Genomic DNA, 56401 nt, shown 5'->3' on the forward strand with positions numbered 1-56401 from the left:
TGTCAAAGTGATAGGAAAATCTTATGTCTTTGACCCTTCGCCAACTCAGCTACTTCCGCGCGCTTTCCGAGCAGCGCAACTTCCGCCGCGCGGCGGAGGCCTGCAATGTTTCGCAACCCGCGCTCTCGGTGCAGATCCGCGAGCTTGAGGCGGCACTGAACGGCCCGCTGGTGGAGCGACAGGCGCGGGACGTGGTGCTGACGCCCTTTGGCCGCGAGGTGCTGGAGAGCGCCGAACGCATCCTTGCCGAGGTTGCGGGACTGGAGCACGCGGCGCGGCGCAGGGGAGGGCTGACCGGCAAGCTGTCGCTCGGCGTGATCCCGACAATCGCTCCCTATTTCCTGCCCGAGGCGCTGGCTGCGCTGCGTGCCGAAGACATCTCGCTCGACGTCGAGGTGACCGAGAACAAGACCGAACGGTTGCTGACCCTTTTGGCCTCGGGGGCGCTCGACGCGGCGCTGGTGGCCCTGCCGATCGAGGAGCAGGGGATCGAAGTGCTGCCGCTCTTTGAGGACCGCTTCCTGCTCGCCGGCAGCGCTGCCCGGCTGGATCAGATCCGCCGCGTGTCGAGCCCCGAGGGCCTGGCGGAGAGCCAGTTGCTGCTTCTGGAGGACGGGCACTGCTTGACCGACCAGGCGCTGGCGGTCTGCGGCCGGGGCAGGGGCAACGCGCGGATCAACATGGGGGCGACCTCGCTCTCGACGCTCTCGCGGCTGGTGGCGGCAGGCTTCGGCCTGACGCTGATGCCCGAGGTGGCTGCGCTGACCGAGTTGCGGGCTTCGCCGGGCATGCGGCTGCGTCGCTTCGCCGACCCGGAGCCGGCGCGCATCGTCGCGCTGGCGCGGCGCGCCTCGAGCCATCGCGAAGGCTGGTTCACCGAACTGGCGGACGTGCTGCAGACCGTCGGCGAAGGGCTGGTCGCAGGCGTGCGGCAGAGCGGGGACATCGGCGGCGGTGCAGAATGAAGGAACGTCGCGCCGGTGTGCCTGACCTGACTGGGTGAGAAAGGCAGGGCGAAACACGTATGAAGCCGCGCAGAAAACTGCGCGGCTTCCTGGTCCCTGCGCGACTCCTCTGCCCCGGCCGAGATCGCTGGGGAAACGAGGATGCCATGGGCGGGCAGAGCCGTTTCAGGACTTAAGGATCGGAGCCTTGGGACGCGGCTCCCTTCCTGGGGAGACCCGGCGTTTCGGGAAATTCAACGCCGAGCCACAAAGACGCTTGGTCGACCTAGCGGGACTCGTAACAACAGATGATTCTAAATGACGTCAGACTGGTAACAGAGGCAGAATACAGGCTTTGTTCCGCGCGCCTATCCCGGAATTTTTCTGTTTCAGAGTGGTAACAGATCACCTTGCTGCGTTGCCGCAAGGTAATGTCCCGAAAACATGGGCTAAATCTTGCCGATAGGATGGCGGACCGTCGCTTGTTGCAAACGCAGTGTTTCCAAAAAGTGAACCAAGCATCACCATGGGGCGCCGATAATCGCAGAAGTCGACCAAATTCATCGCCATTGATGCGCCCGTCCGGAGGTCGATTCCGGTATTGGGCATGTCACGAAGGAAGCGTCATGATCCGCATTTCCAGCACCGTCCTCTTGATCGGATTGTCCGCCGCGCAGGCCCTGGCGCAGGAAAGTGCCGAGGTCAGCTTCGCGCCTGGCAGCTACGGCACCATGCTCAGCGGGACGATCACCGGCAATGACTACATGGACTACACTCTGGCCGCGAAAGGCGGGCAGGAATTGTTCTACGAGCTGGCGGTGTCCGCCACCGATGGCCATGGCTCGATCTACATCAACCTGCTGCCACCGGGCAGCAACGGCGAGGCGATCTACGTCGGCTCGATGGACGAGGACAGCAGCGAGACCGTTTCGCTGCCCGAGGACGGCACCTACACGATCCGCGTCTACCTCATGGGCAACGACCGCGATGCGGACAAGAGCGTCACCTATGATCTCGATCTGTCCATCCAGTGAGCAGCGCATCGCCCGCTTCACGGGAGTCCGGCGGAGCCTTGCCGTCCGATTGTGAAACTTCGGTGACCCGCAGAGAGGCGGTTGCTTTTTTTCGTGGGCAATTCAATACTTCGCGTTAAAGGCGAGTTTCCTCCGGAAGCTGCCTTCCTTTGATTGACACGTTCGTTCTCGCGCGCCGCCCGATCTGTTCGGGTCACATTTCTTGGCCGCGCGAAGCAGAGGGCCCGGTGCCGCCGGGCGGAGGGCAGAAGCCCGTGTGATTTTTAGCTGGTGCTGCTTTTGATCGGATTTTCTAGGGAGATTTTCATGAAACGGAAACTAATGACGACGCTCGTCGTCGGTTCCGCATTGGCCCTCGGGTCCGCGGCCTGGGCGCAGGATGACAGCGCGGCGAAGCCGAACATTCTTGTCATCTTTGGCGATGACATCGGGCAGACCAACCTGTCGACCTACAGCTTCGGCCTGATGGGCTACACCACGCCGAACATCGACCGGATCGCCAACGAGGGGGCCAAGTTCACCGACTACTATGCCGAGCAGAGCTGCACCGCCGGCCGTTCGACCTTCCTCACCGGCCAGTCGACGCTGCGCACCGGCCTCTCGAAGGTGGGTCTGCCGGGCGCCAACGCCGGACTGCAGGCCAAGGACGCGACGCTCGCCTCGGCGCTCAAGGACCTGGGCTATGCCACCGGCCAGTTCGGCAAGAACCACATGGGCGACCGTGACGAGTTCCTGCCCACCGCACATGGCTTCGACGAGTTCTTCGGCAACCTCTACCACCTCAACGCCGAGGAAGAGCCCGAGCAATTCAACTACCCGCAGGATCCGGAATTCCGCGAGCGCTTCGGCCCGCGCGGGGTGCTGCACTCCTACGCCGACGGCGAGATCGAGGACACCGGGCCGCTCACCCGCAAGCGGATGGAGACCGTGGACGAGGAGACCGCCGCCGGGGCCATCGACTTCATGACCCGCGCGGTGGAGGCGGGCACGCCTTTCTTCACCTGGTACAACACCACCCGGATGCACTACAAAACCCACGTGCGCGAGGAAAACCGCAGCGCGCCGGGGCTGACCGCGCCGACCGAATATGCCGATGGCATGGTCGAGAATGACGGGGTCGTGGGCACCGTGCTCGACGCGCTCGACGAGCTGGGCGTCGCCGACAACACCATCGTCATCTACACCACCGACAACGGCCCGCACCAGAACACCTGGCCGGATGCCGGCACCACGCCGTTCCGTTCCGAGAAGAACACCAACTGGGAAGGTGCCTACCGCGTGCCCGCGCTGATCCGCTGGCCCGGCGTCATCGAGCCCGGCACGGTCTACACCGACATCTTCTCGGGTCTCGACTGGTTCCCGACCCTGATGGCCGCAGTGGGTGACACCGACATCAAGCAGCGGCTGCTGGATGGCACCACGATCAACGGCAAGGAGTACAACAACTACCTCGATGGCTATAACCAGCTCGACTACCTCACCGGTGCCGCCGAAGAGGGCGCGCGCGACGAGTTCTTCTATCTCAACGACGACGGCGAGATCGTCGGCCTGCGCTACGAGAACTGGAAGGTGGTGTTCAAGGAGCAGCGCATGAAGGGCACCATGGCGGTCTGGGCCGAGCCCTTCACCAACCTGCGCGTGCCCAAGATGTTCGACCTGCGCGCCGATCCCTATGAGCGCGCCGACATCACCTCGAACACCTATTGGGACTGGCTGAGCGACCACGCCTACCTCGTCGCCCCGGCGGCGCAGGAGATCGCGAAGTTCTTCGCCACCTTCGAGGAGTTCCCGCCGTCGCAGCGTCCGGACAGCTTCTCGATCGACCAGATCCAGGAGGACCTGAACAACAGCCTCGCGAACATTGGCAGCAACTGATCTCGCTGCACCTGACCCGGGCCGGCGCGCGTCGCCGGCCCGGCCAGTCTTGAACTGATTGTCTTGCGGCGCCGCGATTTGAAGGCGCCCGCTCTTGAAGGGGATACCTATGCCCATTCCGCACGCGCCCTGCGCCGCTGCCCTCGCTGCGCTCATCGTCGCCGCCCCCGCTCTCGCTGACCCGCTGCCGTCGTGGAACGACACCGGTGCCAAGGAGGCGATCATCACGTTCGTCGAGAATGTGACCGATCCGGCTTCCGATGCCTACGTGCCCGAACAGGACCGCATCGCCGCGTTTGACAACGACGGCACGCTCTGGACCGAGCAGCCGGTCTATTTCCAGGCGCTCTACGCGCTCGACGTGCTGCAGGAGAAGGCCAAGGCCGATCCGGGCATCCTTACCACGCCGGCCCTCGAGGCTGGGGCCAAGGGCGACGTCGGCGGCATCCTCGCCACCGGCATGGAGGGGTTGCTCGAGGTGATCAACGTCTCGCACGCCGGGCTGACCGTGGACGAATTCCAGGCCGATGCGCTCGACTGGCTCACCAATTACACCCATCCGACGACGAAAAAGCCTTATGTCGAAATGGTCTACCAGCCGATGCTCGAGCTTCTGAGCTACCTGCGCGACGAGGGGTTCACCACCTATATCGTCTCGGGCGGAGGCATCGACTTCATCCGCGCTTTCTCGGAGGACGCTTACGGCATCCCGCCCTGGCAGGTGGTCGGCACCGAGGGCAACACCGCCTACGAGGTGGTCGACGGGCTGCCGATGCTGACCAAGAACGGCGGCGTCACCTTCATCGACGACAAGGAGGGCAAGCCCGTGGGCATCGCCCGCCATATCGGTCGCAAGCCGATCTTCGCGGCGGGCAATTCCGACGGCGATTTCGCCATGCTCGAATACACCACCTCGGGCGAGGGGCCGTCCTTTGGCCTGCTGGTGCATCACACCGATGCCGAGCGCGAGTTCGCCTATGACCGCGAGGGCCATATCGGCACGCTGAACCGGGGGCTCGACGAGGGGCCGGGCCTTGGCTGGACGATCGTCGACATGGCGCAGGACTGGGCCAAGGTGTTCCCCACCGAGTGATGTGGGTGGAAAGGTAAGGACGGTATGGAAGGCATGACCGAAAGCGGCACGCGGGCGCAGATCGAGACCCTGCGTGCCCGCATGGGCGAGGCGATCATCGGCCAGCGCGCGGTGATCGAGCGGCTGCTGATCGGCCTTCTGGCAAATGGCAACCTGCTGGTCGAGGGGCTGCCGGGCCTTGCCAAGACCCGCGCCATCAAGGCCTTGGCGCGCAACCTCGAATGCGATTTCTCCCGCATCCAGTTCACCCCCGACCTGCTGCCCTCGGATGTCACCGGCACAGAGGTCTACTATCAGGGCGAGGGCGGCGGCGAGTTCCGCTTCGAGGCCGGGCCGATCTTCGCCAACCTGGTTCTGGCCGACGAGATCAACCGCGCGCCCGCCAAGGTGCAAGCGGCGCTGCTCGAGGCGATGGAAGAGCGGCAGGTGACCGTGGCGGGCACCACCCACAAGATGGAGCCGCTCTTCATGGTCATGGCGACGCAGAATCCCATCGAGCAGGAGGGCACCTATCCGCTGCCCGAGGCGCAGATGGACCGGTTCCTCATGCATGTGAACATCACCTATCCGCCGGTCGAGGACGAGGTCGAGGTGATCCGCCTCGTGCGCGCCGAGGAAATCGCTGCGCAGCAGGGCGCCGGGGCCGGGGGTGCCGAGAGCCATGCGCCCATTCCGCAGCAGGCCGTTTTCGCCGCCCGCCGCGAGATTGCCGCGCTGCGCGTCGCGCCGGAGATGGAGCGCTACATCGCCGATCTGGTCAACGCCACCCGCGTGCCCGGCGAGTTCGGTGACGACCTGAAACGCTGGATCGAGGTCGGGGCCAGCCCGCGCGCCTCGCTGGCGCTCGACAAGTGCGGCCGCACCCATGCCTGGCTCGCAGGCCGCGACTACGTCGACCCCGAGGACATCCGTGCCGTGGTGGCCGACGTGCTGCGCCATCGCCTGGGCCTTTCGTACGAGGCGCAGGGCGAGGGCATCAGTCCCGACGCGGTGGTGGCCGAGATCGTCCGGCAGGTGGCGCTGCCCTGATCCGGGCCCGAGGAGGAGACCATGAAGGACCGCGCCGCCCGCATCCGCACTGGCACCCTGCCAAAGGCCCCGCAGGTCTCGGATGATCCGCGCATCCACACCGACCTGGCCTACCTGCGCAGCCTCGAGGGGCCGGCGCGCGGGCTCAGCTTCCTGCCGCGCCAGCCGGCGCAATCGGTGCTCAATGGCCGCCACGCCTCGCGCCTGCGCGGGCGTGGGCTCAACTTCGAGGAATTGCGCGACTACCTGCCCGGCGACGACATCCGCGCCATCGACTGGAAGGTCACCGCCCGCACCGGCAAGCCGCACGTGCGCGTGATGACCGAGGAGCGCGACCGCCCGGCGTTGATCGTCGTTGATCAGCGCATGTCGATGTTCTTCGGCACCCGCCGTGCGATGAAATCCGTCACCGCCGCCGAGGCCGCCGCGATGACCGCCTTCCGCATCCTCGACCAGGGCGACCGGGTGGGGGGTATCGTCTTCGGTGACGAGCTTCTGGCCGAGGTCCGCCCGCAGCGCAGCCGTGCGTCGCTCAACCGCTTTCTCACCGCGCTGGCCGAGGCCAATGGCCTGCTGCATGCCGAGGCGCCCAGTGTCGCCCCCATCGGCCTGACGCAGGTGCTGCGCGCGGTGGCGCGGATCGCCCGCCGCAATCATCTGGTCATTGTGCTGAGCGACTTCGACGGCATCGACGCCGAGACCGATCGCATCGTCTCGGGACTGGCGCGCCACAATGACCTGATCCTCGTGCCGGTGACCGACCCGAGCGCGGGCGAGATCCCGGCGGGGTTGAAGCTCATCGTCACCGATGGCGCGCTGCAGGCCGAGATCGACACCGGTGCACCCGGCACCCGCAAGGGTCTGATCGAGATGTCGAAGGGGCGGCTGGCCGATGTGCTCGACTGGCAGCGCCGCTTCGGCGTGGCGATCCTTCCGCTCTCGGCGGGAGAGGAAACCCTGCCGCAGATGCGCCGCCTGCTGGGGCTCGGACCGGGATGAACGAGGAGACCGAGAGCCTTGTCGGGCTGATCAACCAGCTGGTCGACCCGGTGCCGCCGGCGCCGGTGCCGCTGGTGCCGCAGACCTGGGGCTGGGTGGCGCTGGCGCTGCTCCTTCTGGCGCTTCTGATCTGGGGGCTCTGGCGCAGGCATCGTCGCCACCTGGCGAATGCGTACCGCCGCGCTGCATTGGCCGAACTGGGCCGGGCCGGGACCACCGCCGAGCTTGCCGCCGTGCTGCGCCGCGCCGCGCTTGCCGCCTATCCGCGTGTCGAGGTGGCTTCGCTCACCGGGGCCGACTGGACAGCCTTCCTCACCCGCACCGGCCGCCGCCGTTTTCCCGACACCGCGGGCGAAGAGCTGCGCCGCGCACCCTACCGCGCCCCGGGGGCGGCGCCCTCTCCGGAACTGCGCCGCGCCGCGGAGCACTGGCTGAAGACCCATCGCGCGGCGCCGTCGGCGCCAAGACGGGAGGCGCCGGCATGATCTCTCTCGGTGCGCCCTGGTTGCTGCTGCTGCTGCCTTTGCCGCTGCTCGTCTGGTGGCTGGTGCCGCCGCACCGCGAGCGCGAAAGCGCACTGCGCTTTCCCTTCTTCCGACGTATGGCCGAGGCCGCGGGGGCCGAGCCGCGCGCCGGGGCGGTGGTGCTGTCACGCCCGCTGATCTCGGTGATCACCGCGGCGCTCTGCTGGGCGCTGCTGGTGCTGGCGCTGGCCCGGCCCGAGCGGGTCGGCGCGCCGATCACCATCGAGACCGCCGCGCGCGACGTGGTGCTGGCGATCGACATTTCGGGCTCGATGGACGCCAAGGATTTCGCCACGCCCGAGGGAGAACGCCTCCAGCGCCTTGCCGGGGTGCGGCAGGTGGTGGGCGATTTCGTCTCTGGTCGCGAGGGCGACCGCATGGCGCTGATCGTCTTTGGCACCGCGGCCTACCTGCAGGCGCCGCTGACCGATGACCTGACGACGATCACCGAGCTTCTGGACACCACCGAGGTCGGCATGGCCGGGCCGCACACCGCGCTCGGCGACGCCATCGGCCTGTCGATCCGCACCTTCGAGGCCAGCGACATCGACCAGCGCCTGCTGATCCTTCTGTCGGACGGCTCGGACACCGCCAGCCGCATGAGCCCGGTGAACGCGGCGGAGATCGCCGCCGACCGGGGGGTGGAGATCTTCACCATCGGTGTCGGCGATCCCGACGCGACGGGGGAGAACCGCGTCGATCTCGCGACGCTTCAGGCCATCGCCGCGCGCACCGGCGGTCAGTATTTCTTTGCCGAGGACGCCGCGGCCTTGGAGGCGGTCTACGCCCGTATCGATGCGCTGGCCCCGCGTGAGACCGAGACGCTGTCGTTCCGCCCGCGCCAGTCTCTTTCGTGGATTGCCATGGGGTTGGCGGCCCTGCTGGGATTGGCGTCGGTACTGTGGCTGCAGCTGCGTGGGCGGCGGCGGGCGACTGTCGGCGCCGAGAGGGGCGCGGCGTGATGCGGAGGGTCCGTGCAAATATCCATTGCATTGCTGCGGCGGGACGTATCGCGATCTCGGCCAGCGCCAGAGCGAAGCCGCCGTGCGTTCGGATCGTCCAGCGGAGGTCGCGCGCATGACTGACCTGCCACTCTTCCTCGAAGCGTTCCACTTCCTGCGCCCGCTCTGGCTGCTGTTGGTCCCGCTGGTCCTGCTGGTCTGGTGGTGGGTGCGCCGCCCGTTGCAACGCGGGGCGATGCAGGCCGAGGGCATCGCCCCGCACCTGCGCGAGGCGCTGACCGTGGGGCGTGCGCAGCGCCGCCGCTTCACCCCGATCGACAGCACCGCGGCGATCCTCATCCTCGGTGCGCTGGGGGCGGCGGGGCCGACCTGGTCGCGCCAGCCCGATCCCTTCGCCGCGCAATCCGCTCCGGCGGTGATCGTTCTGGCGGTGACCCCGGGCATGGAGCAGACTGACCTGCCGCCGTCGCGGCTGGAGCGCGGCAAGCAGAAGATCCGCGATTTCCTGGAGCTGCGTGCCGGGGCGCGCACGGCGCTGGTGGCCTATGCGGGCACTGCCCACGTCGTCCTGCCGATGACCGAGGACGCGCAGGTCATGGTGCCCTACCTCCAGGGGCTCAGCCCCGAGGTCATGCCGCGTGAGGGCGCGGTGGCGGGCGAGGCACTGGTGCTGGCGCAGGGCTTGCTCGCCGAGGAGGAGGGCGCGCCGGGCGGCATTCTCTATGTCACCGACAGCCTCGATCCCGCCGACGTGGCGGTTCTCGACGCCAGCACGGTGCCGCTCGCGGTGCTGTCCATGCGCCCCGAGGGCAGCCGCGACCGGGGGCTCGATGCGCTCTCGGCGCCGGTGATCGCGGTGACGCCGGATACCTCGGACATCCGCCGTCTCGACGGGCTGCTCAACGCCGCCTACCGCCGCGCGCAGCTCGATGACGTAGCCCAGCCCTGGGAGGACCGGGCGGATTGGCTGGCCTGGCCCGCCGCGCTGATCCTGCTGCTCTGGTTCCGCCGCGGCTGGACCATGCGATGGGCGGCGCTCGCGGCGATGGCGCTGCTTGCCTCGCCGCAGGGCGCGCGGGCCGAGGGCCCCGCCGACTGGTTCCTGACGCCGGACCAGCAGGGCCGGATTGCGTTCGACAACAAGCACTATGCGCGCGCGGCAGAGCTGTTTGTCGACCCGCTCTGGCGCGGCTATGCGCTCTACCGGAGCGGACAATACGACGATGCCGTGCTGGTGCTGGACCGGGTCGAGACGGCGCAGGCGGCCTTCATCCAGGGCATGGCGCAGATCAAGGGGCGGCACTACCGCGACGGCGTGCGAGCCTTCGAGACGGCTCTGGCGCGCGATCCGGACTATCCCGGGGCGGCGGAGAACCTCGAAACCGCGCAGCGCATCGTCGCCTATGTGGAGGCGGCGCAGGCGGCCTCCGATACCGGCGAGGACCAGGGGATCGGCGCCGACGAGGAGGTCTACGACAACGAGAGCGGGCAGGGCGAGGAGACCGAGCGCGAGGCTGCGGACGCGGGCGGCGGTGGGCTGCTGACCGCCGAGCAATGGATGAACACCGTCGATACGCGCACCGGCGATTTCCTGCGGATGCGCTTTGCGCTCGAGGCGGCACAGCCGCCTAAAGATCCAAATGCGGCGGCACAGCCGCCTCAAGATCCAAATGAGGCGGCACGGCCATCCCAAGAGCCCGGTGAGGCGGGGGAGCCTGCGGTCCCGGCGACATCGGAGGACGACCAATGACCCGCGTCCTGCTGCTTCTCATCCTGCTATTGCCATCGCCTGTATGGGCGCAGGAGGCCGAAGCCCTGCCGCAGCTCGTCGTCGATTTCCCCGAGACCGAGGCGATCCCCGGCCAATCGCTGAGCCTGCGACTGACCGTCCTCGTGCCGAGTTTCATGCCAAAGCCGCCGGTCTGGCCAAGCCTCGAGGCGCCGAACCTGCTGGTGCGCCTGCCGTCGCGCTCCACCAACCCCGTGTCCGAGCGGGTGAACGGCGAGACGTGGGCGGGCATTTCACGGCACTACCGCATCTCGCCGATGGTGCCGGGGCAGGTGGTGCTGCCGCCGCAGGAGGTGCTGGTCACCTGGCAGGACCTCGAGGCGGGCGAGGCGCGACAGGCCACGCTCTCCACCGGTCCGATCGGTTTTGCCGGGGTCGTGCCGGAGGGTGCCGAGGAGCTCGATCCGTTCATCGCAGCGGCCGATCTGTCGATGATGCAGGAGATCGAAGGCGCGCCCGATGTGATGGTGCCCGGTGACAGCCTCAAGCGGCAGGTGACGGTCGAGGTGCAGGGCGTCTCGCCGATGTTCCTGCCGCAGCTGCTGGGAGCGGTTGATCTGCCGGGCGTCGCCGCCTACCCGGACGAGCCGCGACTTTCCGAAACCGACGACCGCGGCGCGCTCAGCGGATCGCGGATGGAGAGCGTGACCTATCTCGCGGAGGCGGGCGGCGGCGGTGCGCTGCCCGAGATCACGCTCGACTGGTACGACACCGACGACGGCGTGGTGAAGACTGCCTCGGCCCCCGGGTTTGATCTGCGCATCGACGGCCCGCCGCCGGGACGCAGCAAACCGCTCGATCCGCGGCGCATCACGCTGCTGGCGGGGGTGGGGCTGCTGTGCCTGGGGGGGCTCTGGCTCGTGCTGCGTCACCTGCTGCCGAGGCTTGCCAGTCGACGTGCGCGTCGACGGGAGGCCTACCTGGCCTCGGAACCTCATGCGTGGCGCGAGCTGATGCGGGCGATCTCTGGGAGGGAGCATGCCGCGCTGCGTCCGGCGCTCGATCTCTGGGCCGGACGGGTCGACGGAGCGGACCCGCGCCGCGAAGCGCCGGTCAGGGCGGCGCTGCTGGCACTGGGAGCGGAGCGCTACGGCGGCGGCGAGGGTGGCGACAGGGCTTGGTCGACCCTACGCGTGGCGCTTGAAGAGGTCCGGCCGCGCCATGGTGCCGAGCTGCGCGCGCCTTTGCCGCCGCTCAACCCGGGCGGGGCCACCCAGACGCCGGGAAACGTATCTCCGGCGTGAAAAACGCCCGCCCGTGCCATGGGCGCGAGTGGATTCAGCTGGGCCCAGTCCTGACCTCGCCCATCTTGTCGAGTTGCCTCGTGGAGGAGCGGACTACGGGCCATCGCTCTGGTGAACATGGGGTGATCCGCGAGCGGACAGACCAGCCACCATGGAACTACTCGATGCAGGTGCCCGGCGGGAGTGCGCTGGTGTCCAGCAAGAAGGCGACCCCGTGGGCGGATCTGCGCTGATCTGCAAGGAATTTTTGCCTCACGATACTCACCCAGGTTGGGTATGGTCATCGCCGTAGGTTTGCGAGGTTTGCAATATGTGACGGCTCGAAAGGGCCACCAGAACAGAGTTCAAGCTACACCTATAGGTGTGCTATACCTGCGTTTGCTACTTTTGAGATTTGCTTGACCCAATTCTGATAGAACCAAGAGGTCGGTTCATGAAGTCTGGATATTTCCAATCCCGCTCGACGCTTTGGCCATTTTCCTGGGCACTTGCAGCGACAGTGGCTGCGATGGGGCACACCGGTGCTCAAGCTCAGGAGTTCACGCTGAGCGAAGAAAGGCACGCCACGCCCGAAACCCCCTATTCGCCGTATGTTGACGATCATTTTCCTCAGAACGTCTATTTCGGCGACACGCACTTGCATACCTCATGGTCGGCGGACGCCGGAATGGCAGGGGCAACCTTGGGGCCGGACGCGGCCTACCGGGTGGCGCGCGGCGAGGAAGTGGAAAGCCAGAGCGGCCAGCGGTTCAAACTGATCCGGCCTCTCGACTTCGTGGTAGTCGCCGACCATGCGGAGAACCTCGGCATCGCGGATTACCTCAATCGTGGCGATCCCATATTGCTGGAAACGGAAGTCGGACGCCGATGGCACGAGTATTTTCAGGCCGGAACGGGTCTCGACGCCGCCTACGAATGGAGTGCGGCAAATGCTGCGGGGGAGGATCCGATCGACAGTCCGGAGATGCAGATCCGGGTCTGGGACAAGGTGATCGAGAACGCTGAGCGATATAACGAGCCCGGTGTGTTCACAGCGTTTATCGGCTATGAATGGACGTCGGGTCCCGGCAGCAACAACCTGCATCGCAACGTCATTTTCCGTGACAACGGAGATAGAACCCGGCAAGTCGTGCCGTTCTCGGCCTTCAACAGCGACGACCCGGAAGACCTGTGGACCTATCTGGGGGACTACGAGGCTCGGACCGGTGGTAGGGTGCTGGCCATTCCGCACAATGGTAATCTGTCAAACGGCATGATGTTCATGCTCGAAACCTTCGCCGGCGAGCCGTTTGACGCCGAGTATGCATCCACTCGGGCGCGATATGAGCCGCTGCTGGAGGTCACGCAGTCCAAGGGCACCGGCGAGGCACACCCGCTGCTGTCACCCGACGACGCTTTTGCAGATTTCGAACTGATGGATGCGTCGAACCTCACCGGGACTGTGGCCAAGGAACCGGACATGCTGAAAACGGAGTATGCGCGTGAGGCGCTGAAGCTCGGCATGGCGGAAGAAGCGCGGCTTGGCGTGAACCCTTTCAAGTTCGGCATGATCGGATCGACCGACAACCATAACGCCATCTCGTCCACGCGGGAGGAAAACTGGTTCGGCAAGATCTATTACGTTGAGCCTTCCACCCACCGAAAGGACGGCGTCTTCATCGAGAGCGCCGTCGACCCGCGGTTTTCCATCTACGACCGCGACATGGGCGCCTCCGGCCTTGCGGCAGTCTGGGCGACGGAAAACACCCGTGAAGCGATCTGGGACGCGATGAAACGCCGCGAGGTCTTTGCGACCACCGGGACCCGCCTGCGGGTCCGCATGTTTGCCGGGTGGGACTTCGAAGAAGACGAAGTGCAACTGCCGGATTTTGCCGCGCAGGGATATGCGCGGGGCGTGCCGATGGGCGGTGATCTGCAGGCCGGACCGGAAGGCACATCGCCGCGCTTCATGGTGCGTGCTCTGCGCGACCCTGATGGCGCGAACCTCGACCGTATCCAGATCATCAAGGGTTGGGTTGATGGCAATGGAGACCTGCATGAACAGATCTACGATGTTGCTTGTGCAGACCGAGAGATCGTGGAGAACGCGTGCGACGGAGACGTCGGCAACACCGTGGACCTCACGACTGCGACCTATACCAACGCCATAGGTCGCGCCGTCTTGGGCGGATGGTGGGAAGACCCGGAGTTCGATCCCTCGCAACGAGCATTCTACTATGCGCGGGTCATTCAAATCCCGTCACCGCGATGGACCGCCTACGACGCAGTATACTTCGGTGAGGAGATGCCAGAGGGCACGGCCATGACGGTGCAGGATCGCGCTTTCACATCGCCAATTTGGTATACGCCAAAAGGGTGAGGTGCCGAACCGACCTCCGGTCAGTCCCGGAGGGTGCGGGGAATATGCCGTTTGCCGCGCCTGTCGCCGCCGCCGCCTTTCCAAGATTGCGTCTGGCGCGGGACGTCGATCAAAGTAAGCTCTTTGATCGACAGCCTCTGGGCCTGAACCAAGCTAAGTCAAATCGAATAGTGGTCCGGCGGGGGACTGCGCCTGTTCGTTACCCTTCTTACAACCGACGTGTACAAAGCGCCTATTTCCGACACCCGCCGAGGGCTCTCAACTACAGGGAATGGCGGCTCTGCACCGCCGCTCCGCCGTCACAGAGCGGAAGACGGGCATCGGTTCGCCTACGGGCCGGTCTCCCGGAGCCCCCGGCGCTCTTGCTCACAGGCGACGTCGAGCAGGACCCTCAGGGCTTCATGCGCAAGTGCACGCCATTCAGTGGTGCTATCATCAAGGGCATTGAACAGCCCCGTGTATCGTGGACGCCTTCTTCGCTGATTTTGAGGCAAGGAGGCCATGACGCGCAGCAGCAAGTTCAGTGATGAGTTTAAGCGGGACGCGGTGGCGCAGCTCACCGAGCGGGGCTGCCGGGTCATGGAGGTGTCGGAGCGTTTGGGGGTCAGCGCGTCTTCGCTCTATGCCTGGAAGAAGAAGTTCGCGAAGGCGCCATCGGGAGCGGCGGCGTAGGACGCCGAGATCCGGCGCTTGAAGAAGGAGCTGGCACGGGTTTCGGAGCGACGCGCCGAGGCCAGTAGAATCCGGTGGAGCGGTGTTCGAGATGGGGTTGGGCGGTTGCCAAGTCTGGGCCTCCAGAGGTGGAGGCGCCACGCAGGCTCCGGGAGGCTTGTGTAACACAATGTGCAAAGCGAAACGCAAAACTCCCGGGCCTCTGTCGAGACCCGGGGGTTTCTGCCGAAACTTCAAGCTCTTGCGAGAAGTTTGGCTCCGGCGGTAGGGCGCGGAGCCAAAATGCACAGCCTTGAAGTTCAACAAGAAATCGAGGTCTCGGCGTTGCACAGCACCGCTTGTGCAACGGACTGTGCCATCGATTGTGACCTATAGCAACTTGTCCTGTGCCAACCGCGTGTCCTGGCGTGCCTAGGGTTGGGCACGCCAGATTTCCTCTTTCTAAGGCGCCCCGGTGCGAATGCACTGATCCACGCGAGGATGGCTCACAGCAGACTAAGGCTGGCCACGGAGTTTCTCCGCGAGCCGTTCGGCATCGAGGTGGCAGAGGACGTGATTCATCGCTTGGCCAACATCCGACAGCGCCAGGAAGGCAACCCTAAGCCGATGTCCCAGATCGGAGTAGATTTCTTGTTCGTAGCCGCCGCTCATACAGTACTCATCATGAACATAGATCGATTGCTTCTCCACCATCGCGAGCAGCTCGAACCGGTCACACCAGTTTCGGATTTCGTTCTCGCTGGAACTTTCGAAGAGCGCGTCACTTCCCAGCAACCGTTCAAGCCGGTAGGCGCCGCGGCGAACCTCCTGAGAAAGTTCACCACCGCTCGTAGCTGCGTAGACAGCCTGTTGTGCTTTGCGCGCTGCGAGCAATGCGGCATGAAGGCTGGCCTGAACAGGATCAGGAGCTTGGACCGAGGCCACCATCAGTAAATGCCTTTGCAGCTGTTGCCAAACTGGTGAGACCTGTCGAGGATCTTCGATCCAGTCCAGTTTGAAACCCAGATCTGCCGCGGCCTCGGCAAGGCCTTCGCTCAGAAGGCAAATCTCGGTGGTCGCCGGGTCTTCCGGATTGAGGCCTGCGAAGTAGGCGGCTTCCGGAGATTCCAGATCGTGCACGAACCGCAGCGTGAGAAGGCCGTAGAGTTTCTCAACTTCGGCCTGGGTGCGTCGTGCTACTGCACCGCCCTGACGCAAGTCGTCGAGAATACGCTGCGTTCGGCGGAGCCATGGCCGCCCGCCGAGAAGCAAGGCTGCGTTCTGAAGCGGTTCCGCGTTGGCTTGGAAAAACTCGTGGAGCTGGCTTGGTTGAATAGTCGTGTCGAACACTTCTGTTCTCCCGAACTCTGCCCGCGCAATTTTGCGTTGGGTGACAAGAAGGGTCTCTCCTTTCTTCGGCCCTTGTTGGTTTTCATAATTGTTGAGGAGCTGCCGGCGTTCAGCACACGCAGTTCTCACCCGGAAGAACTGCTTGACCTGAAGGTGGGTAGGCTCGTGTCGCTTGCAGGCTTCAAAGCCTTTGCGAGCCGCCCCGCATTTGCCGAAGGCAGGTTAAGCTTAGTTACGCAGCCATGCCGCAGACCGCCCGGACCACCGGACGGGCAGCGACCGACCCATTAGTGATCATAGAGTGCTTCCCGTGGTGCCGTACGCAGCTTTGCAGAGCCGGCCTCTCGCGCTTACGGAGTGATGTTGCATTCCGCGATCATGAAACCCGGCTCGACTTACGGCAAGACGTGTCTATTGAATGCAAATCGGAGCGAGCTGCACGTCCGTTTCCAGACGGATTGCGCTGCGCCAGAGTGGGGTCTTGAAGACGTGACAGACCCGGCTCCCGTGATCGCCTTCACGTATTTCGCTGATCAGGCCCGCCCATGCGAGCGGTCTCAGGACGCATGAGGAAAACGCGCCCATCTCTCGCCAGCCTGCGGTGTGCCAGTCGTGGGGCTCGCCATAGAAGGTTTCGAACAGAGCGGCTTCGGTCGTGCCGTGGGCCGCTTCCATGTTGATCACGTTCATCCAGATATCCCAAGTACCGACAGGGCGGTCGTCGAAGCGCGCGTAGGACGCATGATCGATCTGCAGCACGAAGTATGGGATCAACTCGGCAAACAGGCGGCCAGGGCTGTCTGCCAGCTCTGCTCCACGCTTGGTTGTCCGAAACTCACCTTTGTAGTGACGCCCCAGCCGCAGCGAAATCAGGAGAAAATGGAGGAGCTCGAGCGGAGGAAACTCATATTCGTTGATGACCTTTTGGAAACGGAACATCTCCTCGGGGGACTTTCCGGGCCAATCGAAATGCTCGACGGCCCAATGGACGAAGACACGCTTGAAAGCTTTGCTCTTGGTCAGGCCGATGGACCCATGCTCTCCCGCGAACTGAAGTGTCAGGAGCGCGCCTCGCAGAAGCGGCGAATGCCCGAGGTCAGGATGGTCATCGGCGAGCGTGCGAAATTCGATCATGGACGGATGCTGCCACAGAGCGCTAAGCGACACTATCCGTTCTGCGAGCAGGGGAACAATCGCGAACGGACACAAGGTCCTGACAGGCGTATCGCGCTGATGGATAGGTGCTCGGTCATTGTCCCGGCAGGCGGCAGATGGCAGGTCTGGTGGCGGGGATGGGGACCGACATGGAACGATCTGACGACATCCGCCCCAAGCTGGAGAAACTCGAACAGCTCTTTGCACGCGGAGCCACGCCAGGCGAACGCGCCGCAGCTGGCGCAGATCGGGGTCGACTGGCCCAAAAACTGGGGTCCTCGGCTGACGAGAAGCAGACCGCGCTGCAATAGTCGCTTCCTGACGCATGGGCGGTGCGCACCTTCGTGGCGCTGTGCCGCAAGCACGACGTGAAACCCTATCGGTATCCACGATAGCGAAGCACCACCGCAATGGTCCGTGTCCGACCGGAGGCCTTCGACAAGACCGTTGGTGCAGAGTTCCGCGCCCGGCACGCTGAACTGGTGGCGTATTTCAATGATACGGTCGATCACCTGATCGCTAACGCCATGAAGTCCGATGGCGAGGATGAGAACATTGAAACGGTGCCGATCGGTTGGTAGGCCCCCTGAGCTACACTGCCAGTATGATGCCGCAGTAGGGAATGAAGGGCATCATCATTTCCGGCCTGAGGCGACCTTGGACACCGGCTCAGGATGCTGTAGCGCGGCCATTCGAAGCCGCTGTTCGCTGCGACCGCGAGCTTCATCGGGGATCGGAGGTCAGCAGTGCGGACAAAGCGCCAATTCGCTGCGACTGCGCCGATGACGGCTTTGAAGAAGCAGACACGGTTCTACTTCACCGGAAAGAGCTTTTTGAACTCTTCTGCGCCATTTCGAGAGAAGGTCACCACCCGCGTTTTCTGGTCGCGTTTGGCCCAAGCCAACTCCTCGAGCCGGTTGAGCAATGCACGGCCCAAGCTGCCCGCCAGATGTGATCTGCGCTCACTCCAGTCGAGGCACTCCCGACAAACCGGAGCGCGCGCCTTGCACAGACTTTCTACGTCGATCTCAAATTCCGAGGCGAATGCTGCACCTGTATCAGTCAGCTTCAGTTCTTCACCATCCAGAACCAAATGGCCCTGTGCCATTAAGCTGTCGAACATTTGCGTGCCCATGTCCCCGGCTAAATGGTTGTAGCAAACTCGCGCCTGGCGCAGTTCCGCATCTCGGGGGCCAGTGCGCTTCCGCCTGTATCCCGAACCTGCCGCGAGCCCCATCAGACCCTCAAGGACATGTGCCACCTCGTCGCTAGCGAGCGAAAAATACTTATGCCGTCCCTGCTTTCGGGGTCGCAGCAAGCCGCCCTCGTCGAGCTTGGACAGGTGCGAGCTGGCCGTCTGGATCGTCACACCAGCTTCTTCGGCTAGTTCGCTTACTGTCAGGGCTTTTCCACTCATAAGCGCGGTCAGCATGTTGGCGCGGGCAGGGTCGCCAATCAGGGCAGCGATATGGGCAATGTCTGGACCTTCCCTCATAGTTCGACCTTAATCGAAGCATCTGCGGTTGGCAAAGGTCTAGGATCGGGAAAACACATGTAAAGGAACCCATCATGCTGACCTGTATCATCCGCTACCACATCGACCCCACGAAAAGGGCCGAGTTCGAGGAGTATTCCCGCAACTGGGGCCAAGCAATCCCGCGCTGCGGCGCTGATCTGATTGGTTACTATTCCCCGCATGAGGGGTCATCGACGCTTGCCTACGGCATCTACAACGTTGCGAGCCTGGCGGACTACGAAGCCTATCGCGCGCGCCTCGCCGCCGATCCGCTTGGCCGAGAGAACTATGAGTTCGCCCAGAAGGAGAGGTTTCTGCTCCGAGAAGATCGAACCTGGCTCAAGCTCGCCTCTGCACCGCACGGGGACAGCGCATGATTGCAGTGATCTTCGAAGTTGAGCCCGCAGAGGGCCGCAAGGATGATTATCTCGACATCGCTGCCGAGATGCGCCCGATGCTCGATAAGATCGACGGCTTCATTTCCGTCGAGCGGTTCCAGAGCCTCACCGACCCGCGCAAAATCCTGTCTCTGTCGTTCTTCGAGGATGAAGATGCGATTGCACGTTGGCGCAATCTCAATGCTCATCGAGGCGCGCAGGCGAAAGGACGCAGCGGTGTCTTCGATGACTACCGATTGCGGATCGCCAGCGTCATCCGCGACTACGGCATGTTCGACCGGGACGAAGCGCCCACAGACAGCCAAAAGGAACACGCATGATCTCTCTAATAGCAACCACTTGGCTGGCGCTGGCAACAGCGGCGATCTCGCCCGGCCATTCCTTCATCGTGCCGCATTTGCAGTGAAGGAAGGTTGGCAGTCGACACGAAGCGGCCTTAGGCAGCCCTAGCCCCCGCGTTCAGTGGCCGACGGCGCTTTGATCGCGCTAACCACATCCCGGTTCGCCGTGCCCCAATCGCACAGGGGGACCAGCGCCTTGACGAGGGTCTCGCCGAAGGGTGTCAACGCATAGTCGACCACGGGAGGGACGCAATGATGGTCGCGACGAAGCAGAACCTTCATCTCGACCAGATCGCGCAGCTGCTGGATCAGCACCTTTTCACTGATCCCGCCGACGCGCCGGCGAATTTCGGAGAAGCGGGTGGGCCCGCTCTGGACATGAAAGAGGATCAGCGGCTTCCATTTGCCGCCGATGACGGCCAGCGCCACATCCAGACCGCAGGGCGTATCCATTCGATCCATGTCGATTTCACCCTTACCTTTTGGTAGGTTCTATCATTCAGGTAACCCCGTGTCTACGTGGATGCCATGGTCACGGCCATTTGCGAAACACCATGCCCTGTTCGGGAAAGGCACCCAAGATGACGGATCACAAGAACACCATCGAGAAGCTCTACACGTCGGCCGAGGCGGCCTCCCTCGACATCGAGACCTTCGTGTCCTGTTTCGGACAGGACGGCTACGCCCGCGACATTCCCAGCCAGATCGAGTTTCGCGGCTCCGATATCGCGCTCGTCGCAAGCGGGATGGCCGAAGCCTTCCCTGACATCCACCGGGAGATCTTCAGCATCGATGTGTCAGGGGATGTGGTTGTCGTCGAGCTGGCCATCCGCGGTACGCATCGCGGCACGCTGATGACGCCAACGGGCCCGCTCGCCGCAACTGGAAAGGTCATCGACGTCCCCTGCTGCGATGTCTTCAGGATGAAGGACGGGAAGGTCGCGGCTTTCCACTGCTACAACGCGTCCTCGATCATGCAGCAGCAGCTGCACTGAGACATGGTACCAAGGCTGCCCAGGAGGCAGCTTTGGCTCCACACGGTCATTCGCCGCGGAACGCGAAAGCGACGGCGCAGCGGACCTTCCTGTCTTCGCCGCAGGTGCCTGCGCCACCCTGACCAGCGGCGGCAGCGGACATGCAGCCGTGTTGTCGCTGCTGGAACCGGGATGATCGAGACTGGGGGCGGAAGACGCAACTTCGAGGCAGTGGTACACGCATTCCCAACCGCGCCTCTGTCCATGGCCCGGCATACGACATCCGGCACAGGTGCCTGGGTCGAGTAAGCCGCCCACCGCTAGCCCGCTGCCTCATTCCCGCGGCGCTCCGACGAGCCTGTCATAGAGGCCCAGAAGAGCCCTCTGCGCCTTGTCGCGTTCCAGCATCGAGAGGCCGCGCAGGCTGACCATGCCGAAGGCCATCGCCAGCAACTGATCCGCGGCGTCTTCGATATCGAGTTCCCGCGGCACGTCGCCCTCGCGTTGGCCGTTGCGCAACTGATCGGTCATCATGCCGCGCCAGACGCTGAGGGACTCGACCAGAGCCTCGCGGACGCGGCTGTGCATGTGGGACGCGGCCAGCGCATCGCGCCAGAGCCGCTCGCTGATATCGTCCGCGGGGTGACCCTCGGCACCGAGCAACAGGGCGCATCTGTCCCGTGTCGACGTGGCGGGCATCCTGTCACGGAGCTCCTCGAACATCCGCGACCAGACCGCCCCGAGGGCTTCGGCCCGCAATGCATCGGCCGAGGAGAAGTGATGGTGGATCTGTCCCGGTGAGGCCCCCATCTCTCGCGCGACGGCCCGCACGGTGGCCGCCTCAAAGCCTTCTCGGGTGATCAGGGAGACCGCGGCCTGCACGATCGCGGCCCGGCGGTCGTCCTTGTTCAAATAGCTCATCTTCTGTGGCCTCCGCCCTCAAAAACACCCCTTGATCACGCGGTCTAGCGCAGTTATGGACGCACGTCCAATTTGGACATGCGTCCAAATACGAGAACCTGCCCAGGGCAGCTTCAACATCTGGTGAGATATGAAACGCGCAACGATCGCCGCGGCCCTTCTGCTGCCGCTCATGGGCCTTTCCGGCTGCAAGGAAGAAGAGAATGGCGCCGCTGCGGCACAGCCCGCACCGCCGCCACCGGAAGTGGGGGTGGTGACTCTGCAAGCCGAGGACCTGCCGGTCGCCTCCGACTTGCCGGGGCGCATCGCGGCAACCCGGATCGCCGAGGTCCGGGCGCGGGTCGACGGCATCGTGGAGAGCCGGGTCTTCACTCAGGGTGGCAGGGTCGAGGCGGGCGACGAGCTCTTCCACATTGACCCGGCCCCCTACCGGATCGCCGTTGAGGCGGCGCAGGCCGGTGTCGCGCGCGCCGAGGCGGCGCTTGACGAGGCGAGCCATGCGGCGACCCGGATCGAGACGCTCGCTGCGAGCAACGCAACCTCGCGCGCACAACTCGACAGCGCGCGCGCGGCGCAGCTGACCGCGGAAGCCGAGCTTGCCGTGGCGCGCTCCGAGCTGCACGCGGCCGAGCTGGACCTGAGCTACACCCGTGTCACCGCGCCGATTTCCGGCGTGATCGGGCGCGCCTTCGTGACCGAGGGCGCTCTGGTGCAGGCCAGCGGGACCGAGGTGCTGACGACCGTTCAGTCGCTCGATCCGGTCTATGCCGACATCGTCCAGCCGGTGTCGGAACTGATGCGCCTGCGCCGCGCCATGGCGGATGGAACCCTCAGCCAGATGGCGCCCGGCGTGGCCCGCGTGCGGCTGTTCCTCGACGACGGCACGGAATACGCCACCGCGGGTCAGCTGCTCTTCTCCGAGGCCTCGGTCGAAGAGACCTCCGGGCAGGTGACGCTTCGTGCCGAGTTCCCCAACCCGGATGGCGTGCTGCTGCCCGGCATGTTCGTCCGCGTGGCCGTCGACATGGCACTGGACGGGGATGCTGTCGCGGTGCCCTCTCAGGCCGTGACCCGTGACGCGGCGGGCGCGGCGCTGGTCTGGGTCGTCGACGGCGCGCAGAAGGCCGAGCAGCGCAAGGTCAAGATCGATCGCCCCGAGGGCAACCGGCTGGTGATCGACAGCGGCCTTGCGCCCGGCGAGACGGTCATCGTGGACGGCCTGCAGAAGGTGGCGCCGGGTGCGCCCGTGGCGCCCGTCCCATGGAGTGATCCCACGGCGGCCGCTTCCGGGGCGCGGGGCTGATCATGGCACGCTACTTCATCGACAATCCGGTCCTGGCCTGGGTCATCGCGATCTTCATCCTGCTGGCGGGGCTGCTGGCCCTGCCGAACCTGCCGGTATCGCAATATCCCAACGTCGCCCCGCCGCAGGTGACCATCACCACCACCTTCCCCGGCGCGGCCCCCGAGGACCTCTACGGACAAGTGACCCAGCCCATCGAGCAAGAGCTCAACGGCATCGCCGGGCTGATGTATTACGAGTCCACCTCCGAGGCGACCGGCAGCGTCACCATCAACGCCGTCTTTGAGTCCGGCACCGAGGTGTCGCAGGCGGTGGTCGACATCCAGAACCGCATCAAGCGGGTCGAGACGCGCCTGCCCGCGCAGGTCCGGCAACAGGGCATCCTGGTGGACGAGGCCGCGACCTCCTTTCTGATGATGGTCGCCCTGACCGCCGACGAGAAGGCCGGGATGGATGCCGTGGCGCTTGGCGACTTCATGTCGCGCAACGTGCTGAACGACCTGCGCCGGGTGGAAGGTGTCGGCAGCACGACGCTCTTTGCCTCCGAGCGCGCGCTGCGCATCTGGGTCGATCCCGACAAGCTGGTCGGGCTGAACCTGACCATGACCGATATCACCGCCGCCATCACGGCGCAGAACGCGCAGGTGGCCGCGGGCTCGGTCGGGGCCGACCCCAACCCCGCGGGCCAGCAGGTGCAGGCCTCGCTGCTGGTGACCGGCCAGCTGACCACGCCCGAGGCCTTCGGCAACATCGTGCTGCGGGCGCAGCAGGATGGGGCGCTGGTCCGGCTTTCCGACGTGGCGCGGGTCGAGATCGACGCGCAGAGCTATGCGCTGAGCACCTTCCTGAACGGCAATCCGACCGCCGCGGTCGGCATCCAGCTGTCCTCCACCGGCAATGCGCTGGCCACGGCCGAAGGCGTGCGCGCCGCGATGGAGGGCCTGAAGCCGCTCTTCCCGGAAGGCGTCGGTTACGCGATCCCCTATGACACCACCCCCTTCGTCGAGGCCTCCATCGAGAAGGTCGTCCACACGCTGATCGAGGCGGTGGTTCTGGTCTTCCTCGTGATGCTGTTGTTCCTGCAGAACCTGCGGGTGACTCTGATCCCGACCATCGTGGTGCCGATCGCGCTGGCGGGCACGCTGGCGGTGATGCTGGCGACGGGCTTCTCGGTCAACGTGCTGACCATGTTCGCCATGGTGCTGGCCATCGGCATCCTCGTCGACGACGCCATCGTGGTCGTCGAGAACGTCGAGCGCATCATGTCCGAAGAGGGGCTGTCCGCGCCGGAGGCCTCGAAGAAGGCGATGAAGCAGATCTCCGGCGCCATCATCGGCATCACGCTGGCGCTGATGGCGGTCTTCGTGCCGCTGGCCTTCTTCCCCGGCTCGATGGGGGTGATCTACCGCCAGTTCTCGGTCACCATGGTCGTGTCGATCGCCTTTTCCGCCTTCCTCGCGCTGTCGCTGACGCCGGCGCTCTGCGCCACTCTGCTGAAGTCGGTCCCGGCCGGGCATCACCACGAGAAGCGCGGCTTCTTCGGCTGGTTCAACCGCGCCTTCACGCGCACGTCGAACCGCTACGGGCGGATGGTGGGGGGCCTTACCCGCCGCGCGGGCGCGATGATGGTGCTCTACGCGGTGCTCGTCGCGGGGCTGGGATGGTCCTACACCAAGATCCCGACCAGTTTCCTGCCGCAGGAGGATCAGGGCTTCCTCTTCACCAACATCCAGGGGCCGGCCAATGCGACCTCGAACCGTCTGCGCGCCTCGGCCGCACAGGTCGAAGCCCTGACCGCTGCCGAGGACGCAGTGGACAGCACGATCGTGGTGCAGGGCTATTCCTTCTCGGGCCAGGGCGCCAATGCCGCCGTCGCCTTCATCACCCTCAAGGACTGGTCCGAGCGCGGGCCGGAGGACAGCGCCGATGCCATCGTGGGGCGAATGAACGGCGGGCTTGCGCAGATCCGCGACGCCAGTGCCTTTGCCCTGTCGCCGCCGCCGATCCTGGGCTTGGGCAATTCGGCGGGCTTCTCCTTCCGCCTGCAGGACCGCGCCAACCGCGGAGATGCCGTCCTGCGCGAGGCGGCGGGCCAACTCCTGGCGGGCGCCGCCGCCAGCCCGGTGATCGCCATGGCCTATCCCGAGGGCCTGCCGCCCGCACCGCAGCTGCGCCTCGATGTCGACCGCGAGAAGGCCAATGCCTTCGGGGTCAGCTTCGAGGATGTGAACACCACGATCTCGGCAGCGCTCGGCTCGGCCTATGTCAACGACTTCCCGAACATGGGGCGCATGCAGCAGGTCATCGTGCAGGCCGACCAACGCTCCCGCATGACGGTCGAGGAGGTGCTGAAGCTGAACGTCCGCAACAGCCTTGGTGGCATGGTGCCGCTGTCCTCCTTCGCCTCGGCGGAATGGACGATGGGCCCGACGCAGCTGGTCGGCTACAACGGCTATCCGTCGATGCGGATCTCGGGCGTTGCCGCGCCCGGATACTCCTCCGGGGACGCGATCGCCGAGATGGAACGCCTCGCCGATGCGCTGCCGCGCGGCTTCACCTACGAATGGACCGGGCAATCTCTGCAGGAGATCAAGTCGGGTTCGCTCGCACCGCTCCTCGTGGGGCTGGCCATCCTCTGCGTCTTCCTCTGTCTTGCCGGGCTCTACGGCAGTTGGTCGATCCCGCTGTCGGTGATGCTGATCGTGCCGATGGGCGTCATCGGCTCGGTCGCAGCGGTGACCCTGACGGGACTGGCGAACGACGTCTTCTTCCTTGTCGGGGTGATCACCATCGTGGGCCTCTCGGCCAAGAACGCGATCCTGATCGTCGAGGTGGCGAAGGACCTGATGAGCGACGGAATGAGCCTCAACGAGGCGACGATCACGGCCTGCCGCCTGCGGTTCCGCCCGATCCTGATGACGTCACTGGCCTTCACCATGGGGGTGGTGCCGATGGCGATCGCCAAGGGGGCCAGCGCCGCCAGTCAGAATGCCATCGGCATCAACGTGGTGGGCGGGATGCTGTCGGCGACGGTGCTGGGGGTGATCTTCGTCCCGGTGTTCTTCACCGTGGTCATGCGCCTCTTCCGGAAGCGCAAGGCGCCCGCCGTATCGGTCGCCCCTGCGGAATGAGCCACTTGGCCCCGACGCGCGTCGTCGGGGCTGGTTCATCGCGGCGACCGTTCCCCTGCGTGGGAATGCAGCGAGCAATTGTCGCTTCCGCTAAGGGCTCGAAGCGGGCTTGCGGCGGTGCAGCAGACGATCCTCTGCCAGAGTAGGGTGGATGTCAGCTTTTCATTGACTTGGCGGGACCAGGACGCACCTGCAGCGAAAGCCCGCAATCCGCCCTTTGTCCCGCGAGGAATGCCGAGCGCTGACATGTCATGAACCGGTTGCGATGTGGAGATGTCCTGCGTAGTTTGTGAAGCACAACAGGTTTCGCAGACAAAGCGCAGGGACTGGCAGGGAGACTGCTCGGGCATTCGACGCTCACCATGTCCTGTCAGCGCGTTTTGTCATCCTGTAGCATTCCCATCCGGTTACTGAATTGGGGCCGCTGCCAAAAGGAAACAATCGGTTCAAACCTGTTTTCACATGAGGCACGCAAGGTGAGCCGGTCGAATGCTCATGCGGTAAGTCCTGAAATGTTGAAACTCGTCGATCGGGTTTGAGGGACTCCTCGGAAGTTTCGGCGAAGGACGGGTTTTGTTGTGAACGGTCTTGGTTCATCCCGTGGGGGGCTTTGTTGCGCAAAGGCTGAAGGGGATTCATCTCGCGAATCCAGCGTGGTATCTGGCTTGCATGAGCAGACCCATCCCGCCGGGCTACAAGACTAAGAACTGGCCGACCTACAACGAAGCGCTGAAGCAGCGCGGCTCCCTGACGATCTGGTTCGATCCGGACATGGTGTGGGTGCCGCCGCCAACCGGCAGGCGAGGTAGGCAGCCGCGGTATAGCGATGCCGCGATCCAGACGTGCCTGACGATGAAGGTGCTCTTCGGCATGGCCCTCAGGCAGACGACCGGGTTCGTGGAGAGTCTGCTCCGCCTGGTCGGCCTCCACTGGACGGTGCCGGACTTCAGCACCTTGAGCCGGCGCCAGAAAACCCTGTCCGTGTCCATCCCCTACAGAGGCTCGCACGGGTCGCTGAACCTGCTGATCGACAGCACAGGCATCAAGGCGGAAGGCGAAGGCGAGTGGCACGCGCGCAAGCATGGTGGCGCGAAACGCCGTCTATGGCGCAAGATCCACATCGGCGTCGACGAACAGACGCTGGAGATCAGAGCTATCGAGATCACCGGCAGCAACGTTGGTGACGCGCCGATGCTGCCCGAGCTGCTTGATCAGATCCCCGCCGAGGTGGAACTCGGCTCTGTCACCGCGGATGGTGCCTACGACACACGCAAGTGCCACGACGCTGTCGCCGACCGGGGCGCCTATGCAGTCATACCGCCACGCAGGAACGCGAAACCGTGGAAGCCTTCGACTGCAGGCGCCATCGCCCGGAACGAGGCACTGCGCGCATCGAAATACCTCGGCCGTGCAATCTGGAGAAAGTGGAGCGGATACCACCGCCGTAGCCGCGCCGAGACGAAGATGCATTGCGTGAAGTTACTGGGGCAGAGCCTCATGGCACGTGACTTCGAACGCCAGGTCGCCGAACTCCAGATCCGCGCTGCCGTCCTGAACGGCTACACCGCGCTCGGCATACCTGTCACCGAGCCCATGGGGTAAGTGTGTCTGGGGAAAGGGGAGGTCCGGGCTTCACCCTCTTTGCGCAACAAAGCCATGAGCAATCCAGAACCTGCCCGATGCCGTACGACCAACTGGAAATCCTATAACGACGCGCTGAAGCGGCGCGGATCGCTGCTCGTCTGGCTTGACCGCGACATGGACTGGCTTGCGCCGAAGGCAGGCAAGCCCGGACGCCACCATCGCTCCGCCGTCACCCCCAAAGCGTCGCGGGCGTCCTCCAAAGCATCACAACGGAGGCGCCGATCACCAGAGCCGTCGTCCGCTTCGCTGTCCAACGCTTGATGCTGTCGTCCATCGTCATACTCATTGCTACGTTCTCCCTTTTAGCATGAGCAGGTTTTCACTGGGTCGATACACGACCAAGTTTGGACAGCCGTAGTTAAGGATGAGCCGCGCTACTACGCCAGTCGGCTCTGTTGCACAAATCGTCTGAACACCGAGGTTCCCCTTTCCCCGGACGGACCTATCCCACAGCTTCCGTGACGGGTATGCGGAGCGCTGTGTAGCCGTTCAGTACGGCGATACGAACCTGCAACTCGGCGACCTGGCGGTCGAAGTCTCGGGCCATGAGGGATTGGCCGAGCAGCTTGATGCAGTTCATCTTGCTCTCGACCCGGCTCCGGCGGTGGTAGCCAGACCATCGTCGCCAGATGGCGCGACCCAAATATTTGGAAGCGCGCAGAGCCTCATTGCGGGCGATGGCTCCGGGGCTCTCGTCGGTTTCCACGGCTTGGCGTTCTTGCGGGGCGGGATGATCGCAGCGGCACAACGGGCAGCGATTGCCTCGTGGCACTTGCGGGTATCGTATGCGCCATCTGCCGTCACGGAACCGATCTCTTCGTCAGACGGGATCTGGTCGAGCAAGTCAGGCAAGACGGGCGCATCGCCTACATTGCTTCCCGTGACCTCGACGGCCCGAGCCTCCAGCGTTTCCTCGTCGATGCCGAGGTGTATCTTGCGCCAGATGCGGCGCTTTGGGCCCCCGTGCTTGCGGGCGTTCCACTCGCCTTCGGCCTTGATGCCTGTACTGTCGATCAGCAGGTTCAGCGGACCCGCACCACCGCGGTAGGGGATACTCACGTTCAGCGCTCTTTGGCGGCGACAGAGCGTGCTGAAGTCTGAAACATTCCAGTCCAGCGCGACCAGCCGCAGCAGGCTCTGCACGAAGCCGGTCGTCTGCCGCAGCGGCATGCCAAAGAGCACCTTCATCGTCAGGCAAGTCTGGATCGTGGCATCGCTGAAGCTCTGTTGGCGACCGCGTCTCCCGGTCGGCGGAGGGGTCCATTCCATGTCAGGATCAAACCAGATCGTCAGCGATCCGCGTTGCCGTAGCGCTTCATTGTAAGCCGACCAGTTCGTGGTCTTATACTTCGTAGGGGCCCAACTGCTCATGCTTAACAGCTATCATTTTGGATTCATGTAGTGAATCCCTTGCCCGATTTCTGCAACAACGGCATGATTACCCCCGCGCCAAGTATCGGCGAGAGCTTCCCCGAAACGCGCCCGCTGCGACAGACGGCGAGGGCAACTTGCGGGCCGAGGAGGCTCGCAGGCAACACAAGTTTCTGCCCGTTCAGGCAGGGAGGGCGGGAGGTCGCGACCATCGGCAAGAATCGCGGAAACCGCGCCCCGAGGGGGTTGCCTAAAGGTTGCCTAGGGCTTGGGGGTCACGTCGGCCAGTTTACTCTGGCCTCTGCCAACTTCCCGTATTTATTTAGGGAAGTTGGCTCCGGCGGTAGGGATCGAACCTACGACCAATTGATTAACAGTCAACTGCTCTACCGCTGAGCTACGCCGGAACGTGGGGGGTATTTAGCAATGGCGACTCCGGGCGTCCAGAGGCTTTTTGCAGTTTTTTCGCCGGAAGCCGTTTTTTCTTTCATGCCATTGAAAATACTGCATCTTTTTCAAGATGACCTAGCGAAATCACGGCATTACGCTGGGTCAGGTCGATCAGATGCGCCAGCACGTTTCGGACTGCGGCGGGCAGGAGGACAGGGTCTGTGTCCTTGTAGATGGCCGCAGCAAGGGTTGCGGCGTCCGCGGGCGCCTTGGCGAGCGCCTCGAGGATCGAGGCCTCGCGCGCGCGTCGATGGGCGAGGAGCGCGTCAAGGCGCGCCGCGGTGTCGGTGACGGGGGCGCCGTGCCCGGGGTGCATGCGGCTCCAGCGGCGGCAGCGCAGACGCTCGAGCGACTGCATGAAGGCGCCGAGGTCGCCGTCGGGCGGAGAGACCAGAGAACTGGCCCAGCCCATCACCAGATCGCCGGAGAACAGCACGTCGCCCCAGGCGAAACTCAGGTGATTGCCGAAATGACCGGGGGTATGAAGTGCTTCGAGGCGCCAGCCGTCGCCCTCGATCAGTGCGCCGTCGGCCAGGGTTTCATCCGGGACGAATCCCGCGTCGACACCCTCGCCGCCACCGGCCAGCCCGGTTTCGGCCAGCTGGCGCATCAGGGCGCTGCGCCCGGCCCGCGCATCTCCGAAAGCGAGCACCGGCGCGCCGGTGGCCTCGGAGAGCGGCCGGGCGAGGGGGGAGTGATCGAGGTGCGCGTGGGTCACCAGGATATGGCTGATGCTCTGCTGCGGGCCGACCGCCGAGAGGATCGCGGCGAGATGGGTGTCGGAGAGCGGGCCGGGGTCGATCACCGCGAGCGCGCGGTGTCCCAGAACGTAGGTATTGGTGCCGCGAAAGGTCATCGGCGAGGGATTCGGTGCCAGGATGCGGCGCAGCCCGGGGGCGAGCTGCTCGGCATGGCCCTGCACGGGCTGGAAGTCGGGCTGGGGATCGATCATCTTGGGTCTCGTTTGCGGATGGTGGCGCCGGGGCGCCAAGGCTAGGGTTAGCGCATGTTCTTCCAGTGGCTCAAACAATACATGCCCCGCGGCATCTACGCGCGCGCGGCGCTGATCCTGATCCTGCCGGTCTTCACCATACAGCTGGTGGTCTCGGTGGTCTTCGTGCAGCGGCATTTCGAAGGCGTCTCGCAGCAGATGTCCCGCGGGGTGGCACGGGATATCAGATACGCGTTGCACACGCCCGCGGCGGCGGCGCCGCTCGGTCTGCGGATGCGGCAGGTCGCCGAGTCGGCGCTGCCCGAGGCGAGCCAGCGGCGCTGGTATGACTTCTCGGGGCTCGTGGTGGCGGAGACGCTCACGGATTTCGTGCCCGGGGTGCAGCGCGTGATGCTGCCCGATGACAATCTGGTCGCGCTCTACCTGCGCGGCGCGCGCGGCACGCTCTACAAGATCGAGTTCTCGCGCCAGCGCGCCTCGGCGTCGAATCCGCACCAGCTCTTGGTGAACATGATGTTCTTCGGCATCCTGATGACGGTGATCGCCTTCTTCTACCTGCGCAACCAGCTGCGTCCGATCACCCGGCTGGCCGAGGCGGCCGAGGCCTTTGGTCGTGGACGCCACGTGCCCTACCAGCCGGGCGGTGCGGTCGAGGTGCGGGCAGCGGGCAATGCCTTCCTCGACATGCGCAGCCGCATCGAGCGGCAGATCGAACAGCGCACGATGATGCTGTCGGGGGTCAGTCACGACCTGCGGACGCCGATCACCCGGCTGCGGCTCGGCCTGTCGATGCTCGACGACGAGGATCGGGAGCCGCTGGAGCGTGACGTCGACGACATGCAGCGGCTGATCGACGCCTTTCTCGATTTTGCCCGCGGCAATTCGCAGGACGGGGTGGCAGAACCGGTCGACCCGGTGGCGCTGGCTGCCTCGGTGGTGGCCGACGCGCAGCGTGGCGGCAAAGCGGTTACGTTGGGCACGGTCGAGGGTAATGGCGAGGTCAGCGTGCGCCCCGTGGCTCTGCGCCGGGCGCTCGAGAATCTGGTGGGCAACGCCGTGCGCTACGGCACGCACTGCGAGGTCTCGGTGACGCTGACCGAGAAATCCCTGCGTCTGCGGGTCGAAGATGACGGGCCGGGGATTCCGCCGGAGCGGCGCGAGGAGGCGCTGAAGCCCTTTGCCCGGCTTGATCCGGCGCGCAACCAGGACCGGGGCACCGGCGTCGGGCTGGGTCTGGCGATCGCCGCCGATGTCGCGCGGGCCCATGGCGGGGTGCTGCGGCTCGGCGCGAGCGATACGCTCGGCGGGCTGCGCGCGGACATCGTCATCGCGCGATGAGCATGGGCTAAGCGCGCCGCCACGGCGGCGCGCGGGCCGGTTGTCAGGCTCAGCTCTCCTCGAGCACTTCCTTGCGGGCCTCCATCAGAAGCTCGGCGCGCTTGGCGGTGACCATTTCGACGCTGGCCTTTTCGCCGAGGTCGGCGGCGATGCTGGCGATGATGTCGTCATGGCTGGCCTCGTCGAGGTCGGCCTTGATGATCTGCTCCGCGTAAGCCGCAGCCTCCTCGGGGCTCTTGCCCAGCAGCGACGCGGCCCAGAGGCCCAGTTTCTTGTTGCAACGCACCTCGGCTTGGAAGTTCAGGTTGGCATCATGGGCGAACTTGTTTTCAAAGGCCTGTTCGCGGTCGTCGAAAGTGGTCATCGGGTACCCCTCCAATAGATGGCCCAAGTATAATGCGATCAGTTTGTAACGCACTTTGCGCTGGCTCAAGTGAAAGCAGGCCGCTTGCGGCAAGGGCAGCCTTGATTTATGAGGGCGAACGAGACGCAGCGGCCGATACGCGGCCCCGGGCGAAAGGATTCCCATGGCACGGCGCAAGAAGATCTACGAAGGCAAGGCAAAGATTCTGTACGAAGGCCCCGAACCGGGCACCATCGTCCAGTACTTCAAGGACGATGCCACCGCCTTCAACGCGCAGAAGAAGGACGTGATCGAGGGCAAGGGCGTGCTGAACAACCGCCTGTCCGAGTTCTTCATGACCGGCCTCAACAACATCGGCGTTCCCACGCACTTCCTGAAGCGGCTGAACATGCGCGAGCAGCTGGTCCGCGCCTGCGAGATCATCCCGCTGGAAGTGATCGTGCGCAATTACGCCGCCGGCTCGCTGGCAAAACGCCTCGGCCTCGAGGAGGGCACCGCACTGCCGCGCCCGATCGTCGAGTATTGCTACAAGGACGACAAGCTGGGCGACCCGCTGGTCACCGAAGAGCATATCGCCGCCTTCGGCTGGGCCGGGCAGCAGGACATGGATGACATCCTGAGCCTGTCGCTGCGCGTCAACGACTACCTGTCGGGCCTGATGTACGGCGTCGGCATCCGTCTCGTCGACTTCAAGATCGAGATCGGCCGCGTCTATGACGGTGATTTCCAGCGCCTGATCGTCGCCGACGAGATTTCGCCCGACTCGATGCGCCTTTGGGACATCGAGACCGGCCAGAAGCTCGACAAGGACGTGTTCCGCCGCGATCTCGGCTCGCTGACCGACGCCTACACCGAGGTGGCGCGCCGTCTGGGCGTGATGCCGAAGCAGGCGACCCACGTGGCGAAGCCGAAGCTGATCAATTGAAAGCGTGGCGCCGCGGGCGGCGCTACGATCTACCTGGTTTGGGAAAGATGAGGGGCAGCGCCCCTCTGCGATGAACGGAGAGATGGCCATGAAGGCACGTGTGCATGTGATGCTGAAAGAGGGCGTGCTCGACCCGCAGGGCGAGGCCGTGCGCCATGCGCTTGGCGGGCTCGGCTTCGAAGGCGTGGGCGCCGTGCGTCAGGGCAAGGTGATCGACCTCGAACTGGCCGAGGGCACCGGTGAGGAGACGGTCAAGGAGATGTGCGAGAAGCTGCTCGCCAACACCGTGATCGAGAGCTACCAGATCGAGATGCTCTGAGCCTCTCTACCGGCGGACCGGCCGCGAGGCCACCGCATAGAGACCACGAGACGTCCCCGGCCTGCGGCCGGGGACGTCTTGCGTTTTTTTGGGGGGGCGGGCGCCGGTGACAATGGGGCGCTGGTATGGCGTGGTGCGCGCGGGGTCCTCGACACGCGCGGATCATATCGAATTGATGCCATATTCCGTTGTTTGATTCGGAGGGTGTCTGCCCTCTGGCGCTGCGGTGCTTATCAATCCCGCACGACGGTCTGAATTGGTTCCCTCTACGAGACAGATGTTCCTGAAATCGGGCACGCATGGGGCAACTCCGAGGTGCCGACGCCCATCACGCGGCTGTTTCCGAACTGGCAACGAGTTCCGCGGCGTCCCGGCCGGCGTTCGCATGGAAATCGAGAAAATCGACGATTGTGCTGAACGTCATTTGAAGCGATTTGGAAACAAAATTACGCCACATTGACGTTCATTTCACGCTTGCGTGCCGCCTTGCGGCCCTGCTTTCGTCATCTTTTGCCACCTGATCGCCACTTTTGACTTTGTTAACGGCCCGCCGAGTTCTAAGTACTTCGTTAAGCCCGACTGGGGGGCGACGAAGGACAGGCCGGGGGGCGGCCGCCGATCTCAAGTCATCCGCGAGGATGTGACCGATGGCGTCGGGCAGATGTGCCCGGCACCAGCAGGACCGCTTTTGCCCGCTGCCACGCGGACCGGTCCACCGTCACGAAAACGCGGAAGGACGGAGACCGGGCAAGGCGGCGCAAAGCCGTCGCAGGCCGCAGGTGCGGCGCGGGCGCGTCCCGATCTGGTGTTGAAGGGTGTAACGATGGCTGACTTGTTTCTGAATTGGGCGTCGCTCGGTGCGTTCGGGACCACGCTGGGGGATACCGCCTCTGGCGGCACGGGGACGACCGTAGATACTGGCGGCGTCAATGTCGGCATCTCCTTCACGTCGCAGGACGCCGGTGCGGAAGCCTTCACCGTGAACTACGACGGCTACGTCCCCGAGGGCTCCTCGGTCGATCCGAACTCGCACCTGAAGCTCTTTGGCGAGGGCGGTGACGGCGGCACGCTGTCCTCCACCTCGACCACGGTCTTCGACTTCAGTTCCTCGAACGAGCTCTACACCGACAACGTTCAGAACCTGTCGTTCGTCCTCAATGACGTGGACGGTGGCGCGGGCTCCGACCTCGGCGACCTGAGCGGTGACAGCACCAGCACGGCAGGCGGCACCAGCTTCCAGGACAATGTCACCATCCTCGCCTATGACGCCGAGGGCAATCCTGTCGAGGTGACGCTGACCTCGCTCGGCAGCACCAGCACCAGCGACGGCACCGCCACCGGCGAGGAAGTCACCAGCTTTGCCGAAGAGAACGGCACTGTGCTCGTGTCGATCGCTGGCCCGGTCTCGCGCATCGAGGTGATCTACGAGAACGGCGGCGACTCGACCCAGGGTGTGCTGATCTCGGACATGAGCTTCTCGACCTGCGACGTCGATGACAGCGGCCCCGTGGCCGAGGATGACGCCGCCGAGACCGACGAGGACGTGGCCGTCACCATTGACGTGCTGGCCAACGACAGCGATCCCGATGGCGATGCGCTCACCGTCACCACCGCCACCGTCACCGGCGGCGACAGCATCGGCACCGTGGCGATCAACGAAGACGGCACGCTGACCTTCACCCCGGCCGCCGACTACAATGGCGATGCCGAGATCACTTACACGGTAGAGGATCCGGCCGGCAACTCGGCCACCGGTCATGTCGCGGTCACCGTCTACCCGGTGAACGACGATCCCGAAGCGGTCGACGATTACGTCACCACCGGCAGCGGCACGCCGGTCACCCTGGCGCCGATGGACAATGACACGGATGTCGACGGCGACACGCTGACCATCACCGGTGTCGGCGAGCCTGCCAACGGCACCGTGACGCTGAACGCCGACGGCACCGTGACCTATACGCCGAACGAGGGGCACACGGGCGAAGACAGCTTCACCTACACCATCGACGACGGCAACGGCGGCACCGACACCGGCACCGTCACGGTGAACACCGGCATCCCGACCGACCCGACCGGCGGCGAGAACACCCCGCCGGACGCGGTGAACGATCTCTATAACACCACCGGCACCTCGACGGCGACCTTCGACCCGACGGTCAACGACAGCGACGCCGATGGCGACGCGCTGACCATCACCGGCATCGGCGACCCGACCAACGGCACCGCCACGCTGAACGAGGACGGCACGGTCTCCTATACCGCCGAAGAGGGCTTCGAGGGCTTCGACTCCTTCAGCTACACCATCGACGACGGCAACGGCGGCACTGACACGGCCTACGTCACGGTCGAGGTCATGCCCTGCTTCACCCCCGGTACGCTGATCGCCACGCCGCAGGGCGAGCGCCTTGTTGAGGACCTGAAGGTTGGCGACCGGGTGATCACCCGCGACAACGGCATCCAGGAAATCCGCTGGGTCGGCCGCAAGGAGCTCACCGGCTTCGAACTGGCCCGTCAGCCGCACCTGCGACCGGTGCTGATCCAGAAGGGCGCGCTCGGCAAGAACCACCCCGAGCATGACCTGCTGGTCTCGCCGAACCACCGCGTGCTGGTCGCAAACGACCGCACCGCGCTCTACTTCGAAGAGCGCGAGGTGCTCGCCGCGGCCAAGCACCTGACCGGGCTCGAGGGCGTGGACGAGGTGGAGACCATGGGCGTGGCCTACATCCACTTCATGTTCGACCAGCACGAGGTGGTGCTCTCGAACGGCGCCTGGACCGAAAGCTTCCAGCCCGGTGATTACACGCTCAAGGGCATCGGCGACGCGCAGCGCGACGAGATCTTCGCGCTCTTCCCCGAGCTGGAACACGCCGAGGGCCTGCAGGCCTACGGCGCGGCCCGCCGCTCGCTGAAGCGCCACGAGGCGCAGCTGCTGGTCGGCTGAGCCGGCCTTCGGCATAGAATGCAGCGCGTCGCGGGACCGTCGGTGGGGCGGTGGTGCGACGCAGAAGGGCCCCGGGACGCACGGCGTTCCGGGGTTCTTTGTTTTGGGGTCATGGGGTGCGGGTATTGTGGCGTCCTGGTGGGCCAAAGCGAGGGCCAGCAATAGCCGCGCTGCAGTCGTAAGGCTGCCGGTCCGCGCGCCTTTGACCTGTCTGTGCGAATATCCGGGCGTTGCCGGATTCGGATACCGACGGACACGCGATGACACCGGGGACACAAATGCCAGAGGACCCGGGCAACTCAAGGCCGGAACGGAAGAGGCTGAAACCCTCCAAGCCTTCTGCGATGCAGACCCGGACGCTTCCACCCGGGGGGCGTGGCTGGCGCTCAGCAGGGATCGAGCGCCGCCTGGTTCCGTTCCCAGTCGCGCCAGGCTTCGGGCGTGTCGAGGTCGGTCAGCGCGCGGCGGCCCGGCAGGATCACCCTGCGCAGCCGGTTGCGGTTGGCGGCCAGCACGCTGCGTGCGCCCTCGTCGCCTCCCAGCATCTGGATCGCCGAGAAACAGTCGGCCGGGAACAGCACCGGGTGGCCCGGTGTGCCGTCCTCCGCGCATCCTTGCTGAAGCGTGGGCTGCGGCATGGCGCGAAAGCCCTGTACGAGCAGTGCGATATCCTCGGCGGTCAGCTCCGGCATATCGGCGGGCAGCACCACCATCGCGTCCGTGTCGCGCGGCAGCAGCGCGACGCCCCGGCGCAGCGAGGCGGACATGCCCAGCGAAGCGTCCGGGACGGCGACGAGTTGTACCGGCAGGCCGGCCAGTGCGGCGACGCGCGGATGGTCGTGATCGGGCAGTGTGACCGTCACGTGGTTGGCCGCGCGCAGCGCTTCCTCGGCCTGACGGCGCAAAAGCGCCCGGCCGCCGACCTGCATCAAGAGCTTGTCGGCTCCGCGCATCCGGCTGCTTGCACCGGCGGCGGGAATCAAGACTGCAATTCCTCCCATGGGACTCCTTATACAGCAAAGCCCGAAACCCCGAGGGAAATTCTGGGCGATCAATTCTGAGCGGTCATTCTCGGGCGGTCTTTCTCGGGCGGTCAATTCGGGGCCCCGAATTCAGGTTGGTCGTGGCGGGCGCGTCCGAGGCTCTCGGACAGCCGCCCGCTACCGCCTGAGCCGGACGGAGCTGTCGTGAATAGTCGCGGGACCGGACGACCTGCGTGCAAAGCAAATGCACCAAATTCGCAAAAAATGTGTAAACTCGACCTCAAAAGCGGCTTGTCGCCGGGGCGCCTGTCTTGGGCGCGCTTTCGCTCTTGGCGGAGCCGCCCATGTTGCTATGTCCAGATTGAATGCCTGCACTCATCGCGGCTCGCGCGGTGCGGGACCTGTTGAAGGGACAGTTTCAGAAGATGGTTCTGGCGCGGAAAACGGATGATGAACTCGAACGGCTTGCCGAGCTGCGGAGCTTCGGGGTGCTCGACAGCGCACCCGATCCCGCCTTTGACGAGGTGGTGGAACTGCTGGCCTCGCTGCTCGAAGTGCCGGTCGCGCTGATCAGCCTGGTCGACGAGCAGCGGCAATGGTTCAAGGCGCGCTTCGGCATGGAGCCGGGACAAACCCCGCTGGAGCAGTCGATCTGTGCCCATGCGATCCTGTCGGAAGACATCCTCGAGATCGAGGACACGATGCTCGACCTGCGCAGCGCCGACAATCCGCTGTGTTGCGGAACGATCTCCAAGATGCGCTTCTACGCGGGGGCGCCGCTGATCACCCGCAGCGGCCATTGCATCGGCACGCTCTGCGTGCTCGACGAAAAGCCGCGCAAGCTGACCGTGCAGCAGCGCAAGCTGCTCAAGGTCATGGCGGGGCAGGTGATGCGCCAGCTCGACCTGCAGCGCGCGCTGCACAACAAGGAGGTGCTGCGCGAGGAGATCGACCACCGGGTGAAGAACTCGCTGCAGACCGTCGCCTCGACGATCCGCCTCTACCGCGCTCGTTCGAACGAAGCCGAAACCCGCGACGCGCTGGATGCGATCGCGCGGCGGGTGGATTCGGTCTCGCAGCTGCATGCCGAGCTGAACCTGACGTCGAAGATGCATTTCGTGCGGCTCGACACCTATCTGTCGCGTGTCGCGACGCTGCTGCAGCGTCACGCCCCCGCCGAGGTCGACTTCGAGGTCGATGTGCCGCGCATCGAGGTGGAGTCCCGCGTGGCCGCATCGATCGGTGTCGTGGCCAACGAGTTTGCTGCGAACGCGATGAAATACGCGTTCCACGAGGGTGATCCGAAGCCGGTGATCCGCTTCGAGCTGCGCGAGACCGGGGTGAATCGCATTCAGTTCACCTGCCGCGACAACGGCAGCGGGCCGGAGCCGGGTTCGACGCTCGACGCGCTGGCCTCTTCGGCGCTTGGCGCGCGGCTTCTCGAAGCGGCGGTGAGCCAGGTCGGCGGCACCGTGGTCGAGCGGCGGGAGCCGGGTGGCTACGTGCTCGAGGCCGAGCTGCCGGTCGATCCCGCCGCCGACTCCGCGATTACTCCGGCAGAGCTTCCACGGGCCGCACCCGCAGCCGAGTGATGCGGTTGTTCTCGCGTTCCATGACCTCGAAGCGGAAGCCGTGGAAACTGAACCTCTGGCCGACGGTCGGGATCATCTGCGCCTCGTGAATAACGAGACCCGCGATGGTGTTGGCTTCGTCGTCGGGCAGCGACCAGTCGGCGGCGCGGTTGAGATCGCGGATGGTCATCGCACCGTCGAGCCAGTACCAGCCATCCTCGCCCGCGCTGACCTGATGCTCGGCGTCGGGATCGTGCTCGTCGGCGATCTCGCCAACGATCTCCTCGAGGATGTCCTCCAGCGTGATCAGCCCCTCGAGCGAGCCGTATTCGTCCACCACCAGCGCGAAGTGGGTCCGGCGACGCAGGAAGTTGCGCATTTGGTCGGCGAGCGTGGTGGTGTCGGGCACGAAGTAGGGCTTCATCATCACCTCGGTGATGCGGAAGTCGTCCAGCGCCGCAAAGCCGCGCTCGCCGGCCTTGGCCATGGTCTCGTACATGGCGCGCAGCAGGTCCTTGGCGTGGACCATGCCGATGATGTTCTCGGGCTCGCCGCGGTAGACCGGCAGGCGGGTGTGGTTGCTGTCGAGGCATTGCTGCAGGATCGCCCGCGGCTCGGCCTCGGCGTCGATGCTCTCGATGCCCGAGCGGTGCAGCATGATCTCCTCGACCGTGCGCTCCGCGAGGTCGAGCGCGCCGAGAATGCGGTCGCGGTCTTCCTTTTCGACCACGCCCTCGGAGTGGCCGAGCTGCAGCGCGCCGGCGATCTCTTCGCGCACGGCGAGGATCTGGCTGTCGGGGTCGGTCTGCACGCCGATGAGCTTGAGCAGCACCCGTACCAGCGCGCGGATCGCCGCCACGACGGGGGAAAAGATGAGGATCACCAGCCGGATCGGCGGAGCCACGGTGGCGGCGGCGGCCTCGGGGTTGGTGATGGCGTAGGTCTTGGGCAGCACCTCGGCGAAGATCAGCACGAGGAAGGTCATGATCAGCGTCGCCATGGCGACGCCGCCATCGCCGAGCAGCCGGGTGAAGAGCGCCGTGGCCAGCGAGGTGGCGAGGATGTTGACGAGGTTGTTGCCCAGCAGCACCGAGCCGATCAGCCTTTCGTTGTCCTCGGTGATCTGCAGAGCCATGGCAGCGCCGCGGGATCCGCGGTCCATGGCGGCGCGCAGCTTGCCGCGCGAGGCGGCGGTCAGCGCGGTCTCGGAGCCCGAGAAGAAGGCCGAGAAGAGAATGAGCAGCAGGATCGCGGCGGAGGTCATCCAGAAGGCCGCGTCGAGTGTTCCGGTGGCAGGGGCGTCCATACGTCCGTCTTTTCGTGTAAGAGTGTTCAGAGAGTTATGGGGCGCGGGGCTCTGGTCTTCAAGGCTCTGCCCGGGATCGGAGGCAAAACGGGCGCCCTTCGGGGGCGCCCGTGTCGTGGTCGGTGATGCCGGATTGCTCAGTTCTCGGTGCTGTCGGGTCCATCGGTCGCACGCATCGCCGCCATGGACAGCAGGAAGTAGGTCACGGTCAATGCCGCGGCGGTCAGGAAGAAGTCTCGCTGCATGACCACCAGTGCCTCGCCGTCCGGCGCGGTCACAACCAGTCGCACTGCGAAGGCGATCATGAACACCAGCACCATCCCGGCGCCGACCAGAAGCCATTTGGCGAGCCGTGCGGTATGTTCCAGCGAGGGGTCATCGTCGTCGTCCTCGCCGAATTCCTCGAGCCGTTTTCGTTCGAACTTCGCGAGTTGCTCCTCGCGGGCGGCCTGGCGGGCCTCGTCGGCGGGCCAGGTGTCGCGTGCGCCAAGGAGGCTCGCCGCAAGCGGGTAGACCGCAAGCGCAATCAGGTACTCGGGGATGAAGATGAAGTAGAAGCTGAGCGCACCTGTCATGAAGACGACGACGGCAAAGCCCAGCGACACGCCCCAGGTGATCAGCGCCGCCGTGTTCAGCGGCTGACCGAGGTAGCGCGACCAGTAGCGGGTCAGCCCGAGGCGCGGCAGCAGGTAGTGCTCGGCGATCACGATGGCACCGATCGGGCAGAGCAGGATCGCACCGTAGACGGTCAGCGGCATGATCGACTGCGCCACGAAAGGAAAGCAGGCCGCGACCACGATGAAGCCGCCGACGATGGCCGTCACCTTGCCGCGCGACATCGAGGGCATCAGCGTGCTGGCGGCCAGACCGGCGCGGTAGAGGCAGGCATTGGCCGTCGTCCAGCCGGCACAGATCACCGCGAGAATGCCCACGTAGCCGAGCACCGAGAATGCCACGTCGGCCGAATCGAGCGCCATCAGCGGCTTGCCCAGCAGCACTGCCGCGCCGGCCCCCATGAGGCCCGCAGCGATCCAGCCGATGTAGTGGCCGAGGAACATGCCGACGCCGGAAAAGACGCCGTACCACTTGCGATGCGCAAAGCGGAAGGTGGCCATGTCGATCAGTCCCAGGTGCACCATCGCGCCGTTCGCCCAGGCAAAGGCGGCGACCTCCCAGACGGTGATACCGTCCTCGCCCTCGGGGGTGGTGCCGGTCCAGATCGCCGCATGCGCCACGTCGAGGAAATTGCCGAAGCTGCCCATGGCGGTGTCGCCGGTCACCGAGAAGGCAAGCATCGGCAGAGCCGCGGCGCCACCGCAGATGAAGCAGGCCAGCATCCAAGGGGCGCAGATCGTCGCGAAGTTGGCCATCGCCTCGAAGCCGCGGGCAGCGACGACGATGACGACAGCGCCAAGCAGCAGCGTGATGAGAATGAAGGCGAACGAGGTGGGATAGGGCTCGAGCTGTACCGGCAGGCCGAAGGCGAAGCGTACCGCATAGGCCGAGACGGTGATCATTGCCGCCGCGAGCGCGCCGTAGAACAGCAGGATCGCGCTGTTGTAGATCTTGCTGAAGTAGGGGCCGGTGATCTGCTCGAGATAGGAAAACAGCGAGCGCCGGGTCTCCACCGCGATGGGCGTGGTCACCAGGGTCCAACTCGCCACGGCGAGCAGGTTGCCGATCAGCAGTCCGAGCAGCAACTCGACCGTTCCGACCCCCATGGTCACGAAGGTCACGCCGATCACGAACTCGGTGGCGGCGATATGCTCGCCGCCGAAGAGCCCGGCGAAGTAGCGCCAGCCGCGGACGTGGCGGGCGGCGGGCGGAATGGCGCTGCGGTGGGAGCGGAGTTTGCCCGCCTGCGGGCGGGCGGCGACGGGCGTGGCGGAGGCAGTATCAGGCGTGGCTGTAAGGCTCATCTATTCTTTGCTGTTGTTTCCGGGGCGACTGCGGACTCGTGATCACGCAGACATGATTGAACCGCGACTTTGCGGTCTGAGTTCCCCGGGGTCACGGAGCTGACGCCGGCCCGACCGATTTTACCTCAAAATGAAAGATCGAGATGTCTCGATGAGGTCTTCACCCGAGACACAAAAAAAGCCCGGCCTTCCGGCCGGGCGTCGACACGCTGTGCTGAGGGCTTTGCCTGCCGTCAGAACGGGATTTCGTCGTCGATGTCGCGCGACGGGCCGCGCGAGCCACCACCCGAGCCGCCACCATAGCCGCCGCCCGAACCGCCGCCATAGCCGCCGCCCGAGCCACCGCCGTAGCCGTCATCGTTGCCGCCGCCGTAGCCGCCGCCCGAACCGCCGCCGAAATCACCGCCGCCGCCGCCCTGGCGGCTGTCGAGCAGGGTCAGCTCGCCGCCGTAGGGGCGCAGCACGACCTCGGTGCTGTAGCGGTCCTGACCGGATTGGTCCTGCCACTTGCGGGTTTCCAACTTGCCCTCGATGTAGACCTTCGAGCCTTTGCGCAGGTACTGCTCGGCGATCCGCGCCAGCGGCTCCGAGAAGATTGCGACCGAGTGCCACTCGGTGCGCTCGCGGCGCTCGCCGGTGTTGCGGTCCTTCCAGTTCTCGGAAGTGGCGATGCGCAGGTTGCAGACCTTGCCGCCGTTCTGGAAGGTGCGCACCTCGGGGTCCGCACCGAGATTGCCTACCAGGATCACCTTGTTCACGGAGCCGGCCATGTCATCCCCTTATTCTGGTCGTTTGCCTGTTGCTCAGGCAGGTTGTTTGCCTGTGTCCGCACCCGGGGTTTTCGCATGACTGCGAATCCCCGCAAACGGAGTGTTTGCACAGGTCTACACCACCCATCCGGCGTGCCCAAGCGAACAATGTCACGCGGAAATCCGCCGGTTCCCGGTGACGGCACAAGCTGGCGTAGGGTCATTTTATCTGTATAGTCGGGCGCTGAGGGAACAGTGAAACGGAACAGGGACGTGATGCGCAATTTCGCAACGCGCGCGCTGGCCGGAGGTTTGTGCGCTCTGGTTGTGTCGGGAACGATGGTCTCGGCGGAAGTGCTTTCATCAAAGAGCCGCGTGCGGCTTTTTTCCAAGCAGACGAGCGTGCTCGATGGGCGCGCCTCGCAGCAGTACAATAATTCCGTGCGCCTGCAGCCGAGCCGTGTGGTGACCCCGACGAAATGGGGCCCGATGGGCGGCAACGAAGGCGCAGTGCCGAGCTATCGTGGCAGCTATCGCGGCCCTTATGCCGATCTTGCCCGCCAGGCGGCGCGGCGCAACGGCGTACCCGAGGACCTTTTCCTGCGTCTTGTTCAGCAGGAATCGGGCTTCAATCCCAAGGCACTGTCACACAAGGGCGCGATCGGCCTCGCGCAGCTCATGCCCTTCACCGCGCGCAAGCTTGGCGTCGATCCCCATGATCCTGCGCAGAACCTCGAGGGCGGCGCGCGCTACCTGATCCAGCAGTATCGCAAGTTCGGCTCCTGGAGATTGGCGCTGGCGGCCTACAACGCCGGTCCGGGCGCGGTGGAAAAGCACGGGGGCGTGCCGCCGTACCGCGAGACGATGAACTACGTTAAGGTGATCTGGGGCCAGTGAGCCCCGATCACCGCCGCCGCAGCGCGGCGCGGGCCTCCCTTGACGCAGGAGGCGCTTTGCTCGATATGCCCGACCTAAAGACTAGGGATTTGATCCCGATCAAGGCCGCACGACATTCGCGCGGTCATTCTGGTTGGGTCCGCACCGCCGGTCCCTGCCAGAGAGGTCACAGGAGAGCCCCATGCGTCATGCCGCCATCCTCGCGTCCGCCGCCGTCCTCGCGCTCTGTGCGGGCGGGTTCGGCGTGGCCCGGCTGACGGCTGCCCCGGAGAGCCTCGACAGCATGGATGCGCTCGGCGAGGCGCTGTTCTTCGATGCCAACCTTTCGAAGACCCGCTCGCAGAGCTGCGCGACCTGCCACGATCCGGCCTACGCCTTCGCCGACCCGCGCGGTGCCGCCTCGATCGGCGATGACGGTGCCTCGCTCGGCGACCGCAATGCCCCCACGGTGACCTATGCCGCGCATGTGCCCGAGCTGGCGCGCGACGAGGAGGGCCGGTGGCGCGGCGGGCTTTTTCACGACGGGCGGGCGCTGACGCTGGAGGAGCAGGCGGGCGGCCCGCCGCTCAACCCGGTAGAGATGGGCATGGGGGACAAGTCCGAGGTGGTCGCGCGCCTGCGCGAGAACCCCGAGTATGTCGCCGCCTTCGATGCGCTCTTCGGCCCCGGCACGCTGGACGATCCCGAGGCGGGGTACGCCGCCATGACCCGCGCCATCGCGGATTTCGAGCGGAGGCCGGAGTTCGCCTCCTTCGATTCCAAGTATGACCGCTTCCTGCGCGGCGAGGCGGAACTGACCAATCAGGAGGAACTGGGGCGGCTGCTGTTCTTCTCGCAGCAGTTCACCAACTGCAACCAGTGCCACCAGCTGCAGCGCAGCGCCGTGGACCCCGCCGAGACCTTCTCGGACTACCGCTTCCACAATCTCGGCGTGCCCGCGAATACCGATCTGCGCGCCTCGAACGGCTCGGTCGAAGGGTTCATCGACGGCGGGCTGCTGCAGAATGCGCATCTCACCGACGACGGCAGCCCGGAAGACGAGACCCTGCGGGGGACCTTCCGTACCCCGACCCTGCGCAACGTGGCGGTGACCGCGCCCTACATGCACAACGGTGCGTTCGAGGACCTGCGCACGGTGATCCTCTTCTACAACAGCTACAACACGCGCAACGATGCGCGGAAGATCAACCCCGAGACCGGCGCGCCCTTCGGCCCGCCCGAGGTGCCCGAGAACCTTGCCCCCGAGCTGACCGAGGGGCCGGCTCTGGACGACAAGCGGGTGGATGCACTTGTGGCCTTCCTCAGGACGCTGACCGACGCGCGTTACGAGGACCTGCTGGAGCAGTAACGCCTCAGCGCGTCATCTCCTCCTCGATGACCGAGGTCACCGCGGGGCGCGACAGGCAGCGGTCCACCCAGTCGCGGATTCGCGGATCGTCGGGGATCATCTCGCTGAACCAGCCGTAGGTCGAAGCCACCAGCAGGTCCGCCGCGCTGATCCGGTCGTCGACCAGCCAGTCCTTCTCGGCCAGCGCCTCCGACAGCCGCGCCACGGCCTCGGGCACGTCGCGGAAGGTCGCCTCGGTGACCGGATGCGAGAACCCCGCAACATGCAGCACGTAGACCGGCTCGAAGACGTTGCCGTACCACGCCAGCCACGACAGGTAGGCGCCGCGCGACGGGTGGCCGACGGGGCGGCCCATGGGGCTCTCGGGTGGGCTCTCGGGGTAGAGGTCGGTCAGGTAGAGCATCACCGCGTTGCTCTCGCGGACCTGCGCGCCGTCATGCACCAGCAGCGGCACCTTGCCCTCGGGATGTGGGTTCTGCGGATCGCGCCCGCCCGAACCGTCTCGGCGCGGGATTTGCGTGATGCGCAGGTCGAGGTCGTCCTCGATGCCCATCTCGCGGGCCAGCTGCAGGATGCGCGTCGAGCGTGAACGGGGCGCGTGGTAGAGCGTGAGCATATGGGGGTCTCCTCCGGGGCGGGCCGTTGCCGCGGCCCTTGCATTGCGGGCACTGTGCCGGAGACGGCGCGGCCTGTTATCGGCTGCCCGCGGGCACGGCGGGCGTCGGCCGAGCGGTGTCGGCGCGACCGGCGAGCAGGGGGGCGCTACGTCTCGAGCGCCAGCTTGTAGGGGTGGATCTCGAAGGAGGGGTGCATCTCTGCGCCTAGCACGCCCGGGCGGACGTGGCGGTAGAGCGAGCGCCAGAAGGGCTGCACGATCACCGCGTCCTCCTGTAGCTTGCGCTCGATCCGCGCCATGATGCCCTGCCGTTCCACCGCGTCGGCGATGGTCAGCGCCTCGGCCACGAGCGCGTCGAACTCGGGGTCGGCATAGCCGGTCTCGTTCCAGGCCTCGCCGGTGCGATAGGCGAGCGCCAGCACCTGGATGCCGAGCGGCCGGTGGTTCCACTCAGTGATCGACAGCGGGTAGTCCTTCCACTCCTGCCAGAAGGCCGAACCGGGCAGCACCTTGCGCTCCACGGAAAAACCCGCGTCGCGCAGCATGGCGGCGCAGGCGTCGCCGGTGCGGCGGGTGAAGCCGTCGTCGAGCGTCACGAGCTCATGGGTGACATCGGCGAGCCCGGCCTCTTCCGCCAGCGGCAGCGCCTTCGCCGGATCGTATTCTGTCGGCCCGACCTCGGCGTAATCGGGATGGATCGGGGCGACGTGGTGGTTCTCTGCAACCGTGCCGAGCCCGGCGTGGCCCAGCTCCAGCGCGATCTCGTTGGAGATGGCCAGCTGCAGCGCCTTGCGCATGCGCTTGTCGGCATAGACCGCGCGGCCATCGAGCAGCGCCCGCTGGTTGCCGCGCAGCACCACGGTTGCCCCGGTCACCACCTCGGAGCGCTCCCAGCCCAAGAGGTCCGCGGCTTCGATGAATGTCCCAACGTTCTCGTAGAGCATGTCGATCTCGCCGGCCTCGGCTGCGGCGAGCCAGGAGGCGGGGTCGGTGCCGTAGTCGAGGAACTCGATGCGTTCGAGCGTCGCGCCGCCCCAGCCATCGGCTTCGGTGCCCCACCATTGGTGCGCGTGGTTGCGCACCAGAACGGCGCGCTGGGTGGGCACCACCTCCTCGGGCATATAAGGGCCGGTGCCGATCGGATCGGTCAGCATGCTGTCCGGGTCGTGGCTGGCGTGGACGCAGGCGGCGGGGTAGTCCGACAGGCCCACCATGAGCGCCACGTCCGGGTAGGCGAGGGTGAGCCGCAAGGTGAGATCGTCGAGGATCTCGACAGCCCCTTCGGCCAGCCGCTCGGTCTCGGGATCGCCGAGCGCCGCCAGCCGCCCGGCCATGGAGTTGCCCTCGACGCTGCGGTCGCACCAGTACTTCATCAGCCGCGCCACGTCGGCGGAGGTGAAGGCATCGCCGTTGGTCCAGGTCACGCCGGGGCGCACGTGCAGCAGGTACTCGCTGGCGTCATCGCTGGCCTCCCAGCTTTCCAGCAGCATGCCGCGCAGGCTGCCATCGCGGTCGTACTCGACAAGGTATTCCAGCCACCCGCGCGAGACATTGGCGATCTCGGACCAGTCGTAAGTGCGCGGGTCCTTCAGCGGGCGCACCTCCATCTGGATGCGCAGGGTGTGACCCGGGGGCGCCTCGGAGGGCGATTCCTCGGCCTGCGCCATGCCGATCATGCCGCGGGCCAGAACCGCGGAGGTGCCAAGCGCGGTGGCGCGGGTGAGGAACTCGCGGCGCGAGACGCGGCCATTGCGGAAATCGCAAAGTTCCCGGCGCACGGCAGGATGGATCCACTGCGCGTGGCGACCTCGGCTCATCTGCGTTTCCCCTTCGGACAGTCAGCAGTCGTGTGCCAGACCATTGCGCCCCAATTAGCGCCGCGCGTCAATCAGGTAGCGCGTAGATTGTGAGGGGGAAATTTGTGGCAGGTCGGTCAGAAACGGCGCAGTGGCGGCCGCGCGGTCTGAAGCGGGCGGGCCGCGGATCCCGAGACCTGCCCGGCGGTGGTGCGCAATTCGCTCGGCGTCCGTCCCGTCTGCTTGCGGATGAACCGGGTGAAATAGGCGGGACTGGCAAAGCCGAGCCCCTCGGCGATGGTGGCCACCGGCAGATCGCGGGCCAGCAGCAGCCGGTGCGCCTCGTGCAGCTTGCGCTCGGACAGGATGCGCTGCGCCGAGCGCCCGCAGGCGGCACGGCAGGCGCGGGTGAGATGGGTGCCGGTCACCCCGAGCTCTGCGGCCATCTCGCCGGGCCCCGCGGGACTACGGTAGCGCGCCACCACCGAGGCCGCATAGGCCTCTGACAGCCGCTGCGCGGCACTTTCGCCGGGGCGGTCGGCGGTGCCTTCCTGCTGCTGGCGGCGCAGCCAGACGGCGGCGAGGCGGACATAGGCGTCGAGCGCGTCACCCAGATGCGGCCGGCCCCGGCTCAGCTCGCGCTGCATGGCCTCGAGCAGCGAGGTCAGCTCGGCCTGCGCCAGCGCGTCGCGCACCCGCAGGTGCAGGGGGCTTTCCGGGAAGGGGATGTCGCCGCCCGCCGGGGCATGCAGGATCAGCGCGAGGCTCTGCGGCCCGAGGTCGAGCGCAAAGAGCGTGCGGGCTGGAATGAAGACCGCGCTATGCGTGCCCAGTCCGCGCCGCAGCCCGCCGAGGGTGATCTTGCCCTGACCGCGGGTGAGCCAGAGCAGCGTCGTCTCCGGCCGGTCGTGCAGCAGCCCGTAGGTCCAGCCCGGCTGCTGGCCGGGCGAGAGCAGACGGATGCCGTCGCCCGGCTGATCCGACCGCCGCACCTGATCCGCCGGGGCGCTCACGCCAGTGCCTCCTCGGGGCAGTAGCGCGGCCAGTTCTTCATCCGGGCACGGAACCAGGTGCGCTGGCGCTTGGCGAATTGCCGGGTGAGGATCGCGCCGCGCTCGACCGCATCATCGAGGCTCAGATCGCCGCGCAGGTGTCCGATCAGCTCGGCGGCGCCGATCGCCTTGGCCGAGGGCAGGGCGGGGTGCCAGTCCTCGAGGTTGGCGCGCGCCTCGTCGAGCGCGCCGCCCTCGACCATCAGGCGGAAGCGTCGCGCGATGCGATCGTTGAGCCAGTCCTTCGGCACGTCAAAGAGGATCGGCTGCGCGCGCGCCAGCGGCAGCAGCGGCGGCGGGGTCTCGGCCTGCCAGGCGGCGATGCCGCGGCCGGTGGCTGTCAGCACCTCCCAGGCGCGCTGCACCCGCATCGGGTTGTGGCAGTCGATGCGCGCGCGGCTCTCGGGGTCGAGCTCGGCGACCATGGCCGAGAGCTCGCCCGCGTCCAGCCGCGCCATGGCGCGGGCGCGCACCTCTGCCGGGGTTTCGGGAATCGCCGCCAGCCCCCCGGTCAGCGCCGAGAAGTAAAGTCCCGTGCCGCCGACGATAATTGGCCGCTCTCCCGCCAAGAGAGGGCCCAAATCCCGCAGCCAGTCGCCCACGGAATAGGCGCGGCTGCCCGGCACATGACCATAGAGCAGGTGCGGCACCCGCGCCTCCTCTTCGCGCGAGGGCCGCGCGGTCAGCACGCGCCAGTCGTCGAAGACCTGAATGGCATCGGCGTTGATCACCACGCCCCCGGCAGATTCGGCGATTTCCAGTGCCAGCGCGGACTTGCCGCTGGCAGTAGGACCGGCAATCAGCACCGGAAGGGCCGGATCGGGCGCATATTGTTTCACCAGATCGGGCACCGGTGATCCTTTCTTGCGGGGGCGCTCAGCATTGCAGGCGACGGTATTTTCGGTCACATATAGCCGCAATTTGGATCGTGCACAGACGGAGCGCAACATGACCGAGCAGCCCCAAACCACCTTCAAGCGTGTGATGCTGAAAATCTCGGGTGAGGCGCTCATGGGCGACCAAGGCTACGGCCTGCATCCGCCGACCGTCGAGCGCATCGCCCGCGAAGTCAAATCGGTGCACGACATGGGTGTCGAGATCTGCATGGTGATCGGCGGCGGCAACATCTTCCGCGGCCTCGCCGGCTCGGCGCAGGGCATGGAGCGCACCACCGCCGACTACATGGGCATGCTGGCGACGGTGATGAACGCGCTGGCGATGCAATCGGCTCTGGAAGAGCTGGGCGTCTTCACCCGGGTGATCTCGGCGATCCGCATGGACGAGGTGGCCGAGCCCTACATCCGCCGCCGCGCCGTCCGCCACCTCGAGAAAAAGCGGGTCTGCATCTTCGCCGCGGGCACCGGCAACCCCTATTTCACCACCGACACCGCCTCGTCGCTGCGCGCCAACGAGATGGCCTGCGAGGCGATCTTCATGGGCAAGAACGTGGACGGCATCTACGACTGCGACCCCAAGACCAACCCGGATGCCAAGCGCTACGACCGCATCTCCTATGACGATGTGCTGCGCGACAACCTCAAGGTCATGGACGCCTCGGCCATCGCGCTGGCGCGCGACAACAAGATGCCGCTGATCGTCTTCTCGCTGAACGAGCCGGGCGGTTTCCGCGGCATCCTTGCGGGCGAGGGCACCTATACCGAGGTGCACGCCTGAGGGTGATCCGCGAGTGGGGGCTCTGCCGCCGCATGCAGGATGAAGCGGGGGCGCGGCCCCCGCACCCCCGGGATATTTCCATCTAGACGAAGGGGATGCCCGCTCGGCGATGTGCCGCGTGTCCGCCGGTCCCGGGGTCCGTCAATCGCGGGCCATCGGGTGGTGGTCGAGCACCAGTTCGCGCAGGCGCTCTTCGAGGACGTGGGTGTAGATCTCAGTGGTCGCGACGTCCGCGTGGCCGAGGAAGGTCTGGATCGCCCGCAGGTCCGCGCCATTGGCCAGAAGGTGCGTGGCGAAGGCATGGCGCAGCGTGTGCGGCGTGACCTTGCCCGGCGAAACCCCTGCCGCAACGGCGATGTCCTTGATCATGATGTAGAAAGCGTGGCGCGTCAGGTGTCCGGCCTTGCCCCGCGAGGGGAAGAGGAAGCTCGAGGCAGGCTTGCCCTCGGCGCGTTTCAGCGCCTCCTGTGCGTCGCGCCGGGCCAGCCACTCCGCCAGCGCCGCGCGCGCCGGGGCCGAGAGCGGCACCATGCGTTCCTTGCCGCCCTTGCCGCGGATCAGCAGCATGCGCGGATCGCCGCGCGCCGACGAGAGCGGCAGGGTGACCAGCTCGCTCACGCGCATGCCCGTGGCGTAGAGCAGCTGCATCAGGCAGACGTTGCGCAGCTTGTCGTCCTTGCTGCGGCCATGGCGCTCGGAGGCGTCGAGCAGCCGGTCCACCTCTTCGGTCGAAAGCGTCTTGGGCAGGCGTTTGGGCCGCCCGGGTCCGGAGATCTGAACCGCCGGATTGTCGGCGCGCAGCCCCTCCTCGAAGGCGAAGCGGTAGAGCTGCTTGATCGACGAGAGCCGTCGGGCGCGGGTCGAGACTGCGAGCCCTTCGGCCTCGCAGGAGATGAGGTAATCCTCGACGTCGCCGCGCTGCGCGTTTGCGAGATCGAGTTTGCGCGCGGCGAGCCAGGCGCTGAAGGCCGAGAGGTCACGGCCATAGGCCGCCTGGGTATTGTCCGCCGCGCCGCGCTCGGCGGCCTGCGCCTCGAGAAAGGCGGAGACCCAGTTCGCCGCGCTCACAGCGGCGCGCCTTCGTCCGACAGGATCATCTGCTGGATCGCGGCGCGGCGCGCCGTGTCCTCCAGCCCGACCCGGCGCAGCGTTGCCAGCGCGCCGGTGAGATCGTCGTGGTTGCCCTGCGCGCCGGATTTGAACAGGGCGATGGCGCGCAGGATGGCCTCGCCAAGCTTGCCCTCGCGCAGCAGCGCCTCCAGCTCGGCGGGCACCGCGGCGTCGGGGCGCCAAGCATCGGTCACCGCCTGCGCGGCGGGGGTGAGCGGGGTCTCGGCGGGCAGCTCGCCCTGGGCCACGGCGTTGACCGCGCGGATCAGCCCGGTGCGCGCGGGCAGGCGGCGGGCGGCGGCCTCGTAGTCGGGCGAGAGCAGCGCCGCGCGCTGCGCCAGCGCCGCGGCGCGGCGGTCGAGGTCGAGCCCCTGCAGGCGCGGCGCGTAAAGTTCGGAGAAGGGAACCAGCAGCCCGGCGCTGCGCATTTGCGGCCAGGCGGCGAGCAGCGCGGGGCCGATCAGGTCGCTGCGGCCCGCGTTCAGCGCGGCCTCCAGCGCCTGCACCGCCTCGACGCGATCCCAGACGCCCCCCGAGGCGGCGGGCTCACGGTCGGTATAGATGCCGAGCAGGCGGTTCTCGGACAGGGTGCCGCGCCGGGCCAGCCGTTCGGCAGCGAGGATCTGCGCCCGCCAGCCGCTGTTGCCGGAAAGATCGGCGGCAGCGAACATGCGCGGCAGCGGCTGCGTGGGCAGCGCCTCGCCAATGGCCTCGAAGAGGTGGAACTCGAGTGGTGTCGGCCGGGCCGGCGGGTTGAGCGGCTCGGAGGCGTCGATCAGCTCGGGGTCGAGGAAGCGGGCGAGCAGCTCGGCATCGCGCGGGCCGATCTGCCCGAGCGCCTGGGCCGAGCCGTAGACGGTGACCGCATGCTCCCAGTTTTCGGTTCGCGCGTCGCAGTAGATGCGGGTCGCAAGGTCTTGGGAAAGGTGGGGTTTCTGGGATAGGGCGCGGCAGGCGGCCTCGTCGTCTCCGGCGATCAGAGACAGGTCGAGCCAGCGCGAGAAGATCTCCGGCCCGCTGTCGCCGCCGGCCTGTTCGACCAGCGCCAGCGCGGCGTCCACAGCGCCTTCCTCCATCAACCGGTCGATCCGTGCCACCAGCAGCGACGCGCTGCCCTCGGGGGCGTCGGCCTCGGCCAGCAGCAGGGTCAGAAACTGCGCCGAAAGCGCCGGAACCGCGGGGTCGACACGGGCGATCAGCGCCGCGAGCTGCGCAGCGTCGGAGCCGGACCAGAGGGTGCGCGGCAGGCCGGTCAGCGCGCTCGACAGCAGGCCCGCCGCCTCGGCGTTCGGCGCATCCAGCGGAGCGCTCTGCACGTTCGGTGTCTCGCCGGATGTTGCCACCGGCGGTTCGTCATGCAGGGGGCGCTGGCTGCGCGGCGCGTCGGGATGGGGCGTCTGCGTGGCGCCCGAGGGCCGGGGGTCGGGCAGGGGCAGGGCGGCGTTCACGCCGGGACCGCGCTTGAGCCAGTCTATGGCAGCAAGCGGGGCCTCGGCAGCGAGCACCGTCGGTGTGCCCAGGGCAAGGGCGCAAAGGAGAAGCCTAGTTCGCATCAAGCTCCACGGGCTGCCGGATCTCCGTCTGGGGCGGCGAGAAGTCGGCGCCGAAATAGGGACCCACGTAGGCGTAGGCCACCAGCGCGATCGCTGCCAGAAGGAGAAGGATTAGAAGGGGTTTGAACAGTCGTCCCATATGCTCAGTCGTCCTGCCTCATGTTTTTTGTCACTTATACCTAGCCTTTTTGGCGGTGACAGGTCATTCACGGCCTCAGGAGGCAGAATTGGCGATGCATGGCCGAGAAACAAGGGGATTGAACCCGAAGTTGAAAAAGACAGTTGTGCTAGTGGGCATGATGGGAGCAGGAAAATCGGCCGTCGGCCGGGCGCTCGCCTCTGCCCTGGACGTGCCGTTCCGCGATTCGGATACCGAGATCGAAACGGCGGCGAACATGACCATCGCCGAGATCTTCGCCCGTGACGGCGAGGCGTTCTTCCGGCGCAAGGAAACCCAGGTGATCGAGCGTCTGCTCGATTCCCGCCCGGCGGTCCTGTCGACCGGCGGTGGCGCCTATATGGCCGAGGAAAACCGCAGGATGATCACCGAGAAGGGCGTCGCCGTCTGGCTCGATGCCGATCTCAGGGTGCTCTGGAGCCGGGTGCGCCACAGGGACTCGCGGCCGCTGCTGCAGACCTCCGATCCGCTGGCCACGCTCACCGAGATCTACGAGCGTCGCGTGCCGATCTACGCGCAGGCGGACCTTGCGGTGAAATCCGAGCAGGGGCTGTCGGTGGAAGGTATGGCCCGCAAGGTGATCGAGACATTGATGACACGACCCGACGTATTGGAGGAATGCGCCAGATGAGCGAAGCGGTGCAGGCAGAAACGGTGCATGTGGACCTTGGTGCGCGGGCCTATGACGTGCGCATCGGCGGCGGGCTGTTGGCCCGCGCAGGGGCGGAGATCGCGCCGCTCCTCGGCGGGCGCAAGCGGGTGGTGGTGGTCAGCGACGAGACTGTCGCGGCCGCGCATCTGCCGGCGCTGAAGGACGGGCTGGCGGCGGTAGGCATCTCCTGCGAGGCGCTGACGCTCACCCCCGGCGAGGCGACCAAGTGCTGGCGCGAACTGGAGCGGGTGACCGAATGGCTGCTGGCGCAACGGGTCGAGCGGCGCGACGTGGTGATCGCGCTCGGCGGCGGGGTGATCGGCGATCTTGTCGGCTTTGCCGCTGCCATCTTGCGTCGCGGCGTGCGCTTCGTGCAGATCCCGACATCGCTCTTGGCGCAGGTCGACAGCTCGGTCGGCGGCAAGACCGGGATCAACTCGCCCGCGGGCAAGAACCTCATCGGTGCCTTCCACCAGCCCTCGCTGGTGCTGGCCGACATTGACGTTTTGCAGACGCTGCAGCCGCGTGACTTCCTCGCGGGCTACGGCGAGGTGGTGAAATACGGGCTGCTCGGCGACGCGAAGTTCTTCACCTGGCTCGAGGTCGGTGCCGAGGACCTGCTGGCCCGCCGCCCGGCGGCGCTGGCCCATGCGGTCACCCGCTCGGTCGAGATGAAGGCCGAGATCGTGGTGCGCGACGAGACCGAGCAGGGCGATCGCGCCTTGCTCAACCTCGGCCACACCTTCTGCCACGCGCTGGAGGCGGCGACGGGCTATTCGGATCGGCTGCTGCACGGCGAGGGCGTGGCAATCGGTTGCGCTCTGGCCTTCGAGCTGTCGGCCCGGCTCGGGCTTTGCCCGCAGGAGGACCCGTCGCGGCTCCGCGCACATCTCGCCGAGATGGGGATGAAGCGCGACATTGCGGACATTCCCGGCGAGCTGCCCTCGGCCGAGGCGCTTTACGATCTGATGGGTCAGGACAAGAAGGTGCTCGACGGCGCCATCCGCTTCATCCTCGCCCATGGCATCGGTCGCGCTTTCGTCACCGCCGACGTGCCGCGCGAGGCGGTGCTCGGACTGCTGCGTGAGGGCCTGGCGGGCCGCTGAAAGGCGGTCCGAGCGGGGCGCTGCGCGTCGTTTGGCGGCATCCGGAGGCGGCTGTTCCTGCGAGGTGGTGCGCTTTGGGCCCTGCAGTGGCCCCAGCGCGACGCATGCGGCTGCCGTGCAAGCAGCCGGCGGTGGCGCTTGCGGTCCGTGTTTTCTGGGGGCGGGCACGTCACGAGGGGTCAGCGGATCGCCGATACGCTTCCCGCGGTTTCTCGCACCGCGCCGCTGGCGCTGATCGGCGCCGGAACATCAAGGACCCGGCGCTCAGTTTTCTCTGCCGCGCGCCGTGGTCCTCATTCACGAGGTCAGCCTCGCCCCCCTTCGCAACCAAGTGGCAGAGGTTGCGCCTCATCGACGGCAGGTGTCCCCTGAAGGCTCGGCTTACCCGCCGCAGCGCGCTCTGATCGGGAGCGACGCCTGCGCTGCGAACTCGTGTTATGCGCCCGCCTGCCGGAGCGTGCGGCTGAAGTGTTTCCATCCTGTGCCCGCATGGCCGCGTTGCCGCAGGTCGGCCCGCAATCGCACCCAAGGGGCGACGACATCCGGCTCTTCGAGAACCTAAATGCCAGCGCGCCATGGCGGTTGACCCGCGGGCGGTGTGTTTGGAGCGCTTGGCTGAGCAGGCTCCTGGATCGTCCCCAAGATCACCTCGTGCCCGCTCCGAAAAAAGGGGGGCGACGGGCCCCGCTCCGGTGTCTCGTGGCTTCGATGATGAATTTTAAGAAAGGGCGACACATTTCTACGCTTTGGGCGCAAGTTCGATGCCGCCAATCGATCAACAAGCACGTTGCAATACGATCACATATTTAGATTCCAATTCATAGCTTACGCAGCGGATGGCATTCATCCTCGCTTGTTAACTTCAGCGTTAGAGCGCATTCCTGCGGCGTGAGTATATGTCAGAGGTGGCGCAGTAATGGTGTTTGATTTGCAATCTGATATTCCGATAATTTCCGAAGAAAGCAGCGCGTCTGATTTGTTGGTGTACATTCGAATTCTCGAAGCGCGCCTCGAAATACACCTTGTGCCCGACGCAGGTTTATTGAGCGCGACCGGGATGCTGGCGGATGGTGCAGTGCGCTACGTTCCTGCTTCGCAAGCCGAGAGGGTCAGGAAGCTGCAATCGGGTATGGATGCGGTTTCTCTCAGGGAGGCCGAAATCGCGGCGCTCAGGGAGTTGGTGAACTCCTGAGAGGGCGCGTCCCGCCTTCGCTTGGTCGAGGTGCCTGGGCCCAATGCCCTCAGCTTTGAGGTATGCTCTCTAAGCTCTATGTATTGCCACAATATTTTGACCCTGAGGCGTGGCGGAAACCGCGTCGGGTCCGGGCTGCGGTCTGGCAGGCTGCGCAGCGCGTTGAATGGTCTGGTCCGGCGAACATTTGCCTTGGGCGTCGTTGAACGCCGCGTCGATCCGTCTTGCGCTTTCGGCTGGGTTCGGAGGCGATTTGTCACCGCCGCCACGAAAATATCTAATAAATGGACGCCGAAATTCCGAAGGTTTCTCCTCAATGAGAAATATCCGAAAGCATAGCTTACTCGACGTTATAGGCGTATGGGGTCTGGCGTTGCATGGACCAGGCCATTTCTTTGATATCTAGCTGCGCGCCGGGGTAGTTCATTCCCTGTTTTGTTTTGAGAAATCCACCACGGACAGATGAGCTATGCCCTTGCAGGACTGCATCATTCACAATAGAGAAAATCCGAAGTCCGTGGAATTGGCCGAGCGCTGCGAAGTCTCCCGTCGTGCGGTCGGGCAACCCGCAATGCGTGTGCAGGGTGTCGAAAAATCCACGGCGGCGCAAATGGCCGCGGCCGGTGGATTCTATTTCGGGTTCGATTGCGTGTAGAATCAGGCCGTGAGGTCGTTGCGGGAAAGCCAGATCGCTGTCTTTCTGGCGCATCGCGCGCTGTGGGAGACCTGTGACCAGCTGGATGAGCCAATCGTCATCTTCGAGCACGACGCGACGCTGCTTGCGCCGATCGGCCCGCCGCGCT

At 65.7% G+C, this 56401-nt stretch carries 50 protein-coding genes, 1 tRNA gene and 3 pseudogenes (1 of these 54 cut by a window edge); 33 read left to right on the forward strand and 21 right to left on the reverse strand.

Features of this window, described 5'->3' with window-relative positions; all coding sequences use genetic code 11:
* The first annotated feature begins 23 nt into the window (after positions 1-23).
* The 12 genes and pseudogenes from BM397_RS01375 to BM397_RS01430 all read left to right on the forward strand — a co-directional run.
* Positions 24-965, forward strand: coding sequence for a hydrogen peroxide-inducible genes activator (locus BM397_RS01375; RefSeq protein ID WP_092426296.1), 942 nt, complete (start codon positions 24-26; stop codon positions 963-965).
* A 605-nt stretch (positions 966-1570) separates the two neighbouring features.
* The gene (locus tag BM397_RS01380) at positions 1571-1978 is read left to right on the forward strand and encodes a hypothetical protein (protein WP_092426294.1); all 408 of its coding nucleotides are present in this window, start codon (positions 1571-1573) and stop codon (positions 1976-1978) included.
* A gap of 306 nt (positions 1979-2284) precedes the next feature.
* Positions 2285-3853, forward strand: coding sequence for an arylsulfatase (locus BM397_RS01385; RefSeq protein WP_092426292.1), 1569 nt, complete (start codon positions 2285-2287; stop codon positions 3851-3853).
* A gap of 109 nt (positions 3854-3962) precedes the next feature.
* On the forward strand, positions 3963-4946 hold the full coding sequence (locus BM397_RS01390; protein ID WP_092426290.1) for an HAD family hydrolase: 984 nt from the start codon (positions 3963-3965) through the stop codon (positions 4944-4946).
* A gap of 24 nt (positions 4947-4970) precedes the next feature.
* Complete coding sequence (locus BM397_RS01395; protein WP_092426287.1) at positions 4971-5975, forward strand: AAA family ATPase; 1005 nt, start codon at positions 4971-4973, stop codon at positions 5973-5975.
* A gap of 21 nt (positions 5976-5996) precedes the next feature.
* Positions 5997-6974: a DUF58 domain-containing protein gene (locus BM397_RS01400; RefSeq protein WP_092426285.1), complete on the forward strand. Its 978-nt coding sequence runs from the start codon at positions 5997-5999 to the stop codon at positions 6972-6974.
* Positions 6971-7459, forward strand: coding sequence for a DUF4381 domain-containing protein (locus BM397_RS01405; RefSeq protein ID WP_092426283.1), 489 nt, complete (start codon positions 6971-6973; stop codon positions 7457-7459). The genes BM397_RS01400 and BM397_RS01405 overlap by 4 nt, the downstream gene beginning before the upstream one ends.
* Positions 7456-8460 (forward strand): VWA domain-containing protein, encoded by a 1005-nt coding sequence (locus tag BM397_RS01410; RefSeq protein WP_092426281.1) that lies wholly within the window; start codon positions 7456-7458, stop codon positions 8458-8460. The genes BM397_RS01405 and BM397_RS01410 overlap by 4 nt, the downstream gene beginning before the upstream one ends.
* Positions 8461-8575: 115 nt before the next feature.
* Positions 8576-10210, forward strand: coding sequence for a vWA domain-containing protein (locus BM397_RS01415; protein WP_092426279.1), 1635 nt, complete (start codon positions 8576-8578; stop codon positions 10208-10210).
* Positions 10207-11493 (forward strand): BatD family protein, encoded by a 1287-nt coding sequence (locus BM397_RS01420; RefSeq protein WP_092426277.1) that lies wholly within the window; start codon positions 10207-10209, stop codon positions 11491-11493. Before BM397_RS01415 ends, BM397_RS01420 begins: the two co-directional genes overlap by 4 nt.
* Before the next feature lie 433 nt (positions 11494-11926).
* Positions 11927-13852, forward strand: coding sequence for a DUF3604 domain-containing protein (locus BM397_RS01425; protein WP_092426275.1), 1926 nt, complete (start codon positions 11927-11929; stop codon positions 13850-13852).
* A 501-nt stretch (positions 13853-14353) separates the two neighbouring features.
* A pseudogene (locus BM397_RS01430) lies at positions 14354-14521 on the forward strand (transposase); the annotation flags it as partial.
* Positions 14522-15019: 498 nt separating this feature from the next.
* On the opposite strand, the gene BM397_RS01435 reads toward BM397_RS01430, so the two are convergent.
* Positions 15020-15853, reverse strand: a complete 834-nt coding sequence (locus BM397_RS01435; protein ID WP_092426273.1) for a hypothetical protein — start codon at positions 15851-15853, stop codon at positions 15020-15022.
* Positions 15854-16264: 411 nt separating this feature from the next.
* A complete protein-coding gene (locus tag BM397_RS01440) occupies positions 16265-16987 on the reverse strand; it encodes a hypothetical protein (RefSeq protein WP_092426271.1) in 723 nt (240 codons plus the stop codon).
* 170 nt (positions 16988-17157) lie between these two features.
* Here BM397_RS01440 and BM397_RS29580 point away from each other — a divergent pair, with 170 nt between their 5' ends.
* Together BM397_RS29580 and BM397_RS29585 are read left to right on the forward strand one after the other, a co-directional pair.
* The gene (locus BM397_RS29580; protein WP_245696110.1) at positions 17158-17319 is read left to right on the forward strand and encodes a hypothetical protein; all 162 of its coding nucleotides are present in this window, start codon (positions 17158-17160) and stop codon (positions 17317-17319) included.
* A gap of 99 nt (positions 17320-17418) precedes the next feature.
* A complete protein-coding gene (locus tag BM397_RS29585) occupies positions 17419-17589 on the forward strand; it encodes a hypothetical protein (RefSeq protein ID WP_245696109.1) in 171 nt (56 codons plus the stop codon).
* Positions 17590-17819: 230 nt separating this feature from the next.
* Here BM397_RS29585 and BM397_RS01450 read toward each other — a convergent pair whose 3' ends face one another.
* Positions 17820-18503 (reverse strand): ArsR/SmtB family transcription factor, encoded by a 684-nt coding sequence (locus BM397_RS01450; RefSeq protein ID WP_092426269.1) that lies wholly within the window; start codon positions 18501-18503, stop codon positions 17820-17822.
* Between the two features lie 74 nt (positions 18504-18577).
* Here BM397_RS01450 and BM397_RS01455 point away from each other — a divergent pair, with 74 nt between their 5' ends.
* Both BM397_RS01455 and BM397_RS01460 read left to right on the forward strand, forming a co-directional pair.
* Complete coding sequence (locus BM397_RS01455) at positions 18578-18901, forward strand: NIPSNAP family protein (protein WP_092426267.1); 324 nt, start codon at positions 18578-18580, stop codon at positions 18899-18901.
* Positions 18898-19242: an antibiotic biosynthesis monooxygenase family protein gene (locus BM397_RS01460; protein ID WP_092426265.1), complete on the forward strand. Its 345-nt coding sequence runs from the start codon at positions 18898-18900 to the stop codon at positions 19240-19242. The genes BM397_RS01455 and BM397_RS01460 overlap by 4 nt, the downstream gene beginning before the upstream one ends.
* A 126-nt stretch (positions 19243-19368) precedes the next feature.
* Here the strand turns inward: BM397_RS01460 and BM397_RS01465 are convergent, their stop codons facing one another.
* On the reverse strand, positions 19369-19725 hold the full coding sequence (locus tag BM397_RS01465; RefSeq protein WP_176806706.1) for a winged helix-turn-helix transcriptional regulator: 357 nt from the start codon (positions 19723-19725) through the stop codon (positions 19369-19371).
* A 119-nt stretch (positions 19726-19844) separates the two neighbouring features.
* Between BM397_RS01465 and BM397_RS01470 the strand changes: the two genes are divergently transcribed.
* Positions 19845-20258, forward strand: a complete 414-nt coding sequence (locus BM397_RS01470) for an ester cyclase (protein ID WP_092426261.1) — start codon at positions 19845-19847, stop codon at positions 20256-20258.
* Between the two features lie 312 nt (positions 20259-20570).
* Here BM397_RS01470 and BM397_RS01475 read toward each other — a convergent pair whose 3' ends face one another.
* On the reverse strand, positions 20571-21149 hold the full coding sequence (locus BM397_RS01475; RefSeq protein WP_177239594.1) for a TetR family transcriptional regulator: 579 nt from the start codon (positions 21147-21149) through the stop codon (positions 20571-20573).
* A gap of 139 nt (positions 21150-21288) precedes the next feature.
* On the opposite strand from BM397_RS01475, the gene BM397_RS01480 reads away from it, so the two are divergent.
* The 4 genes and pseudogenes from BM397_RS01480 to BM397_RS28860 all read left to right on the forward strand — a co-directional run.
* Positions 21289-22461: an efflux RND transporter periplasmic adaptor subunit gene (locus tag BM397_RS01480; protein ID WP_092426257.1), complete on the forward strand. Its 1173-nt coding sequence runs from the start codon at positions 21289-21291 to the stop codon at positions 22459-22461.
* A gap of 2 nt (positions 22462-22463) precedes the next feature.
* Entirely contained in the window at positions 22464-25592 is a 3129-nt protein-coding gene (locus BM397_RS01485; RefSeq protein WP_092426254.1) for a multidrug efflux RND transporter permease subunit, read from the forward strand.
* 669 nt (positions 25593-26261) lie between these two features.
* On the forward strand, positions 26262-27194 hold the full coding sequence (locus tag BM397_RS01490) for an IS5 family transposase (protein ID WP_092567360.1): 933 nt from the start codon (positions 26262-26264) through the stop codon (positions 27192-27194).
* A 54-nt stretch (positions 27195-27248) separates the two neighbouring features.
* A pseudogene (locus BM397_RS28860) lies at positions 27249-27389 on the forward strand (IS5/IS1182 family transposase); the annotation flags it as partial.
* Between the two features lie 289 nt (positions 27390-27678).
* On the opposite strand, the pseudogene BM397_RS01500 reads toward BM397_RS28860, so the two are convergent.
* The 3 genes and pseudogenes from BM397_RS01500 to BM397_RS01510 all read right to left on the reverse strand — a co-directional run bounded on the left by BM397_RS01500 (position 27679) and on the right by BM397_RS01510 (position 30009).
* Positions 27679-28607 (reverse strand): annotated as a pseudogene (locus tag BM397_RS01500) (IS5 family transposase).
* Positions 28608-28939: 332 nt separating this feature from the next.
* Positions 28940-29014 (reverse strand) — tRNA-Asn (locus tag BM397_RS01505).
* Between the two features lie 80 nt (positions 29015-29094).
* The gene (locus BM397_RS01510; protein WP_092420643.1) at positions 29095-30009 is read right to left on the reverse strand and encodes an MBL fold metallo-hydrolase; all 915 of its coding nucleotides are present in this window, start codon (positions 30007-30009) and stop codon (positions 29095-29097) included.
* A 54-nt stretch (positions 30010-30063) separates the two neighbouring features.
* On the opposite strand from BM397_RS01510, the gene BM397_RS01515 reads away from it, so the two are divergent.
* On the forward strand, positions 30064-31347 hold the full coding sequence (locus BM397_RS01515) for an ATP-binding protein (protein WP_092420650.1): 1284 nt from the start codon (positions 30064-30066) through the stop codon (positions 31345-31347).
* 49 nt (positions 31348-31396) lie between these two features.
* Here the strand turns inward: BM397_RS01515 and BM397_RS01520 are convergent, their stop codons facing one another.
* A complete protein-coding gene (locus BM397_RS01520; RefSeq protein ID WP_092420653.1) occupies positions 31397-31711 on the reverse strand; it encodes a DUF1476 domain-containing protein in 315 nt (104 codons plus the stop codon).
* Positions 31712-31874: 163 nt separating this feature from the next.
* Between BM397_RS01520 and purC the strand changes: the two genes are divergently transcribed.
* The 3 genes from purC to BM397_RS01535 all read left to right on the forward strand — a co-directional run bounded on the left by purC (position 31875) and on the right by BM397_RS01535 (position 35896).
* Positions 31875-32636: a phosphoribosylaminoimidazolesuccinocarboxamide synthase gene (gene purC / locus BM397_RS01525; protein WP_092420656.1), complete on the forward strand. Its 762-nt coding sequence runs from the start codon at positions 31875-31877 to the stop codon at positions 32634-32636.
* Between the two features lie 88 nt (positions 32637-32724).
* Entirely contained in the window at positions 32725-32955 is a 231-nt protein-coding gene (gene purS / locus BM397_RS01530) for a phosphoribosylformylglycinamidine synthase subunit PurS (RefSeq protein WP_092422342.1), read from the forward strand.
* An 823-nt stretch (positions 32956-33778) separates the two neighbouring features.
* Positions 33779-35896, forward strand: coding sequence for an Ig-like domain-containing protein (locus tag BM397_RS01535; protein WP_092420660.1), 2118 nt, complete (start codon positions 33779-33781; stop codon positions 35894-35896).
* A 386-nt stretch (positions 35897-36282) separates the two neighbouring features.
* Here BM397_RS01535 and BM397_RS01540 read toward each other — a convergent pair whose 3' ends face one another.
* Positions 36283-36897, reverse strand: coding sequence for a nucleotidyltransferase family protein (locus BM397_RS01540; protein WP_092420663.1), 615 nt, complete (start codon positions 36895-36897; stop codon positions 36283-36285).
* A gap of 386 nt (positions 36898-37283) precedes the next feature.
* Here BM397_RS01540 and BM397_RS01545 point away from each other — a divergent pair, with 386 nt between their 5' ends.
* Entirely contained in the window at positions 37284-38471 is a 1188-nt protein-coding gene (locus BM397_RS01545) for a histidine kinase dimerization/phosphoacceptor domain -containing protein (protein ID WP_245695976.1), read from the forward strand.
* On the opposite strand, the gene BM397_RS01550 is transcribed toward BM397_RS01545, so the two are convergent.
* The 3 genes from BM397_RS01550 to ssb form a co-directional block, all read right to left on the reverse strand.
* Entirely contained in the window at positions 38428-39756 is a 1329-nt protein-coding gene (locus tag BM397_RS01550) for an HlyC/CorC family transporter (protein ID WP_092420665.1), read from the reverse strand. The two genes, BM397_RS01545 and BM397_RS01550, sit on opposite strands and share 44 nt — an antisense overlap.
* A 137-nt stretch (positions 39757-39893) precedes the next feature.
* Positions 39894-41675: a purine-cytosine permease family protein gene (locus tag BM397_RS01555; RefSeq protein WP_092420668.1), complete on the reverse strand. Its 1782-nt coding sequence runs from the start codon at positions 41673-41675 to the stop codon at positions 39894-39896.
* A 233-nt stretch (positions 41676-41908) separates the two neighbouring features.
* On the reverse strand, positions 41909-42445 hold the full coding sequence (gene ssb / locus BM397_RS01560; protein WP_092420671.1) for a single-stranded DNA-binding protein: 537 nt from the start codon (positions 42443-42445) through the stop codon (positions 41909-41911).
* A gap of 255 nt (positions 42446-42700) precedes the next feature.
* On the opposite strand from ssb, the gene BM397_RS01565 reads away from it, so the two are divergent.
* Positions 42701-43321, forward strand: a complete 621-nt coding sequence (locus tag BM397_RS01565) for a lytic transglycosylase domain-containing protein (RefSeq protein WP_092420673.1) — start codon at positions 42701-42703, stop codon at positions 43319-43321.
* A 181-nt stretch (positions 43322-43502) separates the two neighbouring features.
* The gene (locus BM397_RS01570; RefSeq protein WP_092420675.1) at positions 43503-44669 is read left to right on the forward strand and encodes a cytochrome-c peroxidase; all 1167 of its coding nucleotides are present in this window, start codon (positions 43503-43505) and stop codon (positions 44667-44669) included.
* Positions 44670-44673: 4 nt separating this feature from the next.
* Here the strand turns inward: BM397_RS01570 and BM397_RS01575 are convergent, their stop codons facing one another.
* From BM397_RS01575 to miaA, 4 genes are all read right to left on the reverse strand, one after another.
* Entirely contained in the window at positions 44674-45285 is a 612-nt protein-coding gene (locus tag BM397_RS01575) for a glutathione S-transferase family protein (RefSeq protein WP_092420678.1), read from the reverse strand.
* Between the two features lie 146 nt (positions 45286-45431).
* Positions 45432-47102 carry an ABC transporter substrate-binding protein gene (locus BM397_RS01580; RefSeq protein ID WP_092420681.1) on the reverse strand — a complete coding sequence of 557 codons (1671 nt, stop codon included), beginning with the start codon at positions 47100-47102 and terminating at the stop codon, positions 45432-45434.
* A 116-nt stretch (positions 47103-47218) separates the two neighbouring features.
* Complete coding sequence (locus tag BM397_RS01585) at positions 47219-48094, reverse strand: helix-turn-helix transcriptional regulator (protein WP_245695979.1); 876 nt, start codon at positions 48092-48094, stop codon at positions 47219-47221.
* Positions 48091-49041, reverse strand: a complete 951-nt coding sequence (gene miaA / locus BM397_RS01590; protein WP_425425918.1) for a tRNA (adenosine(37)-N6)-dimethylallyltransferase MiaA — start codon at positions 49039-49041, stop codon at positions 48091-48093. Before miaA ends, BM397_RS01585 begins: the two co-directional genes overlap by 4 nt.
* Before the next feature lie 40 nt (positions 49042-49081).
* Here miaA and pyrH point away from each other — a divergent pair, with 40 nt between their 5' ends.
* Positions 49082-49807 (forward strand): UMP kinase, encoded by a 726-nt coding sequence (pyrH, locus tag BM397_RS01595; RefSeq protein ID WP_092420687.1) that lies wholly within the window; start codon positions 49082-49084, stop codon positions 49805-49807.
* Between the two features lie 141 nt (positions 49808-49948).
* Here the strand turns inward: pyrH and BM397_RS01600 are convergent, their stop codons facing one another.
* The 3 genes from BM397_RS01600 to BM397_RS29190 are packed head-to-tail and all read right to left on the reverse strand — an operon-like array spanning position 49949 to position 52609.
* On the reverse strand, positions 49949-50875 hold the full coding sequence (locus BM397_RS01600) for a site-specific tyrosine recombinase XerD (protein WP_092420690.1): 927 nt from the start codon (positions 50873-50875) through the stop codon (positions 49949-49951).
* Positions 50872-52422 carry a hypothetical protein gene (locus tag BM397_RS01605; RefSeq protein ID WP_092420693.1) on the reverse strand — a complete coding sequence of 517 codons (1551 nt, stop codon included), beginning with the start codon at positions 52420-52422 and terminating at the stop codon, positions 50872-50874. Before BM397_RS01605 ends, BM397_RS01600 begins: the two co-directional genes overlap by 4 nt.
* 37 nt (positions 52423-52459) lie before the next feature.
* The gene (locus BM397_RS29190) at positions 52460-52609 is read right to left on the reverse strand and encodes a hypothetical protein (RefSeq protein ID WP_176476714.1); all 150 of its coding nucleotides are present in this window, start codon (positions 52607-52609) and stop codon (positions 52460-52462) included.
* A gap of 94 nt (positions 52610-52703) precedes the next feature.
* Between BM397_RS29190 and BM397_RS01610 the strand changes: the two genes are divergently transcribed.
* The 3 genes from BM397_RS01610 to BM397_RS01620 all read left to right on the forward strand — a co-directional run bounded on the left by BM397_RS01610 (position 52704) and on the right by BM397_RS01620 (position 55598).
* Complete coding sequence (locus BM397_RS01610; protein WP_092420696.1) at positions 52704-53279, forward strand: shikimate kinase; 576 nt, start codon at positions 52704-52706, stop codon at positions 53277-53279.
* Positions 53276-54406 (forward strand): 3-dehydroquinate synthase, encoded by a 1131-nt coding sequence (aroB, locus tag BM397_RS01615; protein WP_092420699.1) that lies wholly within the window; start codon positions 53276-53278, stop codon positions 54404-54406. The genes BM397_RS01610 and aroB overlap by 4 nt, the downstream gene beginning before the upstream one ends.
* A gap of 916 nt (positions 54407-55322) precedes the next feature.
* A complete protein-coding gene (locus BM397_RS01620; RefSeq protein ID WP_092420702.1) occupies positions 55323-55598 on the forward strand; it encodes a hypothetical protein in 276 nt (91 codons plus the stop codon).
* 340 nt (positions 55599-55938) lie between these two features.
* Here BM397_RS01620 and BM397_RS29195 read toward each other — a convergent pair whose 3' ends face one another.
* Complete coding sequence (locus tag BM397_RS29195; RefSeq protein ID WP_176806502.1) at positions 55939-56307, reverse strand: hypothetical protein; 369 nt, start codon at positions 56305-56307, stop codon at positions 55939-55941.
* Here BM397_RS29195 and BM397_RS01630 point away from each other — a divergent pair.
* Positions 56272-56401 carry the start of a glycosyltransferase family 25 protein gene (locus BM397_RS01630; protein WP_176806506.1) on the forward strand. The gene runs 287 nt beyond the window's last position, so 130 of the gene's 417 nt are visible here — the first part of the coding sequence; the start codon lies at positions 56272-56274; the stop codon falls past the right edge of the window. The genes BM397_RS29195 and BM397_RS01630 overlap by 36 nt on opposite strands.

Origin of the sequence: Alloyangia pacifica, assembly GCF_900116195.1 — a bacterium.
In the GTDB taxonomy this organism is placed as follows: Bacteria; Pseudomonadota; Alphaproteobacteria; order Rhodobacterales; family Rhodobacteraceae; genus Salipiger; species Salipiger pacificus.

What these genes read in the sequence shown, in the direction of transcription:
- BM397_RS01455 (WP_092426267.1), top strand. Translation starts at nt 18,578, where the DNA reads ATGCTGACCTGTATCATCCGCTACCACATCGACCCCACGAAAAGGGCC.
- BM397_RS01510 (WP_092420643.1), bottom strand. Translation starts at nt 30,009, where the DNA reads ATGATCGATCCCCAGCCCGACTTCCAGCCCGTGCAGGGCCATGCCGAG.
- BM397_RS01380 (WP_092426294.1), top strand. Translation starts at nt 1,571, where the DNA reads ATGATCCGCATTTCCAGCACCGTCCTCTTGATCGGATTGTCCGCCGCG.
- ssb (WP_092420671.1), bottom strand. Translation starts at nt 42,445, where the DNA reads ATGGCCGGCTCCGTGAACAAGGTGATCCTGGTAGGCAATCTCGGTGCG.
- BM397_RS01440 (WP_092426271.1), bottom strand. Translation starts at nt 16,987, where the DNA reads ATGATCGAATTTCGCACGCTCGCCGATGACCATCCTGACCTCGGGCAT.
- BM397_RS01580 (WP_092420681.1), bottom strand. Translation starts at nt 47,102, where the DNA reads ATGAGCCGAGGTCGCCACGCGCAGTGGATCCATCCTGCCGTGCGCCGG.
- BM397_RS01620 (WP_092420702.1), top strand. Translation starts at nt 55,323, where the DNA reads ATGGTGTTTGATTTGCAATCTGATATTCCGATAATTTCCGAAGAAAGC.
- pyrH (WP_092420687.1), top strand. Translation starts at nt 49,082, where the DNA reads ATGACCGAGCAGCCCCAAACCACCTTCAAGCGTGTGATGCTGAAAATC.
- BM397_RS01610 (WP_092420696.1), top strand. Translation starts at nt 52,704, where the DNA reads ATGCATGGCCGAGAAACAAGGGGATTGAACCCGAAGTTGAAAAAGACA.
- BM397_RS01410 (WP_092426281.1), top strand. Translation starts at nt 7,456, where the DNA reads ATGATCTCTCTCGGTGCGCCCTGGTTGCTGCTGCTGCTGCCTTTGCCG.
- BM397_RS01480 (WP_092426257.1), top strand. Translation starts at nt 21,289, where the DNA reads ATGAAACGCGCAACGATCGCCGCGGCCCTTCTGCTGCCGCTCATGGGC.
- BM397_RS01450 (WP_092426269.1), bottom strand. Translation starts at nt 18,503, where the DNA reads ATGAGGGAAGGTCCAGACATTGCCCATATCGCTGCCCTGATTGGCGAC.
- BM397_RS01575 (WP_092420678.1), bottom strand. Translation starts at nt 45,285, where the DNA reads ATGCTCACGCTCTACCACGCGCCCCGTTCACGCTCGACGCGCATCCTG.
- BM397_RS01400 (WP_092426285.1), top strand. Translation starts at nt 5,997, where the DNA reads ATGAAGGACCGCGCCGCCCGCATCCGCACTGGCACCCTGCCAAAGGCC.
- BM397_RS01470 (WP_092426261.1), top strand. Translation starts at nt 19,845, where the DNA reads ATGACGGATCACAAGAACACCATCGAGAAGCTCTACACGTCGGCCGAG.
- BM397_RS01515 (WP_092420650.1), top strand. Translation starts at nt 30,064, where the DNA reads ATGTTCTTCCAGTGGCTCAAACAATACATGCCCCGCGGCATCTACGCG.
- BM397_RS01555 (WP_092420668.1), bottom strand. Translation starts at nt 41,675, where the DNA reads ATGAGCCTTACAGCCACGCCTGATACTGCCTCCGCCACGCCCGTCGCC.
- BM397_RS01490 (WP_092567360.1), top strand. Translation starts at nt 26,262, where the DNA reads ATGAGCAGACCCATCCCGCCGGGCTACAAGACTAAGAACTGGCCGACC.
- BM397_RS01460 (WP_092426265.1), top strand. Translation starts at nt 18,898, where the DNA reads ATGATTGCAGTGATCTTCGAAGTTGAGCCCGCAGAGGGCCGCAAGGAT.
- BM397_RS01375 (WP_092426296.1), top strand. Translation starts at nt 24, where the DNA reads ATGTCTTTGACCCTTCGCCAACTCAGCTACTTCCGCGCGCTTTCCGAG.
- BM397_RS01570 (WP_092420675.1), top strand. Translation starts at nt 43,503, where the DNA reads ATGCGTCATGCCGCCATCCTCGCGTCCGCCGCCGTCCTCGCGCTCTGT.
- BM397_RS01415 (WP_092426279.1), top strand. Translation starts at nt 8,576, where the DNA reads ATGACTGACCTGCCACTCTTCCTCGAAGCGTTCCACTTCCTGCGCCCG.
- BM397_RS01465 (WP_176806706.1), bottom strand. Translation starts at nt 19,725, where the DNA reads ATGGATCGAATGGATACGCCCTGCGGTCTGGATGTGGCGCTGGCCGTC.
- BM397_RS01485 (WP_092426254.1), top strand. Translation starts at nt 22,464, where the DNA reads ATGGCACGCTACTTCATCGACAATCCGGTCCTGGCCTGGGTCATCGCG.
- BM397_RS29195 (WP_176806502.1), bottom strand. Translation starts at nt 56,307, where the DNA reads ATGCGCCAGAAAGACAGCGATCTGGCTTTCCCGCAACGACCTCACGGC.
- BM397_RS01520 (WP_092420653.1), bottom strand. Translation starts at nt 31,711, where the DNA reads ATGACCACTTTCGACGACCGCGAACAGGCCTTTGAAAACAAGTTCGCC.
- BM397_RS01390 (WP_092426290.1), top strand. Translation starts at nt 3,963, where the DNA reads ATGCCCATTCCGCACGCGCCCTGCGCCGCTGCCCTCGCTGCGCTCATC.
- BM397_RS29580 (WP_245696110.1), top strand. Translation starts at nt 17,158, where the DNA reads ATGGAACGATCTGACGACATCCGCCCCAAGCTGGAGAAACTCGAACAG.
- BM397_RS01395 (WP_092426287.1), top strand. Translation starts at nt 4,971, where the DNA reads ATGGAAGGCATGACCGAAAGCGGCACGCGGGCGCAGATCGAGACCCTG.
- BM397_RS29190 (WP_176476714.1), bottom strand. Translation starts at nt 52,609, where the DNA reads ATGGGACGACTGTTCAAACCCCTTCTAATCCTTCTCCTTCTGGCAGCG.
- BM397_RS01425 (WP_092426275.1), top strand. Translation starts at nt 11,927, where the DNA reads ATGAAGTCTGGATATTTCCAATCCCGCTCGACGCTTTGGCCATTTTCC.
- BM397_RS01550 (WP_092420665.1), bottom strand. Translation starts at nt 39,756, where the DNA reads ATGGACGCCCCTGCCACCGGAACACTCGACGCGGCCTTCTGGATGACC.
- BM397_RS29585 (WP_245696109.1), top strand. Translation starts at nt 17,419, where the DNA reads ATGGTCCGTGTCCGACCGGAGGCCTTCGACAAGACCGTTGGTGCAGAG.
- BM397_RS01420 (WP_092426277.1), top strand. Translation starts at nt 10,207, where the DNA reads ATGACCCGCGTCCTGCTGCTTCTCATCCTGCTATTGCCATCGCCTGTA.
- BM397_RS01385 (WP_092426292.1), top strand. Translation starts at nt 2,285, where the DNA reads ATGAAACGGAAACTAATGACGACGCTCGTCGTCGGTTCCGCATTGGCC.
- BM397_RS01405 (WP_092426283.1), top strand. Translation starts at nt 6,971, where the DNA reads ATGAACGAGGAGACCGAGAGCCTTGTCGGGCTGATCAACCAGCTGGTC.
- BM397_RS01565 (WP_092420673.1), top strand. Translation starts at nt 42,701, where the DNA reads ATGCGCAATTTCGCAACGCGCGCGCTGGCCGGAGGTTTGTGCGCTCTG.
- aroB (WP_092420699.1), top strand. Translation starts at nt 53,276, where the DNA reads ATGAGCGAAGCGGTGCAGGCAGAAACGGTGCATGTGGACCTTGGTGCG.
- BM397_RS01540 (WP_092420663.1), bottom strand. Translation starts at nt 36,897, where the DNA reads ATGGGAGGAATTGCAGTCTTGATTCCCGCCGCCGGTGCAAGCAGCCGG.
- purS (WP_092422342.1), top strand. Translation starts at nt 32,725, where the DNA reads ATGAAGGCACGTGTGCATGTGATGCTGAAAGAGGGCGTGCTCGACCCG.
- purC (WP_092420656.1), top strand. Translation starts at nt 31,875, where the DNA reads ATGGCACGGCGCAAGAAGATCTACGAAGGCAAGGCAAAGATTCTGTAC.
- BM397_RS01535 (WP_092420660.1), top strand. Translation starts at nt 33,779, where the DNA reads ATGGCTGACTTGTTTCTGAATTGGGCGTCGCTCGGTGCGTTCGGGACC.